Genomic DNA, 55,423 nt, shown 5'->3' on the forward strand with positions numbered 1-55,423 from the left:
GGGGGGGGGTGGAGACCGGGGGAGTGATCCGTCCCCCGGGTCTCCGCCCCCCCTGGGAGTCACTTGCCCGGATGGGCCAGCAGCAGCTCGGTGTTGTGATCGGCCGAGGAGCCGAGCTTGGCCGACGGGGTGGCATAGGGGTCGTTGTAGGAGAGCTCGCGGTAGAGGGCGGCCAGGCCCCGGTCGGAGGTGTCGCCGAAGTCCGTCGTGTAAGGCGCGGCGGACTCGATGAGGGTGGTGAACAGGGACAGTGTGCCGTCACCGTTGTCCGCGATCTCGATGACGCGGGCGTGCTGCGGATAGTCGATGTGGGACGCGGTGTTGATCTCCCAGAAGGCGCGCTCGGGGACCGCGTGGCCATGCGGGGTGATCCGGTTCTCATGGGTGTGGCCGTTCACCCACGCCACCACGTTCGGATAGCGCTGGAGCAGCGCGACCAGCGCGTTGCCGTCGTGCCGCCCTTCGAACGGGTGGTACGGGTCCGGCAGCAGGTTGCCCATGGTGGTGCTGGTGTGATGGCTGAACAGCACGACGAGGGAGTCGCTGGATCCGCCGCGCACCACATGCCCGTCCGTGTCGTACCAGCGGCTGCTGTGCGACTTGAGGACCGACTCCAGCCAGTTCAGCTGCGCGGTACCGATCGAACCGTCCGCGAATCCGGCCCTGTTGGTGGTGTCGAGGCTGACGCCGAGCACCCCGGCCGCGAGGGGGAACGTGTAGTACAGGTGCCCGCTGCTCGCCGCGTCCGAGGTGAAGCCGTGCCCGACCGGACCCGCGCCCGTGTAGGCCGGGTCGAGATGCGCCTTGGCGAACTCGGCCGGGGTGAAGGGGCGCCGGCGCTCGTCCGGGGTGACCTTGCGGATCGCGCCGCCGTTGCCGAGCAACTGGGCCAGCAGCAGAGCCGCTTGGGCCGGGTTGTGCTGGAGCGCGTAGGCGAGCTTGGCGGCGGTGGCGTCGTCGCAGCCCTCGATCTTGCGGTCGCCCGTGTACAGGTCGCTCAGGAGCCCGAGGTCCGGCAGGCTGCCCTCGATGCTGTCGTCGTGGTTGCCGACCGTCGTGTACCACGGGACGCTGAGGCCCGGCGCGTTGAACGGGCGGGCCGCACCCGAGAGGAATCCCGGAATCTGCGGAAGGCCCCTGGCCTTGTAGGAGTCCTGGAAGGACAGCTCCGGGTTCCAGTACTGCGCGCTGCCGGAGTTCTGTACGCCCTCGTAGCGCGAGGCGTCGCCGCTGCTCGGGGTGATCCGGCCGCCGCTCATGACGCTCAAGTACCAGTCGAGCTCGATGAGTTCATGGTTGTCGGTGTTGTCGCCGGTGGCCATCACCATGCCGAACGGCAGCCCCGTGTAGGGGCCTTGCCGCACCCAGTTGACCCGCTCGACCAGTGCGGACGCGCCGCGCACGGTGAGCGCCTCCTGCGGGCGGTGCGCGCTGTCGTTGTACTGGGCCAGGTACTCGAACCGCACCGGCGACTCGGTGTCGGCCAGGTGCAGGTCGGTGAACTGCACGAAGGAGGCCAGCCCGGTCCGGCGGTCGTCCCGCCCCGTGCTCCCCGCGGCCAGCTCGCCCCGGACCACCAACGGCCACCCCGGACCGGCCACCAGCCGCTTGTACGGCCCGGTGCCGACCGGCATCGCGGCCTGCTCCAGAGTGGTGCCGCCGACCCGGACGGCTCGCGCGACGGTCGCGGCCAGCGCCCGGTCCTGCGCCGCCATCGACCACAGGGCGGCGCCCGCGGCGGCGCCGGACATCCTGGAAACGAACTGACGGCGGCTCATCCCGCGCATGGGTATCCCCCTGGTGGCACTTGCAGTTGGCGGCACGGCAGCTCTCGGGTGCGACCGCGCGGCCACACACTACTGGCGGGTATTCGTATGTACAGGGGCCGGGAGGAAACTTGAGGGAAACAAAAGGGCGCCGAGGTACCGGCGGCGAGATGGGTGCGGGCGCGCCGCCCTTCCGCCGCGGGGCAGTGGTGCGGGGTGTCAACGGCGCTCTGTCGAGCGGCCGTTGACACCCCGGAACGAGTCGGATCGGTGGGAGCCGGCTCGCGCGTGCGTACGTGGCTCGCGATCCGGTCACTCGTGGTGGATCACTCGCGAGGGACCACGGGCCGCGTATTTGTTGCGGCGTATCACTTGAGGCAGCGGCGTCTCACTTGCAGTACGGGACCGCCGCCAGGTTCTGGACGTAACGGGCGGTGACCCAGCCGGGCTTGTTGGCGCCGAGCTTGTACCAGGTCTTGTTGCCGTCCACGTTCTGGGCGGTCTTCTTGCACTGCAGGGCGACGACCGAGCCCTGGGGCAGCAGGTTGAGCCGCTTGGAGGTGGTGTTCGCTTCCTGGTGGACCCACAGGCCGCCGTTGGCGACGACCTTGCCCTTGGGCTCGGCCACCACCGGTGCGGCGGGGGCCGCCTGCTGGCCGGAGGCGCCGACCGGAGTCGGGTCCGCCGCCGAGGCCCCGCCCGCGGTGAGCAGGATCCCCGATCCGGCGAGTACCGCCACCGCGCTCGCGGCGACCATCCTGCGCATGCCAGACACGTACACGCTGTTCCCCTTTCGTTCCTTTTGGGATGTGCGCCCTGTAAGAGCGCCTCTCGTGCCGATGCGTTCCACCCCGGAAGGGGGAACTTCCGCGTCCTGTAAGGCAGTTGATGTGCCGATCGGATGAGTGCGGCTCCGGTGCGGGTGCGGGTGCGGGTGCGGGTGCGGCTGTGGTGCGGGTACGGGCGATGGGCGGCATGGCGGGCGGGCGGCTGGGCAGGATGAGGCGGCCATGTCATGTCGGTCCCCAGGGAAGGAACCCCTCAAGTGCTCCGCAGAAAAGGCGTGTTGCTCGCCGCCGTCGTCCTGTTCCCGCTCGCCACGGCGACCCAGGCGGGCGCCGCCGCGCCATCGCCACAGCCGAGCGCCCCGGCCCCGCACACGTCCCCGGCGCCCGCGGCCACCGCCTGCGCCTACACGCCGGCCGTGCCCGCCGACAACTACAAGGGGATACCGGACTTCGACCCGGTCAAGGCCGCCAGGCCGTTCAGTGCCACCCTGCGCACCAGCCAGGGCGCCATCACCTTCAAGGCGCTGACCGACAACGCGCCGTGCACCACGAACTCCTTCCGGTTCCTCGCCGAGAAGCGCTACTTCAACGGCTCGCACTGCCACCGGCTCACCACGGCCCGCCTGTACGTCCTCCAGTGCGGCGACCCGACCGGCACGGGCAGCGGTGGCCCCGGATACTCGTTCCCGGACGAGAACCTCACGGGTGCCACCTATCCGGCCGGAACGGTGGCGATGGCCAACGCCGGGCCGAACACCAACGGCAGCCAGTTCTTCTTCGTCTGGAAGGACACCAAGCTCTCGCCCGCCTACACGCCCTTCGGCCGGGTCACCGCCGGGCTCGACGTCCTGAAGAAGATCGCGGCCGGCGGCGAGGACGACCAGAACGGTCCCGGCGACGGATACCCCACGCTGCCCGTGAACATCAACCGCGTGACGATCAAGAAGGGCTGAGCCGGGACCGTCCCGTCCGGATAGGCCAAGTGATGGCTGTTGGCGTCCCGCTGGCGGGGGAGCGCGGGGCGGGGCGGGGGCGCGGCTAGTCTCCGCCCATGACGGACACCTTTGACCACACCCCGCAGGTATGGACGGCAGGCCGCCTGCGGCAGGCCCTCGCCGGCCTCTCCGACGACACCCCCCTCCACATCGCCGTCGCGGACGGGCCCGGCGACTTCGAGGGCTACAGCGAATACGCCCTGGTCGACCTGGAGCCCGTCGAGAAGGAACTCGGCGAGGACACGGCACCCGGTACCGAGGTCGAGTACACCCTGTTCGCCGACTACAAGGCCGGCCAGTACCACGTCGACCTGGTCTGAGCCGCCGTCCGGCAGCCCCGGGCCGGCGGTTGTGGCGGGCGGCGCTCGCACCGCCCGCCACGACCGCCCCGCGAGACCCTCGTGGGGCCCCGGTGCCCGCAGGGACACTCAGGAGTAGAAGTTGCGCTGCCAGCGGTGCTTCGCCAGCACGGCGAGCTGCTCGGCGGTCAGGGCGCGCCCGTCGCCCAGAGCGGTGTTGCGCTCCACGTTGCGGACGCTGCGCATGCCGGGGATGACGGTGGAGACCGCAGGGGAACTCAGCACGAATCGCAGTGCCGTCTCGGCCATCTCGTCGCGGGCGATGCCGAGATCGGCGACGATCGCGTCGACCCGTCGCTCGACCTGCGCGGGGCGGTCGCCCTGGAAATAGCGGTGCCGCCAGTCGCCCTGGGGGAACGTGGTGCCGGCCGTGATGCCGCCGGTGAGACCGCCCTCGTCGAGGGCGACCCGCACGACGACCCCGACGCCGTGCTCCAGGCAGGCCGGAAACAGTTCGTCTGCGGGGGACTGGTCGAAGACGTTGTAGATGACCTGCACGCTGTCCACGGCGCCGCTGCGGACGAGGTCCAGTGCGGTGTCGGGCCGGTGGTCGTTGACGGAGACGCCGAACAGGCCGATCTTTCCCTCCCGCTTGAGGTCGTCGACGGTCTCCAGCCAGTCGCCCCGGCCGACCCAGTCGTCGCTCCAGACGTGGAACTGGAGCAGGTCGAAGCGCTCCAGGCCGCTCGCACGCAGGCTGGTCTCCAGGCTTTCGCGGATGTGGGAGCCCGGGAAGGCCCGCGCGGGGTCGATGCCGCTGGGGGCCGGCCACACACCGTTCTTCGGCGGCACCTTGGTGGCCACGCGCACCGCCTCCCCGGATCCGGCGCGCTCGCGCACCACCCGGCCCACGATCCGCTCGCTCTCGCCGTAGCCGCGTGCCGTGTCGATGAAGTTCACGCCGAGATCGATGGCCCGGTGCAGGGCGCGTACCGACTCGTCCTCGGTGGCACCCACCCAACTGGACTCGCCGATGCCCCAGGCGCCGTAACCGATCTCGGACACCGACAGTCCACTGCGTCCCAGTTCGCGGTAGCGCACGATCATCCTCCACGTCGTCGTCCTCGTTCCGGCCGGGCCGGGGCTCGGCCGGAAATCACGCTGACGATAAGCGAGTCGGGCGCGCGGGGCAGCCGAGTTTCGTCCGCGGCTCAGCTTCCGTCGAGGCGGGCGCTCAGCCACTCCAGGGAGGGCGGGATCTCGCGGAGCCAGGTGTTGAAGTTGTGGCCGCCGGAGTCCAGCGTGATCGAGGAGACCTGGGCGGGCTTCTTGACCTTCGCGATGAACTGCCGGGTCTCCTTGAGGTTGCTCTCGCCCTGCCGGGAGGTGGTGACCAGGAAGGAGGACCTGCCCTGGGGCAGGTGGTCGAGGCTCCACAGCAGGTCGGAACGGTGCTCCTCGTGCTTGTTGCCGTGGAAGAGGTCACCGGACTGGATGTCGACGTCCGGCCTGTAGTCGGCGGAGAGCCCGACCCCGGCCGCGTACGCCTCCGGGTGCTGCAACGCGACCTTGAGGGCGCAGTAGCCGCCCGTCGAGTCGCCGATGAACCCCCAGTTGCGCGGTTTCGTGCCGACCCGGTACGTGCCGGCGACGGCCTTGCGCAGATCGTCGGCGAAGAACGTCTCGGTCTGGGGGCCGCCCGGGATGTCGATGCACTGGGTGTTGCGGGGCGGAGCCACGGTCGGCCGCATCATCACCAGGATCATCGGCTGGGTCTTCTTCTGCTTCGACAGGGTCCACGCGGTCTTCGGGTAGTGCAGCCCCTTGATGAGGTTCTCGGCCGTGCCGGGAAAGCCGGTCAGCACCACGGTGACGGGGAACGTCCGCTTCTCGTACCCCTTCTGGAAGTACTCCGGCGGCAGGTACACGTACGCCGGGGTCACTATCCGGGACCGCGCTCCCTGCACCGAGACCTTCTGCACCTCGCCGCCGATGCTGGGCTTGCCGGCGCCGGGGACGTCGACCTTCTGCTTGCCGTCCACCTTCACCCCCGGGCTGGCGGCGGACTGCGCGCCGAGCACCCCCACGCCGTCCTGCCGGCCGAACAGATCCGCCCACGAGCCGTAGAAGAGGAACGTGTTGTTGGCGGCGAGCCCGACGGCGGAGAAGAGCAGCAGCTGGACCGCGCACATCAGGCCGATCCGTCCGAGGACCGGCTTCCACCCCCGCCCCGAGAGCCGGGGCCACTGCCATACGACGACGAGGGACAGCAGCACCGTGCAGAGCACGGCCAATGCCAGAACGGCGGTACTTGTGAGCCCCATGGGATCAAGAACACTCTCTGCGAACGGTCTGCCGGACGCGGCGCCCGGCGACCACCGTCCAGCCGCACCGCCTTCAGGGGTGCGCAGGGAACTAGATTGTGATCGGGGATGATCCGTTCCCTTGAGACCCGCGTGTTTCGGCGGAATCCCCGGGGAGGAGGACCCCGGGTGCTCCGTCAGCCGAGGGCGGGTGCGCCGCCCGGGCGTTCGAACTGGGTGCGGTACAACTCCTCGTAGCGGCCGCCGAGTCGGAGCAGTTCGTCGTGCGTGCCGCGCTCCACGATCCGGCCGTCCTCCACCACCAGGATGAGGTCGGCGGAGCGGACCGTGGAGAGCCGGTGGGCGATCACCACCGCGGTACGGCCCTCCAGCGCCTCACCGAGCGCCTCCTGTACGGATGCCTCGGAGGTGTTGTCGAGATGGGCGGTCGCCTCGTCCAGGATGACGACCCGCTGACGGGCCAGGAGCAGCCGGGCGATGGTCAGCCGCTGGCGCTCGCCGCCCGAGAGCCGGTAGCCGCGCTCGCCCACCACCGTGTCCAAGCCGTCCGGCAGGGACGCGACCAGGCCGTCCAGACGGGCCCGGCGCAGTGCCTCCCAGAGCTGCTCCTCGTCGGCGTCCGGGCGGGCCAGCGTCAAGTTGGCGCGGACCGACTCGTGGAAGAGGTGCCCGTCCTGGGTGACCATGCCGATCGTGTCCCGGATCGAGTCGGCGGTCAGGTCCCGTACGTCGATGCCGCCGAGCCGGACCGTGCCGGCGTCGACGTCGTAGAGGCGCGGCAGGAGCTGGGCCACCGTCGACTTCCCGGCGCCCGACGAGCCGACGAGTGCGACCATCTGGCCCGGCTCGGCGCGGAAGGAGACGCCGTGCAGCACCTCGGTGCCGCCCCGGGTGTCGAGGCTGGAGACCTCTTCGAGTGAGGCGAGGGAGACCTTGTCGGCGGCCGGGTAGCCGAACCGTACGTCGTGGAACTCCACGGACACCGGGCCCGCCGGGACCGCCCGGGCCCCGGGCTTCTCCGCGATGAGCGGCTTGAGATCGAGCACCTCGAAGACCCGCTCGAAGCTGACGAGCGCGCTCATCACCTCCACCCGCGCCCCGGCCAGTGACGTGAGCGGTGCGTAGAGCCGGGTCAGGAGCAGGGCGAGTGAGACGACCGCGCCCGCTTCGAGGGAGCCGCGCAGCGCGTAGTAGCCGCCGAGTCCGTAGACGAGGGCGAGCGCGAGGGCCGACACCAGGGTGAGCGCGGTGATGAACGCGGACTGCGCCATCGCCGTACGCACGCCGATGTCGCGCACCCGGCCCGCCCGGGCGGCGAACTCGGCCGACTCGTCGGCGGGCCGCCCGAACAGTTTGATCAGGGTCGCGCCGGGCGCCGAGAACCGTTCGGTCATCCGGGTGCCCATGGCGGCGTTGTGCTCGGCGGCCTCACGCTGGAGCCGCGCCATTCTGGTGCCCATGCGGCGCGCGGGCAGCACGAACACGGGCAGCAGCACGAGTGCGAGCAGGGTGATCTGCCAGGAGATGCCCAGCATCACCGCGAGGGTGAGCAGCAGGGTGACCAGGTTGCTCACCACCCCCGACAGCGTGTTGCTGAAGGCGCGTTGGGCGCCGATCACATCGTTGTTGAGCCGGCTCACCAGCGCTCCCGTGCGGGTCCGGGTGAAGAACGCGACCGGCATCCGCTGGACATGGTCGAAGACCGCCGTCCGCAGATCGAGGATCAGCCCCTCGCCGAGCGTCGACGAGAGCCACCGGCTCGCGATGCCCAGCGCCGCCTCGGCCAGTGCGATCGCGGCGATGTAGAGGGCGAGGCGGGTGACCGTCCCGCTCTCCTTGCCGGCCACGATCGCATCCACCACTCGCCCGGCGAGCAGTGGTGTCGCCACCGCGAGCAGCGCCGTGGCGACGCTCAGAACCAGGAAGAGGACGATCCGGCGCCGGTGCGGACGGGCGAAGGCGGCGATGCGGCGCAGGGTCGCCCGGTTGAAGGGCCGCTTGTCCTGCTGGGCGTTCATGACGTTGTGGAGCTGCGTCCACGCGGTGGCTTCCATACTCATGCGAGGAACGTACGACCTCTACCGCGCTTGAGGTCAACGATCGGGCGGAACCCGTCCGCCGTCGCGTCAAGGATCTCCCGGGCAGATCCGGCGACTTCGCGGCCGACCACGCTGCCCGATCGTCCCGGGGCATACCGGTGATCACTCCCGTAGGTTCGGGAAGTGGCGGCACCGGACCGCCTCCGACCTGGGGAGAGACGATGCGTTGGGGAGTGCTTGACCGCCTGCTGGGCGAGCCCGGGGCGTTCTTCGAGCAGTGCCGCCAAGGCCGGCCGCACGTCTTCACCCCGCCGTGCCTGCCCCAGGAGGTGCCCACCCTACGGGAGTTGACGGGTGCGCTCGGCGGCGCCCTGATGCGCACACCGTACGTCGAGCTGCTGCGGGACGGGGAGCTGGTACCGGCGGGGGAGTTCGGTGCGGCCGCCGGTTGCGCCGACGGTCCGGGGGAAGGCTTCGCCGACCCGGAACGGATCATGCACCTGCTCGCCGAGGGTGCGACGCTCCTGCTGCCCCGACTCGGCCGCTGGAACGCCTCGGTGGGCGCTCTGACGGCCCTCCTCTCCCAGGACCTGGGGCGCGAGACGGAGGCGTTCTGCTTCGCCACCACGGTCGGGAGCCGGGGCCCGGACGTGCACCGGGACGGCGCCGACGTCCTCGTCGTGCAGCTCGCGGGCCGCAAGGAGTGGACGGTGTACGAGGCCGAGGCCCCGGCCGACGGCACTCGCGGCCCGGGTCCGGTGCCGAACCCGGGCGCGCCCGTCCTGCACACCGTCATCGGCGCCGGCGACGTCCTGTATGTGCCGCGTGCCGCCCCGCACACCGCGTCCGGGGACGACGGCCTCTCCGTCCATCTGGCCCTCGCCATCGGCGACACGACGGGGGACCGGGTGGACGGGCCCCCGTCCCGGCCGATGGAGGACGCCCAACTGCTCTGTCTCGCACGTGAGTTGATGCAGCGCGCTAGGGCAAGAGTGGACGCGTCCGCTCCTGCGGGATCCCTTGCCCGAGCGGGCGGAGCGCTGCCGTGCTCGCTGGGAAGGATCCCGGTCAACCGGCCGGACGCGGGCTGAGCGGGGGCTCAGCCGTGCCTGGTGCGTCCTCGTTCAACTCCGGGTTTCAGCTCCGGGGTTCGACTCCAGGGTTCGACTCCGAGGGGGGCGACTCCGGGCGATGCTCAGTGATCGTCCCAGTGGCCGTCGTGGTCGGCGTGGCGGTGGCCGTCGTGGATGTAGTCGACGTGGTCGCCGTGCGGTACGGACACGTGCCCGCAGCCCGCCTGGTGGCGATGGGCGTGATCCGCGTGCACGGTGTGGCCTGCCGGCTCACACTCGTCGGTGTGGCCGTCGTGGGACCGGTGAAGATGGCCGTCGTGCACATAGTCGACATGATCTGCGTGGGGCACGGCCACATGGCCGCAGCTGACGCCGTGCTCATGGGTGTGCTGGGCGTGCTCGGTGTGAGCGGTAGTCGACATGACGTTGCTTTCCTGTTCGTTCAGCTCTGCGCCGGCCCCCCTCGCGAGGGCGAGTCTGCTCCCGGCGCCGCGCCGATGCACGCATCACGTGGGGTGAGCCGGGTGATTTCCCTCGGGAACGGGCCGGTTGGCGGGCGACGCGCCCGCCGGGAACGCTGCTTCGCCCCGGAACCCTGGTGCCGTTCCGGGGCGAAGTCACCTGCGGGACCGGCGCGTCAGTGGTTGACGCAGGTGTTGCCGGCCGCCGGGTTGAGCAGCCCGATGAGGTCGATGCTGTCGCCGCAGACATTGACCGGGACGTCGACGGGGACCTGGATGACGTCGCCGGACAGCACGCCGGGGGAGTTCTCGGCCGTGCCGACCACCGGCGGGTTGGGGTCGGCGGCTGCGGCACCGGCCGTGCCGATGACGGCCGTGGCGGCCAGGACAGTTGCGGCGAGAGCGGTACGGATGCGCACGGTTTTCCTCCATTTTGTGGGCGTTTGTTCCCCTGTAGCGTCTCCGTGTTCGGGGCGGGGCGAAAATCCCGTGACCCGATGGGGTGAACGGCGCGCCGCCCGCACGTCACGGGACGCGTCTCTTGACGGCGCGTTTATTCGGCCGATTCGCGTCTACACGGTGGAGGACAGCCCGAAGTGCGGGGCCGTTCTCCAACGGGAAGGCAGGCCATGTCCAGTGGTGTCGTCATCATCCTGATAGCGATCGTGGTGATCGTTGTCCTGGCGGTGGTCATCGGCATGTTCGTCGCGCGGCGGGGCCAAGGCCTGCGCAGCCGGTTCGGACCCGAATACGAACGGACCGTGGCCGAGCACCACGGCGATGTGAAGGCCGCGGAGAAGGACCTCGACGAGCGGGTCCGCAGGTACGGCAGCCTGAAGGTCGACCCCCCGAGCGCGGCGGAGCGCAGCCGCTACGCGGCCGAATGGGCCCGTGTTCAGGAGGAGTTCGTGGAATCGCCCACCCGCGCGGTGGCCGAGGCCGAGGCGCTGCTGGGCCGGCTCGCGAACGAACGAGGCTTCCCGAGCGGCTCGTCCGAGGAGCAATTGGCGGCGCTCTCGGTGCACCACCCCCAGCACCTGGACAGCTACCGCCGCATCCGCGGCGTGGCCCAGGGCGCCGACGGCCGCAGGCCCAGCACGGAGGAACTGCGCGAGACCCTCGTGCAGGCCCACGAGTTCTTCGCCGTACTGACCGGGGAGCGCCGCGGCGACAAGGCCGGGCGCCTCGGAGTGCGCAGCGCCCGGCACACGTCCAGCAACGCCACGCACCGCGACGACATCGCCCGAGGGAGCCAGTCATGACCAAGCCCGAGCGTCCCGCATCCGAACAGCCCCTGGCCGATCAGCTCGTCTCGGGGCGCGACGTCCCCGAACGACCGGGCGCCGAACAGCCCGGCGCCGGGCTTTCCGGCACCGGACAGCCCGGCGCCGCACGCGAGGTCCCGGCCCGGGCCGCGTCCGAGCAGGCCCCGATCGGTCGCGAGGCCACCGACCGCGGCGTCCCCGATCAGCCCCCGACCGGTCGCGACGTCCCCGAGCGCGCCGTGCCCGATCAGTCCGCGCCCGAGCGGGCCGTGCCCGATCCGGCCGTGAGCGGCCCCGGCGCCGCTCCCCACCAGCCTCTCGCCGGGCAGTCCGGCACCGGGAAGCACCTCGGCGCGGCCCCGGCTTCCGAGCGGGACCTGTCCGACCGGCCGCTGTCCGACCAGCCCTTGCCCGAGCGGCCCGCACCGGTGCCGTCCGCGGCCGAGGGACGCGTCCCCGAGCAGGCCGGGCGGCGCCCGGGTGCCGAGGCCGGCGGCGCCGTCGACGGCGACGCCGTGCTGCCGCCGCACGAGCGGGAGAAGTTGCAGCTCAGGATCCAGCACGCGGTCGGCGGGTTCGTGGACGAGCCCCGCTCGGCGGTCGAGGAAGCGGCCTCGACGGTCGACGCCCTGACCGAGCGGATCATCGAGACCCTCGGGGAGCGGCGCGGAACGCTGCGCGCGACCTGGCAGGACGCGTCCGGCGGCTCGGCCACCGAGGACCTGCGGATGGCCCTGCGTGAATACCGCAGGCTCGCGGAACGCCTGCTCAGCCTGTGAGGACCCACATCCCCCGTGTCCCGGCGGGAGCCTCCGCGGCCCCCGCCGGGCGCGCCACGGTCCACGGTCCCGCAACCTCAACCCACCGTTACAGACAAGGAGTTGCACATGTCCAGGCGCTATGGCGGTAACCCCGCAGCCACCGGCATACTCGTCATCGTCGATGTCATGGCCCTGATCCTGATCCTCTGGATCGCCTTCTTCCTGGTCAACGCCAACACGGCCAACGACATCGTGTCGTGGGTGCGCCACGCGGCGGACTGGCTCTCGGGCTGGTCGCGCGACATGTTCACCATCAGGTCCGACACCTGGCGCACGATCGTCAACTACGGCCTGCCCGCCGTGGTCTACCTACTCATCGGCCACGCGGTGGCCGGCCGGGTCAACCGCTCCTGAGTCCTGGCCGGACGAGCCGAGGGCGAGATAGCGGGTATAGGCGTCCCGGCTGTCCGAGACGAACTTCCAGCTCGCCATGGCCGCCCTCAACTCGTCGTCGGTCAGCCAGCCGTGCCAGGAGACCTCCGAGGCGTCCGGCACGATGTCCTCCTCCGCCGCAACGGCCTCGTACACCGCGAACCAGTACGGGCTCAGCTCGCCGTCGCACAGGAACTTGAAGAGCGGACGCACCGGGGCGTCCACCCCGAGTTCCTCGCGCAGCTCCCGACGCGCGGCGTCCTCGTAGGCCTCGCCCACGCCCACCGCCCCGGCCACCAGCCAGCTGTACTCGCCCGGAAACCGCTTGCTGCTCTCGGGGCGCCGGTGCACCAGACAGCGGCCGCGCGCGTCGCGGCACAGCACCATGGCCATCCGGTACAGCCACCCCTCGCGCACGGCCTCGCCCCGCTCGACCACACCGATGACGCGATCCTGCTCGTCGACCCGCTCCACGTGTTCACCCATGGGTCGATCCTCCATGACGGGGACCGGAGTATGTGGGGCACCCCTCCCCGACGGGGCGTCAGACCGGCCTCACTCGTTCGGCAAGGCCCGGGTGGCCCTCCGCCCGAAGGTGCCGAACAGTGGATCGAGAGTGGAATGACCTGGATGCTGTCGATCTGATGAGGAGCGCGATCATGCGCCGTAGTACCACCGTCGCCGCGATCGCCCTGTGCGGCGCCCTTGCCGCAGGTACCGCAGCACCTGCCTACGCCGCCCGTCATGTCCCCTCCGTGTCCGTCCCCGGAACGGCGGGCGAGCCGACCGGGAGCCGGGTCGCCGACGACGACGTCGTCGGCGTCAAGGCCGAGGTGGCGGCGATGATGAAGGAGATCGACCAGATGGTCGCCGCCGACAAGAAGGACGCCGCGGCGGATGTCGCCGAGGCCAAGGCGGAGGCCGCGGCGATCCTGAAGGAGATCTCCGCCCTGGTGAAGAAGGAGGTCGCCCAGGCGAAGCCGGCGACCCAGCCCTCCACCACCAAGCCCGCTCCGCTGTCGCTGCCGAACACCCCGCCCGCCACGACGGGCTGACGTTCGGTACGACCGCCTCCCGCCGCGCCCCGATCTTCGTCCTCTCGGTCTGTATCACCCCCAATCCGCGTGCCGGCAGCGGGAGTTCAGCCAGAATTGCGGGCTCGCGTCCGGCGGGGCGGGGTGGGATTCCTTCCGGGGCGCGATGGCGCATGGGTCGGCGCAAACGACTCGATGGGGTGGTTCTGCGTGCCCGGGAGCGCCCGTCCCGCGTTGGTCACCACATGACCGTATTTCCTGGGCTGCGGTGCGCGGCGGCCGCGCACCGCCCGACGCCTTCCCCAACGGGAGCCCCGGCGAGGAGTGTTGCGGCACTCCGGCGTCGCCGGATGTGTGAGCCGGCCGGCTCGCCCGGCCGGGCGGGGGAGTCGGGGGACCACGCGGAGCGCGAGGGCCACACCGCCGCGGTGCCGATCCGTCGCGCCGTGCGCCGTGTCCGCGGCCACCGGGCCGTACGTGCCCGGCCGGGCCGTTCGCCCTGCCCGGCCCCCGGCCGCGAGGCGCTCCAGCCGATCGGCCGCGGCGGGTGTCCCCGCGCGGCCGGACCTGCGCCTCAGGCCCGCCGCACGCCCGTGTTCCCCGACAGCTTGTGAATGGACAACTCCCGTGCGAATCACCGACATTCACGGCTGCGAGGTCCGTCCCGGACGGCTGGTGGAGTGGAGTCTGGATCCCGCCATGGTCGAGGCCGCGACCAGCCAGCCCGACGACTCCCGGCCCCCCGCCTATGTGCAGGAATCACACATCAGGACGGCCCGCACCGTGCGCGAGGACGGACTGTTCGTACCGACCTGGCTGGGCGCCGCCTTCGACATCCTGGGGCCGGTCGACCTGGACGTCCTGGAGGCGGCCCTGCGGACCTGGACCCTGCGGCACGAGACGCTGCGCAGCGGATTCCGCTGGGTCGACGACGAGATGCGCCGCTTCACCGCCGCGCCGGACGCGGTGGCACTCCGGCGCGAAGTCGTGGGTGACTTCCCCGATGCGGAGGAGCTGAGCCACCACCTCCAGGACCGGTTCGATGTGGAGGCGGACGCCCTCTGCTGGCCGAACTTCCTGTACACGGCGGTCGTCCGGCCCGAATCCACCAGCGTGTACATGGCCTTCGACCACAGCAACGTGGACGCGTACTCGATCCAGCGCATCCCGTCCGAGATCCATGAGCTGTATTCGGCAGGAGCCGAAGGCCGCAGCGCGGAGACGACGCCGGTCGGCAGCTACGTCGACTTCTGCGAGATCGAAAGGGCCAGCGCGGACCAGGTCGACGACACCCACGCGATCGTGGCGCGCTGGCGGGAGTTCATCGCCCGCTGCGACGGCCGGCTGCCCGCCTTCCCGGTGGACCTCGGCCTCGAAGACGATGGCCGGCTGCCCGAGCAGAAGCTCTGGTACGAGATGCTGGTGGACGACGTGGACGCGGCCGCGTTCTCGGCGTATTGCCGGCCGTTCGGCGGCGGCCAGGTCGGCATCCTGGCGGCGACCAGCCTCATCGTCCACGACATCGGGGGCGAGCCGGTCTACCGCACGGTGGTGCCGCTCCACACCAGGGCGAAGTCCCGGTGGGCGGACTCGGTGGGATGGTACGTGGGCGGCGCGCCCATCGAGATTCCGGTGGCGCAGGCACAGGGCTTCGACGATGCCCTGAAGATGGTGCATGGCGCGCTGCGGGCCAACAAGGCGCTCGCCCAGATTCCGATCGCCCGGGTGCTGCGGCTCCTCGGCTCGGACTTCCGCCCGACGTCGCCCGATCTCTACTCGATCGTGTCGTTCGTGGACGCCAGGGACATCCCCGGCGCCGGGCAGTGGGACGAGCTCCGGGCGTCCGCCCTGCTCAGGGTCTCCTACGGGGACCAGGTGTGCGCGTGGTTCACCCGTCTGCACGGGGGGCTGCAACTGGCCGTCCGCTACCCGGACACGGCGATCGCGCAGAAGAACATCCACCGCTACGCGGAACAACTGCGGGAACTCATCACCTCGATCGCCCGCGACGCCCCCGCCGCGCCGCCCAGGCCGCGTGCGGAACGCCCGGTCCCGGCCCCGAGGCTGAGCAGCGAGGTGTCCCAACTGTCGCTGTGAACCGGGGTGGCGGAACAGAGCACCCATCGGTGGCAGAACGCCACATGCGTGTGGCCCCCATGTGGTGAGCCCACATGGGGGTGGCCGGGGAGCGCCTCTCGCGCGACGACGGGCGCGGCTGGTAGACCAGCGGGGCCATCGGTCGCCGAGAGGCCCGGTGTTCCACACCGGGCCCGGGGTCACACAAAGGGGTCGGGATGCGTCGCGCACCGGTCAGCACAGTCCTCGTCGCGGTCCTGTGCGCCCTGCTGGCCGGTGTCTTCGGCGCGGATCCTGGTCACGCCCGGGGCCGGCTGGTGCGGGCCGACGACGGAGCGCGGGTCGTCACCGAACAGCGGGTCGGACCCCGCCGTATCGACCTCGCCATCGCCTCCCCGGCCCTGGGGGCCACCGTCCATGTGCGCCTGCTCACGCCGGACGGCTGGTCGCCGGGGCGGGGCGACTGGCCGTCGCTGTGGCTGCTGCACGGCTGCTGCGGCGGTTACACCGACTGGACGACATACACCGATGTGGACCAACTCCCGTCCTTGCGAAGGGTGTTGGTGGTGATGCCGGAAGCCGGTGCCGCGGGCTGGTACAGCGACTGGTGGAACTACGGCAAGGGCGGCGCGCCGCGCTGGGAGACCTTCCACACCACCGAGGTCCGCCAGATCGTCGAGCGCGGCTACGGCGCGGGCGGCCGACGTGTCGCGGCCGGGCTGTCGATGGGCGGCCTCGGCGCGCTGTCGTACGCGGCGCACCACCCGGGGCTGTTCCGTGCCGTCGCCTCCTACAGCGGCACCGTGCACCCGCTGCTCCAGGTGCCCGGCGGCCTCGGCCCCGACTGGTTCCTGGACCTCGACCGGCGCCAGGGCGTCGATCCCTATGCCATCTGGGGTGATCCCGTACGGCAGCGCGCTGTGTGGGCCAAGCACGACCCCACGCTCCAAGCGGGCGCGCTGCGCGGGCTCCCCGTCTTCCTGTCCTGCGGGAACGGCCGGGCCGGCCCGTACGATCCGGCGGGCGAGAGGGATCCGGGCGAGGCCTACTTCGAGCAGCAGGACCGGGCCCTCGCCGATCGGCTGGCCGCCCTCGGCAGCCCCGTCCGCGCCGACTTCTACGGGCCCGGAACCCATGCCTGGCCCTACTGGCAAAGGGAGTTGCACCGCTCCCTGCCGATGCTGCTGAGCGCGCTGGCGGGTTGAGCGGCGGGCCGCGGTGGCCCGCCCCGCGGTGAACACCCGCCGCCCACGGCCTAGTTGAAGAAGGCGCTCATGCCGTCGACATCGGACACATAGCTGTCGATCGCGCTCACCTGGCCGTCGCGAAGGGTCAGCACGGTCGCCAGGTGCTCGTCGAGCGTGCGGCCGTCCGCGTCCTCGGCGGTGTTGTGCAGGGTGAGGGCGACGCCGTTCCGGCCCGTCAGGACGTGCCCGAGTTCGGTGTGCAGACCCCGGCCGGCGATCTTCCGGGCCCGTTCGACCGCGGCGTCGGCGCCGTGCACCGTCCCGGAGATGGTGCCATGGCCGGGCATGGTCCAGATCAGGTCGGGCGCGAAGAGCGCGTGCAGTGCCTCCCAGTCGCGGGCGGCGAACGCGGTCAGGAATCGCTCGGCCACGCTCGCGTCGGCTCGATTGCCGGTCATGTCGTCCCACACTCCTGGCTCGGGTCGGCCGGACGGCTGTGCGCGCCCGGAGTCCACGGGCGTCCGTGGCTCGCCCGACCCTAAGGGGTTCGGCCGATGCGCTGCGCACGGGGCCCGGGGGCAGAGCTCCCCGGAAGAGGCAGCGCCGAGACGGGGCGGACCGGGCGGACCGGGCAACTCACGGGACTTCCTCACTCGCCCGACAGTCGCGTGTGGGAACCAACAGCGTACTCATTTCTCTTGTCGGCAGGCCCAGTACGCACGTCGAAAGGTATTTCCGGGCAATCGCCCATGACCGTTCGGGCACTGTTCCCCGTACCGCCAAAATAAATGTTTCGACCGGTCGTACTTGAACGCCGGGACTCACAGGGAAGAAGAAAAGCGGAACCATTGACAACCGTTGGCCAGGACCGCTTCACTTCCCCTCAGCGGCCGGTGACTGGAAATGAACACACCTCAGGTGCGTGAATTGACGCTCTCCGTCCGGTGGTTCACATTCGGATGTCAGCGAAAGGAAGGGATTAATCATGTCGAAGATTATCGCCGCCCTGCGTGCCAAGAAGAGCGAGCCGAGCCTGAAGCAGGCCGCCTGGTACTTCTGGTACTAAGCCGAAGGCCAATCCTGGGCCCGCACACAAGGCAGGCCGACTGAATTTCGGTCAGTCGTGTGTGCGGGCCCTCCGCATTTTCATTTCCGGAGCTCGCCGTATGCCATCCGCCATGACCCGCACCAGTCGCCGCACCACGGTTTTCGCCCCTCGTCTCCAGGCTCTGCTCGACGAACACCTCGGCAAGGACCTCGTCCGCCTGGAACCCGACACCATCGGCATCGCCGGCGCAGAACTCTCCGACCGCATCCTGGCCGCGCGAAAGGCGACGGAGACCGAACGGCCCACCTTCAAGCCCCTGCACGGCCGGTCGATCTCCAAGGCGGAGGCCTCGTCGGTGATGCGCACGGTCGGCAAGGACGTCCGTGCCGCCCTGGAGCAGCCCGACCCGCTGCCGGAGCGGACCGATCTGTCCGGGCCCTGGCCGATCACCGGGCACCGGTTCCTGAGCGACCTCGTGCTGCGCGACGACCCGTACCGGCTGCGGATCCTCATGTCCCGCACGCTGGAGATCGACCCCCGGCTCACCTGGAGCACCATCGTGGCCGGGGCCGCCCTGCCCCGCCGGCCGGCCCCCGGGCCCCAACTGACGCATCTGGCCAATCTGTTCGCCGAGGCACGCAGCTACGACGACCGGCGCTATGCGATGGGCATCTACCGGCGCGCGGCCGCTCCGGTCTGCTTCACGGTCTCCACGCTGGTCGCCAACGCCCTCTGGCTCGGCTCGCCCTTCGACGACGAAGCGTCCAACCGCGACATCCTCTTCGAGGCGATGCGGCTGCTGCCCCCGTCGTGGAACCTGCTGCGCAACCGGTCACCGGAGTACCCGGCCATCGACGAGCGGATCGGGCACGGGGACGATCTGCTGATGCTGCCGCTCCTCTCCCATCGCGACCCCGCCCTGTGGGACGCGCCGAACGAGTTCCGGCCGCAACGCTGGGCCGGTCTCGACCCGGACAACACCCCCGGCTACATGCCGTTCGGGCATGTCTCGGAGCGCTGTTGGGGCCGCCACATGGTGATGCCGCTGGCCGAACTCCTCCTGGACCACATACGTCGTACCGGTCTTGTGGTGGCTCCGGGTCAGCGAACGGCCGACGTACCACTGGTGGGGCTGCTCGGTGTGAAGACCGTCCACATCGGCCACCGGAGCAAGGTCCGCCATGTCTGACACCGCGGCACCCGCCGACCCCGCGCCCGAGGCCGAGGCCCCGGCGTCCGACGTGCCGACGCACGAGGCGCCCGGCATCCGGACCCTCGACCCGGAGTTCTTCGACGACCCCCACGCCGCCTACCGCGAGTGGCGCGAGGAGGGCGGGGCTCGTCGGACCCGCTACCCGGGCCCGGCCGCGGTCGAGGGATGGGTCGTCACCTCGTACGCCGAGGCGAAGGAACTCCTGGCCGATCAACGGCTCTCCAAGGGCGGGGCGGTGGAGAGGTTCGGCCGCCATGTGGGGCTCACCCAGGGGCCCGGCAGCGCTCTGTTCAGCCATATGCTGAACACCGATCCGCCACACCACACCCGGCTGCGCAAGCTCGTCCAGAAGGCGTTCACCGCGCGCCGCACCGCGGCGCTGCGCCCCGCGATCGAGGCCCATGTGGCGGGGCTCCTGGACGCGTGGGAGGGGCGGGACGAGGCCGAGCTGATCAGTGAGTTCGCGCTGCCGCTGCCCCTGGCCGTCGTGTTCGACCTCTTCGGCGCCTCGGACGCGGACCACGAGGCCCTCCAGGTCCGCGGCAACACCCTCGACGGCGGGCAGGGCGACGGCGAGGTATCGGTGTTCACCGCCGACTCCATGCTCGCCTACCTCAGGGCGCTGCTGGCCCTCAAGCGTGAACACCCCGACGACGGGCTGCTGTCCGCGCTGGTCGAGGCCCGCGCGGAGGGGGAGGAGGCGCTCAGTGAGGACGAGATCACCTCGATGGCCTTCCTGTTGGTGATCGCGGGCCATCAGACCACGGTCAACCTGATCGCCAACGGCGTTCACACGTTGCTGACGCACCCTGCCCAACTGGCGTCCCTGCGAGCCGACATGAGCAGGATGCCGGGCGCGGTCGAGGAGATCCTGCGGTACGAGTCCCCCTCCGCCCTCGCCTCATTGAGGTACGCCGCCGAACCGGTCGATGTCGGTGAAGTGTCCTTCGGGCAGGGCGAGTTCGTGCAGATCTCGCTGCTCGGAGCCAACCGTGACCCCGAGGTGTTCGCGGACCCCGACCGATTCGACATCGGCCGCGAGGACGCCGCGAGGCACCTGGCGTTCGGCCACGGCATCCACCACTGTCTGGGCGCGCCGCTGGCCCGCCTCCAGGCCGAGATCGCCTTCACCCAGCTGTTCACCCGCCATCCCCGCCTGCGGCTGAGCGAGGACCACGAGGCACGGTGGCAGGCCAACCCCCGTCACCGCGGGCTGCTTTCGCTGCCGCTGCGGCTGAGGTAGCCCGAGGCCGGCCGCTCCCGCTACTGCCTGGCGGCGCAGATCACGTCGTAGGGCCTGCCGATGGCCAGGGTCAGCCGCATGGGTTCGGTGGTCCCGGACGGGCACTGCGAGGTCTGCTTCGTCAGACCGAGCACCTTGTACGCGCCCGAGCCGGCCGAGGCGCAGGGCACTTCCTTCGCCGTGTCGGTGACGCAGTCGCCCGTGACCAACTGGCCGCCGCCCGCGCCGGGATCGCCGGGGTGGCTCGCCGAGAGGTTGCGTCCGCACACCGTCTTGGTGGGGATGCCGCCGCCCTTGCTCTTGCTGCTGCCGTAGCTGACGCTCACCTGGATGATGAGGTCCGTACCGGCCGGGCACTGGATGGAGTCCGGCAGGAACCCGGCCGCCTGGATGTCGAGGGCCTTGAAGGTGGCGCCCGGGTCGCCGCAGCCGAACGCCTTGTAGCCGTTCGGCGCGTCATCGGGGTCGGGGCCGCCGCAGTCGCCCACCTTCCACTCGCCGCTGTGCGAGGCGGACGAGGACGAGGGCGACGACGAGGACGTGCCGCTCGTGCCCCCGAAGAGCTTGGACGCGCCGAATCCGAGGCCCAGGATCACCAGGAGCACCACCAGGGCCGGGAGGCATCCTCCTCTTCTGCGGCGCTGGTTGGGTGTGAGCGTACTGTCCGGATCGACCATGGTGCTTCCCCCTGAGTACGGCTGCTGAGCCTGGCCACAGGCCGTGACCACAGGTGTGGACGCGCCATGCTCACCTCATGGTTCCGCAGGGGTCGGGGCGGTGTGACGCCGACGGCCCGGGGCCGTTCAGAGTCGGCTCGGGTCGGGTTCGTGACGGCGCCGGGCGGAGTCGCTGATGCGGATGAGCAGGCCCACCATCAGCCAGTTGGCCACCATGGAGGAGCCGCCCTTCGCCAGGAACGGCAGGGCCTTGCCGGTCAGCGGGATCAGACCCGTCACCCCGCCGGTCACCACGAAGACCTGGAGCACCAGCGCGCCCGCCAGGCCGGTGGCGAGCAGCTTGCCGAACGGATCACGGGCGAGCATCGCGATGTGCAGGCCCCGCTGGGCGAGGAGGCCGTACAGGAGCAGGACCGCCATCACCCCGGCCAGGCCCAGCTCTTCGCCGACGGTGGTGAGGATGAAGTCGCTGTTCCCGGCGAAACCGACGAGTTCCGGGTGCCCTTGGCCGAGCCCGCTCCCGGTTGTGCCGCCGCTGCCGAAGCTGAAGAGCGACTGGCCCAACTGGTTGGAGATGCCCGCCTTCTGGCCCGCCGGAGTGAAGGCGTCCATCGGGTGCAGCCAGGCTTCCACGCGCCCGTGCACATGCGGTTCGAGGGAGCCGACCACACCCGCGCCGACCACGGCCATCAGCAGCCCGCACACCACCCAGCTCGTCCGTTCCGTGGCCAGATAGAGCATGATCACGAAGAGGCCGAAGAAGATCAGCGAGGTGCCCAGGTCGCGCTCGAAGATCAGCACCAGCAGGCTGAGCGCCCAGATCGCCACGATCGGGCCCAACTGGCGGCCGGGCGGCAGCCGCATGCCGAGGAAGCGGCGCCCGGACAGGGCCAGCGCGTCGCGGTTGACGGTGAGGTAGCCCGCGAAGAACACCGCGATCATGATCTTCACGAACTCGCCCGGCTGCACGGACAGCGGCCCCAGCATGATCCAGCGCTTGGCTCCGAACTGGTCGGCGCTGAAGAACGCGGGCGCCGCGAGCAGGACCAGGGCCGCGGCCATCATCATGTAGAGGTACCGCTGGAGCCTGCGGTGATCGCGCAGCGCGATCAGCAGGCCGGCGCAGGCGGCCACCCCGATCGCCGTCCACACCAACTGCCCGCGGCCGGCCGGGACCATGTGCAGCCGCGGCTCGGCGAGGTACGTGATGTCCAGCCGGTTCAGCAGCACCAGGCCGAGGCCGGTGAGCAGCAGGGCGAGCGGAAGCAGCAGCGGATCGGCGCGTGCCGCCCAACGCCGCACCACCAGATGCGGGACGACCGCGAGCAGCGTGATGGCGCCCGCGAACGTGCCGAATCCCGCGGGCAGTCGGCCCTTCATCGTCAGGCCCGTCACCGCTTGGCCGCCCAACGTGATCACCACGACGAAGGCGAGCAGCCACGCTTCGGTCCGCCGTCGGTCGGGTGCCTGGGCCAGGGCCGCCACGGACATGGTGCGCCAGGCATCCTCGGGCACCTTGGACCGCGGTGGGATCCCCATGGTCGGACGCCGCACGGGCAGCACCTCCGTCCCGGAGAGCCGCAGGCCCGGGATCCTGGCGCCGCCGCGGCTCGCGGCGATCACGGGCTGAGAGACGGCAGTGGATCATCGGTGGTTCCCGTTCCGCTTCCGGAGCGGTGGTCGCCCACAGGGTACGTCCCGATCCGTTCGCTCCGGAAGGCCGACCGCACCCCATGACGCTGCCGGCGGTGGACCTGCCGGTGTCTAGGGGGCAGTGGGGCGTGCGCCCTGGAGGCGGGCGAGGTCGGCGGGGCGCACCTGGATGGCGAAGAGGGCGATGAGCGCGGCCACCACCGCGAAGATCGCTGCGACCACGAAGGCCGTGGAGACTCCGGAGGCCAGCACCTGGTCGCTCCACGGCCGCGGCAGCTGGCCCGTGCGCCGGAACAGCAGGCGCTGCGCCGGATCGGCCTGGCTCAGGAACTTGGGAACCTGATCGGTCGCCTCGTTGCGGCTGGCCGTGCCGAACACGGTGACCAGGATGGAAAGCCCGAGGGAACCGCCCACCTGCTGGGTCGCGTTGAGCATCCCCGAGGCGGCGCCCGCCTCGTGCGGGGGGACACCGGAGACGGCCATCAGCGTCAGCGAGACGAAGTTCAGACCCATGCCGAGGCCGAACACGAGGATCGGGCCCAGGATGCTGCCCGGATAGGTGGAGTGGATGTCCGTCCGGGTGAGCCAGGACAGGCCCCCCGCGGCCAGCAGCGCGCCCGCGACCATGAACGGTTTGGGGCCGTACTTCGGAAGGAGCCGGGAGGCCAGGCCCGCGCCCACCGCGATGATCGCGCTGACCGGGAGGAAGGCGAGTCCGGCTCGCAGCGGGGTGAAGCCGAGCACGTTCTGCACGAACAGCGTGAGAAAGAAGAACATGCCGAAGATCGCGGCGGCCAGGCTCAGCATGATGCCGTACGTGCCCGCGCGGTTGCGGTCCGCGAACATGTGCAGGGGTGTGATGGGCTGTTGCGAACGCCGCTCCACCAGGACGAACGTGCAGAGGAGCACCACGGCGACGGCGAACGAACCCAGCGTGATCGGGTCGCGCCAGCCTTCCTGGGCAGCCCGGATGAAGCCGTAGACCAGCGCGACCATGCCCCCGGTGGACGCCAGCGCCCCGGCGATGTCGAAGTGGCCGGAATGCCGTTCCGACTCCTTGATGTGCCGCGGGGTGGCAAGCAGGATCAGCACGGCGATCGGCACGTTCACGAAGAGGACCCAGCGCCAGTCGAGCCATTCGACGAGCATGCCGCCCGCGAGCAGACCGATCGCGCCGCCGCCCGCGGACACCGCGGCGAAGACGCCGAACGCCCGGTTGCGCTCCAGGCCTTCGGTGAACGTGGTGGTGATCAGCGCCAGAGCGGTCGGCGAGGCGATCGCGCCGCCGATCCCCTGGACCGCGCGCGCCGCGAGCAACTGCCCGGAACTCTGGGACAGTCCACCGAGCAGCGAGGCGACCGCGAACAGCAGCACGCCGCACATGAACACCCGGCGCCGACCCAGGATGTCCCCGGCCCGCCCGCCGAGCAGGAGCAGCCCGCCGAAGGTGAGGGTGTAGGCGCTGACCACCCAGGCGAGGCCCGTCGTGGAGAAGTGCAGGGCGCTCTGGATGTGCGGAAGAGCGATGTTCACGATGGTGATGTCGAGGACCACCATCAGCTGGCAGGCGGCGATGACGAGCAGTGCTATCCCCTTGCCGCCGCCTCCGCTACCGGGGGCCGCGGCGGCGGTCGTGGGTGCCGGCTGCGGACTCGTCATGATGGACCTGCCCTCGCACGAGGGGCGGTGGACGGTGACGTCCACTGTTCGACCCTATGCCCGGGTACAGGACGTCACCAGTCGATCAAGCCGCGACGGACCCCGGGGGTATCGACAGGCCCCGGGGTGTAGGGGGGCGTAACACAGCGGCAGATGAGGACGTGTGGGCGAAACCCACCTGACAGTCCGAGATCAGCGGGCTATGCTCCCCGCGATGACTACTCCTCCCGCGTTTGGATTGGGGGACCCGTCCGCGCAAGGTGAGTGCTGATGCTCCCTTCCACCGCGTACGGTGATTCCCACCTTTCCTTCTGGCCGCGCGTGCGCGAGTTCGCCGTGCCGCCCTCCATGATCGAGACCGCCGGCTCCCGCCGTTCCGTCGGGGACTGGGCCGGGGCATGCGCCGCCGCCGGTTTCGACGCCGATCTCGACCTACGGTCCCTGGCGCGTACCCACGGCCGGGCCATCGCCGGTCAAGTCCGGGCGGATCTACGGCAGTTGGTGCCGGATCTGCTGCGCTGGCACATGCCGAGGATCGCCCCCGACGGATTGCTGCGCCCCGGCCTGACCATCGCGCTGGCCCGCTACGGCGGAACCGGGCGCACGGATCCCGATCCGGTCCACCTCGTGGTCCGGACCCCGCCGGCCTGGGCCGACGGCGGTCAGCGCATGTCCCTCACGCTGTGGGGCGACCACCGCCCCGGTGTCCCGGGGTGGGGCGCGGCCGGCGGGGCGCCCGGCCACCCACACCCGCATCCGCATCCCCGGTACCGGTTGGATCTGCACCGTCACCTGTGGGACGCCCGCAGGACCGACGAGTTGCGCGAACGGGCCGGCGCGGACGGAACCGACGGCCCTGCCGGGCTCGACGGCCCTGCCGGATCCGAGCCGCGCCCCGCCGACGGCAGCCCGGTGACCGATCCCGAAGTGCGGACGGCGGTGCCGCCGGGAACGCGCTGTGCCACCGGCCGCTGGGCGGACGAGTCCCGCCTGCTCCTCGGCTCCCAGGGGCGGTCCGCAGGCCCCGTATCCGTACGGCTGGCTGCGGGGCGCCGGCTGAACCTGGAGCTGGTCGAGGACCCGTACGGGCTCCGCCCGCCGACCCTGCGGCTCGCCGCGGGGCCACCGGACAGCGGTGACCCGCCGTTGGTCCTGCCCGACGCGGCGACCTGGGTGCTGCCCGACCTCGACCTCATCCGCGCCGGTGCGATCGAGGTCGGCAGCCTCCACCCCCTCGTCGCGTCGGCACTCGTGCCGGACCGTGGGCCCTGCCCTGCCCGGGTCCCGCAACGGCGGGGCCGGGCGGATGGGTCCCGCGTGGTGGAGTGCCGGGGGGAGCGGCACCGGATCGGGTTGGTCGACGGGGTGCTGGCTCCGCTGGACCACGACCCGGCGGAGATCCGGCGCGAGGAGCTTCTGTTCGCCCTGAACGGGCCTCCGCTGCCCTGCCTGCGGGCCATCGACGAGGCACACCGACGTCCGGCCTGCCTGACGGGGGTGCGTGAGCGCCTGGACCACGGCGACCTCTCCGGCGCACTGGCAGTCGTCGAGCAACTCCTCGGCCCCGAAGCGGCGTTGCGCGGCGGGCCGCTGCGGGACGAGCTGGAGGCCGCCGCGCAACGCCGGATCGCGTACGGGCTCTACCGTGCGGGACTGATGGGGCCGGGCCCCGATCGCCTGCCCCCGCGCAGCCCCCGCCCCCGTGGCCTGCGTTCACGCCCCCGCTCCACCCAAGGCCGCTGACCGAGCGGGCACGCCCTGCCTCCGGGACCGTACCGGAGCCCGCGTCGCGTCGGACGACGCGCCCGTATGCACCACTCACCCCTACGAACCCATAGGTGATGACCACATATGTCCATGCACACGCACGCACCGCTCGCCGTTCCTGAAGACCAACTCGACGTCGCCAGGGACCTGTTGACCCTCCTGAGCGACACCACCACCGAACCGCGCCCCGATGCCCAGCTCGAAGCGCTCACCCTCGCCGTCGCCGCCGATCTGCCCGTACTGCTGTGGGGCGAACCGGGTATCGGGAAGACCGCCGCGCTGACCCAACTGGCCGCGGCCCTGGACCTTCCGCTGACCACGGTGATCGCCAGCGTGCACGAGCCCTCCGACTTCTCCGGTCTGCCCGTCGTCGGTGACGACCCCGCCGAGCAGGGCATCCCCATGGCCCCGCCGGACTGGGCCGTGCGCCTGGTCAGGGCCGGCCGGGGCCTGCTGTTCCTCGACGAACTGTCCACCGCACCGCCCGCCGTGCAGGCCGCACTGCTCCGCCTCGTCCTGGAGCGCCGCATCGGCGCGCTCCAACTCCCGCCCGGCGTAAGGATCGTGGCGGCCGCCAATCCGCCGTCCTCCGCGGCCGACGGCTGGGAGTTGAGTCCACCCCTGGCCAACCGCTTCGTGCACCTTCAGTGGACGCACGACCACGAGGTCGTGGTACGGGGCCTCGGTGGCACCTGGCCGCGTGCCGCCCTGCCCCGGCTCACTCCCGCAAAGCTGCCGGACGCCGTGGACTTCGCACGCCGCGCCGTGTGCGGCCTGCTCGCCGCCCGCCCCAAACTCGTCCACCAGCTCCCCGGCAGCGAGACGCGCCGCGGCGGCCCGTGGCCCTCGCCGCGGAGCTGGGAGATGACCCTGCGCCTGATCGCCTTCGCGACGGCGGCCGATGTCTCGCGCGACGTGCTTTCGATGCTGGTCAGGGGAACCGTGGGAGACGGGCCCGGCCTCGAACTCCTCGCCAGTGTGGACCGGATGGACCTTCCGGACCCCGAGGCGCTGCTCGCCGACCCCGCGGGTGCCGAGCTCCCCGAACGGGGTGACCTGCGCCAGGCGGTGCTCGACGGCGTGGTGGCCGCCGTACGCCAACGCCCCGACAAGCTCCGCTGGGACGCCGCCTGGGCCCTCCTGGCCAAGGCGATCGAGACCGGGGCGCCGGACCTGGTGGTCGTCCCGGCGACCACCCTCGCCTCGCTGCGCCGCGAGGACTGGGACGTCCCCGAGTCGATCGAGCGGCTCGCCGGAGCCGTGTCGCTGTCCAGCCGCGCCGACCGGGCGGCGGCCCGTACGGGCGTCGGGACGAAGGCCGGCCGATGAGAGCGATGGAGCGAGTTGATGAGACGTCAGAGAGCTTGATGAACAGCCCAGTTGGAGCCGAGAGGGCCTCCGGTGGCTCTCTGGACTTCGAGAAGCTGTTCGCCGCCCGGCTGCACGCCGCCCGGGTCCGGCCCTACTTGGCGTCGGCCCTCTTCGCGCTGCACCCCGTGGAAGCGCGGCAGGTCCCCACCATGGCGGTCGACCGGCACTGGCGGTGCTATGTGTCGCCGGCGTTCGTGGCCCGTATGCCGGTGGAGCAGCTCGCCGGGGTGTGGGTGCACGAGGTGTCGCACCTGCTGAGGGACCACCACGGGCGCAGTGACCGGATCGCGCGCGAGCACGGGCTCACGGGCCCGGGCGAACGCCTGCGGATGAACATCGCCGCGGACTGCGAGATCAACGACGACGTGTACGGTGACGGCCTCGTCCGGCCCGAAGGGGTGGTGGAGCCGCGTTCGATGGGGCTGCCCGCCGGTGAGCTCATGGAGGACTATCTGCTCAAGTTCGGTGTCGGGCCGTGCAGTTGGCCGACCACCTGGCTCGACTGCGGCAGTGGGTCCGACGGTCTGGAGCGGGCATGGGAGCTGGGGCCCGGTGGTTCGCACGGGCTCACCGAGCAGGAACGGGACGCGGTCCGGTTCCGGGTGGCCGAGGGCATCCGAGGGCGCCCCGGTGCGGTGCCCGAGGGATGGCGGCGGTGGGCGGAGAAGGCGTTCCATCCGCCGCAGGCGTGGCGGGAGCTGCTCGGGGCGGCGGTGCGCTCGGCAGCCGCCGGGGCGGGCGCGGGGGAGGACTACACCTACGGCCGGCCGTCGCGTCGTTCGGCCGGGGTGCCCCGTACCGTACTGCCGAGCCTTCGGCGGATGCCGCCCCGGGTGTGCGTGGTCATCGACACATCGGCGTCGGTCAGCGATGCCGAACTCGGCAGCGCGCTCCTGGAGGTCGCCGCGATCGCGCGCGCCGTGGGCGGCCGGCCCGATCTGGTCAGGGTGCTGCCGTGCGACGCCGCGGCCCCCTTCGTGCATGCGCTGTGCCGCGCCGAGGGGATTCCGTTGATCGGTGGCGGGGGTACGGATCTGCGCGCCGGCTTCGCCACGGCGCTAGGGTCGAAGCCCGCTCCCGATGTCATCGTGGTCATGACCGACGGCCAGACGCCCTGGCCGGCCACCCGGCCGCCGTGCCGGACGGTGGTGGGCCTCTTCACCCGTCATGGCCCCCGCACCTCCTGGGCCGAGCACGACCCCGACTACGTGCCGGACCGGCCCCCCGCGTGGGCCCGCGTGGTGGAGATCGGTTCCTCGGGTCCGGTCCGGCGTTGAGGAGTCGTCGTACCGGCGCTGTACCGGCCCTCGCACGGCTCTCGCACGGCTCTCGCACGGCTCTCGCATGGCGCGCCCGGCTCTCGCGTGGCCCTCGCACCGCTCTCTCGCGTGGCGCCCGCTCGGCTCCGGTGCCGCAGATCTCAGCGGCGCCCGCGGGCCAGCAGAGCGGAGTGAGGGAGCGCCAACTGGCCCTCAGGGGTGGAGAATTCGGCGCTGAGCCGCAGGAAATGGCGCTCGATCTCCGCGCGGACGTGCTCCGGTTGGCTCAGGACGGTCCGGCCGATGGTGCCGATGCCGTCGGCCGCCCCGCGCCACCACTCCTCGGCGCCCGCGATGTGGTTCCAGTGGAGCGGCTCGCAGACCGCGTCCTTGAGGCCGGCCGAGGTGAGGAGGTCCGTGAGGCCCGCCCCGGTCCTGGGGAAGTCGTCCTCGGGGGCCAGGGCCGGAAGGTGCGACGGACGGGAGGCGCCCGCGGCCTCGACGGCCCGCCCGAGCAGGGTCTGGCCGGCCGCGGCGGGGACGGCCCAGATCGTCACCGCGATCCAGCCGCCCGGCCGGACCACCCGCCGCAGTTCCGCGAGCGCGGCCTCGGGGCGGCCCACGTGATTGAGGACGAAGTTCGCCGTCACCGCATCGAACAGGCCCTCCGAGAAGGGGAGTCGGGGCAGTTCGGCCAGATGGATCTCGGCCGAGGGGACGCTCCGCGCCGCCAGTTCGACCATGCTGATCTCGGCGTCCACGCCGGTCACCCGGGCGCCCCGTGCGCAGGCCGCCGCCGCGACCGTGCCCGTTCCGGTGCCGACGTCCAGTACACGTACGCCCTCGCGCACGCGGGCCGCGTCGAGCAGTTGCGGGACGGGGTGGGCGCACACCTTGCCGAAGCTGTCCGCGTACGCCGCGCGCCCGGCCCGCCCAGATGCGCCGCTCGCTCGCGTCGAAGTCCGTCAGCACCACCCGCACCACCTCTCCCGGCCGTACCCCCGCGGGCACTTCGGGCACCCTACGCGAGTCGGCCCGGGCCCCGGGCGGGCGGTCGCTCAGGCCGTGAGCACCGAGTCGTCGAAGGTGCGGGCCCCGGGCAGCCGGTGGCGTGCGGCGATGACGGCGGCGTCGATGTCCCTGGTGCCGGTCGACACGCAGAGGGTGTACGTCACGTCGTCCAGGCGCTGCCGTGTCACCTCGTCGCCGTCGGCGGCGTTGAGGGAGACGAGGACCTGGTACTCGTCGAGCAGGTCACGGAGCACGACCGGATGCGCCATCAGCATGGGTGGGGCCCTTCGGTGGAGGGTCGAGACGTTCACGATGTGCTGCTCCCGTGCCCCGCTTCGTCCGCTCTACACGCGGTGGCACAGCGGACGTTGCGGAGCGGGTGTCCCAAGTGCCCGCGTACGCACGGGATTTCCCGGGGCGCGCGGCGCTGCCCGGTCAGGTGGTGCCGGGGCGCGTCGTGAGGGAGGTCAGGACCTCGTGGGCCAGACCCCGGGCGAGTTCCACCTTGTACGCGTTGTGCCGCAGCGGGACCGCGTCGGCCAGTTCCGCCTCGACCGCCCGCTCGACGGCCTCGGGAGTGGGCGACGTGCCGAGCAGCGCGGCCTCGGTCCGCCGCGCTCGCCACGGCCGGTGCGCGAGACCCCCGAAGGCGACGGCGACCTGGCGCACCACACCCCGCTCCAGTCGCACCACGGCGGCGACGGAGGCCAGCGCGAACGTGTAGCCCGCCCGGTCCCGGGCCTTGCGGTAGCGGGAGACGCACCCCGCCGGTGCGGCCGGAAGGAGCACCGCCGTGACGAGTTCGCCGGGCCGCATCACGGTCTCCAGGTCGGGCCGGTCCTGCGGCAGCCGGTAGAACTCCGTCAGCGGGACGCTCCGTACCCCGCCGGGACCCACCAGCTCGACCACCGCGTCGAGCGCGGCCAGCGCCACCGCCAGGTCGGACGGATGGGTCGCCACACAGTGCGAGGAGTGACCGAGGATCGCGTGCTCGCGGTTCACCCCCTCGATGGCCCCGCACCCGCTCCCCGGCACCCGCTTGTTGCAGGGCCTCGACAGGTCCTGGAAGTAGCCGCACCGGGTGCGCTGCAAGAGGTTGCCCGCGGTGGTCGCCATGTTGCGCAGCTGGCCCGAGGAGCCACTGAGCAGGGCCTGCGCCAGAACGGGATAGTGCTCCCCGACCGCCCGATGGGCGGCGAGGTCGCTGTTGCGCGCGGTCGCGCCCACCCGCAGCGAGCCGTCCGGCTGTTCCTCGATCGCGTCGAGCGAGAGACGGGTGAGGTCGACCAGGATGTCCGGGCGTTCGACGCCGAGCTTCATCAGGTCGACGAGGTTGGTGCCGCCGCCCAGATAGCGGGCCTCGGGACGGCCGCCGTGGGCGGCGGCCGCCTCCTTCAGGGTCCGGGGATTCACATAGGAGATGGGCTTCACACGACCACGTCCTGTCCGGCGCCGGCCCCGTTCGGATAGGCCCCGCAGCGGCACAGATGGCCGCTCAGCCGGTCCCGTACCTCGTCGGCGGTCAGCCGCACGGGCGCGTCCGCCGGCAGGTCGATCTCGGTGACGACCGAGGTCCCCGGTGCGTCGCCGGCTGCCGGTGCCTCCGTGGCGGGCCGGTGCTGCTCCGGCGCGCAGTACGCGCACCGGAGCACGTCCCGGTCCTCCGCGGCCCGGCGCAGCGGATGCCGGCCGTCGTCCGCGTCCGCCGCCACGAGACCTTCGACCGTGATGATCTCGCGGCCCTCCTGGGCCACGGCGAGCAGCAGACAGCTGTTGACCCGGCGGCCTTCGAGCAGCACCGTGCAGGTGCCGCAGAGGCCGTCGTCGCAGCCCTTCTGCGAGGCGGTCAAACCCAGGGCCTCCCGGAGCGCCTCAAGCAGCGTGGCGCTGTGTTCCAGCTCGACCCGGTGGTCGGCGTCGTTGACCCGCAGGGTCACCCGTGACTCCGTCACCGCGTGGCGAGCGCCCCGGGCGGCGGGCCCGGGGCCGTGTGCACTTCGGCCGTTTCTTGCTTCCATCGTTCACGAGCTCCTCGATCCGGACAGTCAGCGGCCTGACCGCAGATCCACCCTCGTACAGCTCATGCCCTCCGGCATCTTGGCCGTGGCAACCCGACGAACGGGGGCGGCCCGCTACCAGGGCAGCCGGCCGTGGGCGTCGAAGTAGCCGCCGCTGGGGCCGTCCGGGCCCACCGAGGCCATGCGGACGATGATGTCGGCGCCCTGTTCGACCGTCTGGAGGCCGGTGTTGCCGTTCAGATCGGTCTTGGTGAAGCCGGGTTCGACCGCGTTGATCCGCATCGCCGGGAACGCCTTCGCGTACTGGACGGTGACCATGTTGACCGCGGTCTTCGACGCCGGGTAGGCCACCCCCGGGTAGCCGTACGCGGGTGACGTCTCGTCGCCGACGAGGGCCAGCGACGCCAGGCCGCTGCTGACATTGACGATGACGGGCGCCGCCGAGCGTTCGAGCAGCGGGAGGAACGCGTGGATGACGCGGACCGTGCCGAAGACGTTCGTCTCGAACACGTGCCGCATCTGGTCGGCGGTCACCTCGGCGGCGCCGGGCACGCTGTTGCCCGCGCCCCGGACCTCGATGCCCGCGTTGTTGATGAGTACGTCCAGACCGCCGGCGGCCTCGATCGTCGCCGCCGCGGCACGTACGGACTCCTCGTCGGTGACGTCGACGCGGACGGTCCGCGCGCCGAGGCGCTCCGCGGCGAGACGGCCGCGCTCCTCGTCGCGGCTGCCGACGTAGACGGTGTGGCCCGCGGCCACGAGACGGCGGGCCGTCTCGAAGCCCAGGCCCTTGTTCGCTCCGGTGATCAGTGTGGTGGTCATGGCTCCATGCTGCGGTGCACCGGCGCCGGCAGACAGCCGTCCGATGTTCCTGGGACTGCCAGTACCAGGACGCGCCGGAGCGCGGCGGTGCACAGTGGGAACCATGGTGAGCACGGAGTTCGGACGGATGGTGCGGCACCGGCGCGACCGGGTCTCCCCGGAGGCGGCCGGCCTGCCCGCGGGCGGCCACCGGCGGGCGGCCGGCTTGCGCCGCGAAGAGCTGGCGCTGCTCGCCGGCATCTCGGTCGACTACGTGACCCGCCTCGAACAGGGCCGCGCGACACATCCCTCGGACCAGGTCGTCGAGGCGCTCGCGAGGGCGTTGCGCCTGTCGAGTGCGGAACGGGAGCGGTTCTTCTACGCCGCCGGGCTCGTGCCGCCGGGGCAGGGCACGGTGCCCGCCCACATCACGCCCAGTGTGCACCGCATGCTGGACCGGCTGAGCGGCACGCCCGTCGCGGTCTTCGACGCCTCGTGGACCCTGCTGCTGGCCAACCCGCTGCACACGGCGTTGCTGGGGGAGCGCCGGGGCCGCGCGCGCAACGCCGTGTGGCGGGCCTTCGCCGGGGCGGCCGACGACCGGGTCCGCCACACCTCGCAGTCCCGGCTCGCGCTGGAGACCGCGGTGGTCTGCGACCTGCGCGACGCGGCCCGGCGCTACCCCGCCGACCGGCGGCTGCGGGACCTGGTCGCCGAGCTGCGCGGGGCCAGTGCGCGGTTCGCCGAGCTGTGGGACGCGGGAGCCGTGGGGCATCATGAGGCGTCCCAGAAGCTCATCGACCATCCCGTGGTGGGCCCGGTGACCCTGGACTGCGACGTCCTGAACGTCGCCGGAAGCGATCTGCGGATCATGGTCTACACGGCCGAGCCCGGCACCCGGGACGCCGAGCGCCTGGAGCTTCTCGCGGTGGTGGGGACCCAGACGCTGGTGGAGTAGAGAGGGCCAAGGGGTGCCCCCCCTTGGCCTTGGCGGTCCGGTGGGAACCGTCCGGGCCCGCGCTAGCGCTCCGCGGGCGCCGGTGCGAGGCCGTCCTCCACGAGGCCGGCCAGGACCGCCTGGCCCAGGGCGTGCACGGCGGACTGCGGGCGGACCATCACGGTGAACTCCTTGATCAGCCCGGCCTCGTCGAACTGGAGCAGATCGATGCCGTGGATCTGCTTGCCGCCCACCGTCGCGCGGAAGGGCAGGATCACCGAGGGCGCCTGCTCGCCGTCGGCGCTGGTCTCGGCCGTGCCCTCGAAGCGGCCGACGTACCGCAGGTCCTCGAAGGTGCGCACCAGGACCCCGAAGAGTCCGAGCACCATCGCCCTGCCCTCGAACGGCACGAACTTCACCGGGCTGTAGAGCCGGACGTCTTCGGTGAACAGGCCTTCCAGCGCGGCGAGATCGCGCTTCTCCACGGCGGCGCGGAAGCGTTCGGCGGTCTCCATGTGTCCTCCATGCGCATGCTGATGCTTACTGATACTCAAGAAAATGACTAGTCAGTTTCATGAGTACTATGCAGGGACGGAACCGCACAAGGGAAGGGGGCTCCGGTGGCTCTGCGACATGCGGTGCTCGCCGCGCTGCTGGACGGCGAGTACAGCGGATACCAACTGGCCAAGGCCTTCGACATCGGTGTCGCGAACTTCTGGCACGCCCTGCCCCAGCAGCTGTACGCCGAGCTCGCCAAGCTGGAGAAGGACGGTTTGGTGGCCGGGCGCCAGGTGGTCCAGGAGACCCGGCCCACCAAGCGCCTCTTCCACGTCACGGAGGCCGGCCGCGCCGAACTGGAGGCGTTCGCGGCCGCGGCGGCGAAGCCCTCGTTCATCCGCGACGATCTGCTCGTCAAGGTGCAGGCGGCGGACCGTGTCGGCACCGGCCCGGTGATCGGGCAGCTGGAGGAGCGGGCAACGGCCGCCGACGCCAAGATCGAGCTACTGGGCGTGCTCCTGCGCCAGTTGAGGGGCGAGGCCGACGAGGAGGAGTTCCTGTTGCGCGGCGAGCGGATCGGCCCGTATCTGACCTGTCTGCGCGGTCTGGCCTTCGAGCGGGAGCACCGGGACTGGTGCCGTCGGATCGCGGCTGTCCTGCGGGAGCGACAGAAGATCAACGCCCAGGGATGAACCGGCCCCTGCCACACATCGGTGCAGGTGACGGTGTGGGCCGACCGGAGGGGGCGCACAAGCCGGGCTTGGTTACGCTGGGCGGCGACCACATATCGTGCAGCGGAACCGTGAAGCGGAACAAGGAGCAGACGTGAGCGAGCCGGCGTCCATCGCCCTACAGCAGGAGATCGCCCGGGAGCTGGAGGTCGCCGAGGCCTTCGAGGCCGAGCGGGAGATCGAGCGCCGGGTGGCCTTCCTCGCCGAGCGCCTGACCTCCACCGGTCTGCGCTCCCTGGTCCTCGGCATCAGCGGCGGCGTCGACTCCACCACGGCGGGCCGGCTGTGCCAGCTCGCCGTCGAGCGGGCCCGGACCGCCGGCCACGAGGCCCGCTTCTACGCGATGCGGCTGCCCTACGGTGTTCAGGCCGACGAGCACGACGCCCAGGTCGCCCTCTCCTTCATCCGGGCCGACCACGTGCTGACCGTCGACATCAAGCCGGCCAGTGACGCCGCGCTCCAGGCCGCCGTCGACGCCGGTGTGCGCTTCCGCGACGCGGCCCATCAGGACTTCGTGCACGGCAACATCAAGGCCCGTCAGCGCATGATCGCCCAGTACGCGGTGGCCGGCGCGCATCAGGGCCTCGTCGTCGGCACCGACCACGCCGCCGAGGCGGTGTCGGGCTTCTTCACCAAGTTCGGCGACGGCGCCGCCGACCTCGTGCCGCTGACCGGTCTGACCAAGCGCCGGGTGCGCGCCGTCGCGGACGCCCTCGGCGCGCCCTCCGAGCTGGTGTGGAAGACCCCGACCGCCGACCTGGAGACCCTCGACCCGGGCAAGGCGGACGAGGACGCGCTGGGCGTCACCTACGACGACATCGACGACTTCCTGGAGGGCAAGCCGGTGGACGCGCGGGCCTTCGAGACGATCGTCAACCGCTACCGCCTCACCGACCACAAGCGCCGGCTGCCGATCGCCCCCTGAACCGGCGCCCGAGATCCCCGGGGCGCAGGGGGCTGCTCACGATCTGCGGTCAACGCCCCTGTGCGGTGCGGACGACAGGCCGATGGGGGAGGTCGGGTCCGCGAACCGTGCGTACCGCGGTGGTGGTCAGTGCGGCGATGCCCGCGAGGCCGAAGCCGGCCGCCCACCACCACATCAGCCCACCGCGGGACGTGAGGATCGGGCCGACCAGGCCGCTCGGTGAGTACACGACCAGGTGCTCCGTGCCGTCGGGCGCGGGGCACGGTCCGGTCCTGGAGAGCCGCTCGACATCGCCGCCCGGCAGCTCCACCCAGCACTGTTTGTACCGCGTGCCGTGCGACCCGGTCTCCGTGGACGCGTAGGCGATGGTGGCCCTGCCCTGATCGCCCGCCAGGGCCAGGAAGGCATCCGGGGCGTGCGCTCCGCCGACGACGAGAAGCGCGCCGCCGATCCAGTAACTCGCCCTGTTGCGGCGGGAGATGGGCCTGCCGCCGAAGATGATCCGCCGCACTGCCCAGGCGTAGAGCGTGACCAGCACGACGAGGCCGACGACGATGCCCAGGCCGAGGTCCAGCAGCGCCGGGCCGTACGTGCTCAGCACGGCCAGTGCCACGACGAGCGCCCAGGCCAGGGCCGCCCGCCGAGGGCCGAGCCCGGGTATCGCCGGCTTCGACGGCTTCCCTCCGCCACGCATCGCCCCACCCCTTCCCCAGTGGCGGGAAGTGTCGCACAGGCGGGGAAGGCCCACACGAGCAGTCCACGGCACACATCCGCGCTCAAGAAGTCCGAAACGGGCAGGAACACCTGTGTGCGCTCCTGCACCGCGACAGCGGTTGCTGCGACGGTAGTAGGCGCAGCGACAGATGGTAGTAGCGCAGCGACAGCCGTCCGCTGCGGTCACCCGATGTGCTGCGACAACACAAGGAGGTCCTATTCATGTGGAACGGCGATGCGCTCGATCTCGATGCCTATCTGACGCACCTCGGCCACGAGGGAGACCGCACCCCTTCCCTGGCCACACTGCGCGCGCTGCACCGTGGCCATGTGCTCACCATGCGCTGGGAGAACGTGGAGGCGGTGCTCCGCAAGTACCGCCCGCTCGACCTGGAGTCGGTGCAGACCAAGATGGTCGGCACCGCGCGGGGCGGCACATGTTTCGAACACGTCACCCTCTACGCGGCGGCCTTGGAGCGACTCGGCTTCTCCTTCTTCGTGGTCCAGGGGCGGGTCCGGATGGGCTCGCCCCGGATCAGGCCCGAGACGCACGCCATGGTGATCGTCGAACTGGAGGGCAGGCGTTGGCTGAGTGACATCGGGTTCGGCGCCAGCCCTCTGGAACCCATCGAACTGACCGACGCGACGGACTTCACCGACGGGGTGTGGGCCTACCGGCTGCGGCGTCAGGAGGTGTCGCCGGGCGAGACCGGATGGGCACTCCACCAGCCCGGGGAGCGACGCGAGGGCGTGGAGACGAGCGACGACGGATGGATGGTCCGGCACACCTTCACCCTGCACCGGCAGTACCCCGTCGACCTCCAGGTCACCAACCACTACGGTGCCTCCAGCCCGCACTCGGCCTTCAGCGACCGGCTCTACCTCCAGCGCCTGCACCCCGACCGGCTGTACTCCCTGGACAACCGCCTCCTGACCACGGTCCGGCCCGGGGTTCCGGGGCCGCCGGAGCGCCGGGAGCTGGCGGCCGCCGAGGTGCCCCGGGTGCTCGCCGACATCTTCGGAGTGGAGCTGTCGGCGCCGGACGTGGCGCTGCTGCTGCCCAAACTGGACCGGCCCTAGGCGAGCCGGTCGGCTCCACGCGGGGGCGTGGAACGGCGGGGCACCTACAGCGTGCCGCCTCCGTCCACCGTCAGGACCGCCCCGGTGACGAAGGACGACTCCTCGCCGAGCAGGAAGCGCACGGCGTCGGCGATCTCGTGCGGCTCACCGATCCTCCCGAGCGGCCGGTCGGCCGCCTCCGCGTAGAACTCGGCCACCGGTTGGCCGAGTTGATGTGCCTCGCGTTCGAGCATGCCGGTCCGCACGTCTCCCGGTGCCACACAGTTGGCGCGGATGCCCGCCGACGCGTGGTCGAGCGCCATGGCCCGGGTCAGCATCACCACACCCGCCTTCGCCGCGCAGTAGGCGGCGGCGCGACGGCCCGCGCGCAGCCCCCAGCCCGAGGCGATGGTGACGATCGAGCCGCCGCCCGCACGCGCCAGATGCGGGACCGCGGCCCGGCAGGTCAGGAACACGGAGTCGAGGTTGTCCGCGAAGCCGGCCCGCCAGTCCTCGGGGGACAGCTCGGTGATGTCGCCGCGCCGGATGCTCCCGGCGACCGTACAGACCCCGTGCAGCCCGCCGAAGCGCGCCACCACGGACGTGACCAGGGCCGCGACATCGTCGGGCCGGGACAGGTCGCAGCCGTACGGTTCGGCCCGGCCACCGGCCGAGCGCACCTCCAGGGCGACCTCGCGGGCCGCCTCCACATCGCGGTCCGCCACCGCGAGCGCGGTGCGGTGGTCGGCGAGCCGCCGGCACACCGCGGAACCGATGCCCCCCGCGCCGCCGGTGACCAGCACGACGCGATCGCGTTCCGAGGCGTCCATACCTTCCCTCGCGCCCTCCTCGGCCGCTTCCCCGGGCCCGTTCATCGCGCACCCCGCTCGGCGGACGCCCCGGCGGCCGATCCGCTCGCGGTGCGCGGCGCGGTGCCGATCACCTGCGCGAGCAGGGCCTTCTGGACGTGCAGCCGGTTCTCGGCCTGCTCGAAGATCAGCGAGCGGGGGCCGTCCTTGACCTCCGCGTCCATCTCCTCGCCCCGGTTGCTCGGCATGCAGTCCAGGAAGGGCGCGCCGGGCGCGGCCAGGGCCATGAGCGGCTCGGTGACCCGCCACCGGTCGGCGAGCCGGGTGCGCGCCTGCCACTCGTGCCGACCCGGCAGCCGCAGCGACTTCCAGCTCTGTACGTACACCGCGTCCGCGCCCCGCACCGCCTCCGCCATGTCCTCGCAGAAGTCGAGCCGGGCCCCGGAGGCGGCCGCGAGGGCCCGTGCCTGCTTGACATACCGCTCGTCGAGGTCGAAGCCGGGCGGATGGGCGAACGTGACGTGGTGGCCGAGCAGGGCCGCGGCCAGCAGCGAGGAGTGCAGCACGCCCGGTGTCTTCTGCCGCGAGGAGTACGCCCAGGTGTAGACGACCCGCCGCCGTGGCAGTTCGTCCCCGAACCGCTCGCGCAGCGTCAGCAGGTCCGCGAGCACCTGGCAGGGGTGCTCCTCGTCGTCCAGGGCGTTGATGACCGGGATCGAGGAGTGCTCGGCCATGGTGCGCAGCCGCCGGTGTCCGGCGCCGTAGTCGGCCATGTCGTACCAGCGGACGACCAGCGCGCTGAGGTAGCGGCTGAGCACACCGGCCGTGTCCTCGACCGTCTCGTTGTTGGCAAGGCGCAGTTCCTCGGGCCCGTAGGTGTAGCTGCGACCACCGAGTTGGGCCGCGGCCACCTGGAAGGAGACACGGGTACGGGTGGAGGGCACATGGAACAGGAGGCCCAGATCCGTGCCGGTGAGATGGGCGTGGGTGTCGTCGCCGCTCTTCATGCGCTCGGCGAGGGTGAGGAGGGCGTGCAACTCGTCGGCGTCGAAGTCGGTCATTCCGAGTATGTGGCGGCCGAACACGGCGTCACCTCTTTCGTCGGTCGTGCGGGGGATGGTGGTGGGGCGGTGCCGAGTCGCGCGGGGTGTGCGACGCCAGGGGCGCGCCTGGGTCCGGGGAGGCTGCCGCGTGCAGGGCGGAGCGTTCGCGCTCGCCCCCATGGGCGCGTTCGCGTCGGGAGAGCCACATCTCGATGAGTACCGCGGCGGCGAGCATGGCGCCCGCGTAGCCGACGCTGACGCCCATGAACGGCAGCATCAGCACGGTCACGGCCGTGACCAGGTAGTTCGTCCAGCGCATGGGGCCGCTGCGGACGAGCCGCACGGCGGAAAGGAAGGCGAGCAGGAAGACCAGCAGGTAGGCGGCGGAGGAGGCCTTGATGAGGACGGACTCGTTGGAGTCGGTCGCCGCCAGCAGGCCGAGGGTGAGGCTGTAGCCCGGTACGAGAGCGAGCAGCGCCCGGGACGGGGTGTTGGTGCGGGGCGAGATCCGGCTCAGGCCACGCGGGACGATGCCTTCGCGGGCCAGCGCGAAGACGACCCGGGAGGTGCCCAGGCACCAGGCGTTGGTGGTGAGTACGAGCAGCACGGCCGCGACGAGATAGCCGAGGGCGGCATGGTCGGCCCCGGTGGCAAGTCTCAACAGGCGGGTGAATCCGGTGAGTTGACCCTCGGCGTTCTGGTCCACCGGCAGGGTGAGGGCGACCGTGAGCGCCATCGCGAAGTACAGCACCCCCACCATGCAGACGGCCCACAGGATGCCCCGGGGGAAGGTACGCGCCGGATCACGCACCTCCTCCGCGACGGGGGCCGCGTTCTCCCAGCCGATGAATCCGAAGAAGCAGATCAGCAGGCAGTCCCCGAGCGCCGACCACCCGTGCGGGGCGAGCGGCCCGAGGTTGGCGGTGCTGCCTTCGGGCACCGCCAGGACGATGACGGCACACAGCACCCCGACCACGAGCACCAGGACCCCGAGCTGCACGCGCCCGCTGACCTCCAGGCCGAGCAGATTGAGCGCGACGCAGCCGAGGATGACGAGGGCCCCGGCCGCGAGCGAGGCCCGGTTGGAGGCGCCCGGGGCCAGCGCCGCGAGCAGATAGCGGCCGGCGATCAGACCCAGCACCGGGTTGGCCGCGAGCAGCGTCATCAGCAGGTACAGCGCGGCGACCCGGCCGGCCCGCCGGCCGAAGGCCGCCTCCACGAACTGGGCGACGCCCTTGCTCGTCGGATGCAGCGTCGAGAGCTTGGCGAAGACCAGCGCGAACGGATAGCTGTAGACGATCAGGATGCCCCAGGCCAGCAGCGACAGCGGCCCCGCCGTGGTCCACGCCAGGACCGGGATGACCAGCAGGCCGACCCCGAGGACGGAGGTCAGGTAGTGGACGACGAGTTGGGGGACTCCGAGGTGCCGTCGCAGGACATGGGCCGCCACTGGGAACTCTCCTGTTCCGTTCCGCGGGAGGCAGTGTCCCCGGCCGGGTCCGCCCACAGGGCGTCCATGGTCTCGTGGGACAGGGGCTTGGCGAGGTCACGGCGCGCGGCATACCCCATGTTCACGATGAGGCGCCTGCCGCCGGTCACCGGATACACCCGGTGCAGCGTGGTGTCGGAGCGCAGGAAATAGAGGTCGCCGGGCCGGAGTTCGACGGAGTGGATGGGCCGTGACACGAAGTGCCGGTGCAGTTGCGGGTTTTCCTTGTTCCACTCCGTGCGCGGTACGCACTGGACGAACCCGCCGCGTTCGAGGGGCGGGCAGTCGATGACCCAGACGAGCGCGAAGCTGTAGTCGTCCCAGTGCCAGCCGTGTGTGTCGCCGGATCGGGTGAGTTCGGTGATGACGAATTGCTCGGGCGCGTAAGGGCATGCGAGCACGTCCTCTCCCGCGATGACACCCAGTGCCTCGCGAAGCCCCGTCGAGGAATACATCCGGGGAAGGATCCGGCCGTGCTCGGCGATCTCGGCACGGCGCACGTTGTGCATGTGCCGAGGTGTGCCGCCGGTCTCGGTGAACTCCCCGTCCCGGCGCACGGCATGACGGCTGATCAGCGACTCGGTCTCCTCCGCGACCAGCTTCTTGACGTCGTACGGGGCGAGGAATCCGGTCTTCACGAATCCCTGCGTGAGGAATTCGCGACGGGCCCGGTGGAGCCGGAGCGGGGGTACCTCGTGGACAAGATGGCGTTCCAGGACGTCGACGACGCTGTCGACGCCTCCGCTTTCGTCGATCATGGCAATTCCGTTCCCCGATCTTCCCGGTGTCACCGCCATCGGCTGTGGACCCGAACACGCAGCCGCAGCCGGGCCTTTGGTCCTTTACCAGTGAACAGTGCCGTACTTCGGGTACGCGGGTGGCGGCGGGAATTCACGCCATGGTGGAATGGCTCGGATCCGTTCGGGCGCGCGTGCGCTGAGAACCCCGCTCGGTCGCGCCTTTGACAGACCCACCCGTTCTGGGGCGAAATCTCGGGTGGATAAGGGGAATTGGGGAGCGGCGAAGGCGGCCGAGCCCCTATCGTCCGTCCGGCCCGCGCGGGCGGGTGCTCCACCGGCTGCGGGGGAGAGCGTCCAAGCCTTCGACGAAGGAGCGTAGTTGGCGTGGTACGCGTCGTGTGCGTCAGCCGAGAACCAGCGGGAGCCGGGCGGCCAACGCTCCCAGCTCGGCGGTCTGCGAGGCGGTCGGCGCGCGGCGGCCGGTGCCGATCAGCAGGGCGTCCGTATCACTGAACGATGCGGGGAACTCGGCGCCGGCGATCGCCCCGAGCAGCTCCCGGGACCGCACCAGCCCCTCGGCGGGCGGCCCCGCGACGTCCGGGAGGCGGTCGCTGAGGTCGAGGTGGTGCAGCGTCCACTCCAGGACGTAGGCGGTGAGGTAGTCGCCCGTGGTGAGGACCTGGTCCCGGGTGGTGACCCGCACGTCCGGGTCGGCGAGCCCGGCCGCGCGGCCGGCCGCCGAGCCGACGTCGTCCAGGTGGAACTTGAGCAGATCCGGCTCCTCGTACGCGGCGGCCAGCCGGACGGTCAGCGCGTCCAGCGGGTCGTCGCCGGCCGGCCGTTCGCTCCCGGTGTTCCAGTAGGTCACCGCGTCGACGGTCGGCTCGGCGTCGGTGGGAGTGACCAGAGTGATCAGTACGTCCTGGGCGTCGATGACGAGGTGACACACGAGGTCCCGCACCAGCCAGCCCGCACAGCCGGACGGCTGCCCGAACCGCTGGTCCGGCAACTCGGCGGCCACGGCGCGCAGCGCGGCCCAGGAACGCGAGAAGAGGTCCACGCTCCGCACGGTAGTGCGGCGCCGGGAGGGGAGACAAGCGCGGTCGTGGACGGCCGGGAGGCGGTACAGCCCGCCCGGTCACTCGCGGCCGGTGGTCAGCCGTTCCAACTCGTCGGAGATCTCCCGCCGCAGCACATCGTGCCGGGGCGCGAGGGCGTGCCGCTCGTCCTGCCAGTTCTCCCGCGGGTAGAGCCAGACGGGTACCCGCACGAGGTCGCCGGGCTCCCACGCGAAGCGTGGCCACACATGGGCGTGAAGGAAGCCGTCGGTGTTGCCGAGGATCTCCAGGTTCACCCGGCGGAACTCCGGGTCGAGCCGACGGCAGGCGCACTCCACGGCTTCGCCGAGCACGTCCATGTCGGCCAGAAAACGCAGCCGCTTGTCCCGGGGAAGCTCGGACAGCCGCTGCACCCGCGGATCGTCCACCAGGAGCACCGAGTACCCCGGCAGGAACTGAACGTCGCCGATCGCCGCGAACCCCGCTCGCAATCGCCTCAGCACGGTGGGGTTCTCACCGCGCAGGGCGCTCTCGATGCGGCTCGCGCGCCAGTCACTTGTCATGACGGAAGCCTAGAACGCGGCTTCCACGACGAGTTTCGGCCCTCGGCGGAGTCGGAAGGACTGAAGGGCCGGTCCGGCCGGTGCCGGCAGAGGGTTGAGCCCGGCGCCGGCCGGCTTCGGCGGTCGTACCGGTCGTACCGGCCGCAGCAGATGTGAACGGAAGGATCGCCATGTCATTCACCCACGTCCTCGCGGTGGCGCCCGTGACCGGGATGGAGGCCGCGGTGGCCTGGTACGAGCGGCTGCTGGGGCGGCCCGCCGACAAGCGGCCGATGCCCGGGCTCGCCGACTGGCACATCAGCCCGTCCGGCTGGGTGTCGGTGTTCCAGTCACCGGAGCACGCGGGGTCGACCCTGCTCAATCTCGTCGTCGACGACCTCGACAAGGTGCTCGCCGACCTGGCCGAGCGGGGCATCACCGCCGGGGAGGTCCAGCCGGGCGCCCAGCGCGTGCGGTTCGCAGCCGTCCACGATCCCGACGGCAACCGCGTGACTCTGATCGAGAATCCGGTGTCCTAGGACGTCTTGCGCGCGCCCGCGCCCGGCGGACGCACCATGAACACGTCGACGGCGTCCTCGCCCTCCGTGGTGAACCCGTGACGCTCGTAGAGCCGCCGGGCGGGGCTGCCCCGCAGGGCGTTGAGCCGTACGGTCTGCCCGTCGGAGTCGGTCCGCTCCAGCACCGATCGCAGCACGGCCGAGCCGAGGCCCCGGCCCTGGACACCCGGAGCCAGATAGAAGTGCTCCAGCCACTGGCCCCCGTCGGCCGGACGCAGGGCCACACAGCCCGCGAGGGCGCCGTCGACCAACACCACCGAGGTGTGCGGCGGGCAGAAGGCGTCCCGGAACCGCTGACGTACCCGATGCTCGTCGAACCGCCCCAGGCGCTCCAGATCCGGCCGCATCACCACGGCCCGCAGCTCCGCCAGCGGCTCGACGTCGGCCGCTTCCGCCGGACGCAGGGACCAGGCCGGCGCAGGCGCGGACCCGCCGCCGGGCAGCGCCCGGCCGTGCCGCCCGGCGTCCACTCCCGTACTCGCGTTCATGCCGGAAGTATCTCAACGGGCTGGTGAGACCCTGTGCCGGGCCCCTTCGCCGGTCCCTCCACCGCCGTGTGCCGGAGCACGCGACGGATACGGGGAACCGTCAGGAGGCCGCCGCGTCTCCGCCCTCCGGTGCGGGAGATGATCTCCCCATGACTGATTCCCCCATCGACAGCGACCCCGCCGACGCCATCGTCCTGATGTCGGATCCGAAGATCGCGGCCATCGCGGTGCGGGAGTGCGGCGAACCCCTGGTGGACGTCCGCTTGGACGGCGCCCTGCTGTGCGACGGCTCCCGCGAGGATGCCGGGAGCGCGTTCGCGCACCTGCGCGAAGGAGTGCTCGAAAGGCTTCGGCACGCGCAGGATTCGCTGCCCGGCGGACTGCGGCTGCTCTTCGTCGAGGGCTACCGCCCGCCGGCCCTCCAGCGCGCCTACTTCGAGGAGTACGCACAGGAACTGCGGGCGCTGCACCCGGATTGGTCCGCCGAGCGGATCCACACGGCCGCCAGCCGCTATGTCTCGCCGCCCGGCATCGCGCCGCACAGCGCGGGCGCGGCCGTCGACCTCACGCTCGCCGACGCCGAAGGCCGCGAGCTGGATCTGGGCACGCCCATGAACGCGTCCCCGGAGGAGAGCGCGGGCGCCTGCTACACCGGGGCCGGAAACATCAGCTCCGAGGCGCGCGAGCACCGCACGGTCCTGGGAGCCGCGTTGACGGCGGCGGGGCTGGTCAACTACCCCACGGAGTGGTGGCACTGGTCGTACGGCGACCGCTACTGGGCACTGGCCACCGGCCGTCCGTTCGCCCTGTACGGAGCCAAGGACCTGTAGACCGAGGAGGGCACGCACGACCGCGGGGCGCCCGGCCCCCGGCACCCCCGGCGCCGAGAGACCGGGCACAGCCGCCCCCGGCCCCGACCGGAGGTAGGTCGGGTCGGAGCCGGGGGCGGGGTCGAGGGGCGCGGCGGAAAGCTACTTCTGCCAGCCGATCGTTTCCGGGAGGGGGCTGTAGAAGATGGTGGCGCCCACGTTGGCCAGGCCCTTCTTCACGCCGTACGTCGACGGGCCGCTGAACAGCGGCAGGAAGGCGTACTCCTGGAGCGCCTTCTGCTCGACCTTGTTGACCGCCGCGTTCTGCGCACCCAGGTCGGCTATCTCGGTGGTGGCGGTGATCTCCTTGTTCAGCTCCGGCGTACCCGAGCCGGTGATGTTGGAGTCGTGGTCCGAGCAGTAGAAGTCGCACAGGTAGCGGGCGGCGAACGGGTCCATGGAGCGGTTGCCCGAGAGGAACAGATCGAAGTCGCGCTCGCTGAGGATCTTGGAGAAGTCCGCGTCGTCGGCCTTCTTGATCACCAGGCGGACGCCGATCTGCTTCAGCATCTCGGTCAGCGCGCCGGCCGTCGCCTTGCCCAGCGCGTCGTCGCCGAGCAGCGTGTAGCCGACCTCCAGCCTCTTGCCGTCCTTCACGCGCACGCCGTCGCTCCCCGGCTTCCAGCCCGCCGCGTCCAGAACCTTCTGGGCGTCGTCCGGCGCGTACTTCAGGACGGCCGAGACGTTGTCCTGGTACCCCTTCTGGAAGCTGTGCAGCACGGCGGAACCCGGCAGCGGCTCCTTGTAGTCCAGGCCCTGGAACTGGATCTTCGCGATCTGGGGGCGGTCGACGCTCTCCTGGATGGCCTGGCGGACCGCCTTCTCGGACAGGATCGGGGACTTGGTGTTGAAGTTCAGCGAGTACTCGAAGGGGCTGCCGCCGCTGCGGATCTCCGTGCCGCTCAGGCCCTTGATCTGCTTGAGGCTCTCTGCGTCCACGGCGGAGGTGTAGTCGAGCTGGCCGTTCTTGAACGCGTTGACCGCGGCCGCCGACTCCAGGTTGACGTACACGCGCTTGTCGAGCTTGCCCTTCTTGCCCCACCACTTCGGGTTGCGCACGAAGGTGATGTTGCCCGAGTGCTCGTCCCACGAGCCGACCGTGTACGGGCCCGCGCCCCACTCGGGGTGGGCCTTCTTCACGTACGCCTGGTTGAAGTTCTCGACCGTGGCGGCCTTGGGGTGCAGGAAGGTGGGGAACAGGCTGGACCAGGAGGCGTCGACGCCCTTGAAGGTGATGACGGCCTGCTTGGCGTCCTTGCCCTGTTCGACCGAGGTGATCCCGTCGTAGCCGGACGTGGAGGACGCCGAAAACGCCTTGTTGGAGCCGTTGTTGGCCTTCCAGGTGGCCGCGATCGCGGTCCAGTCGATCGGGGTGCCGTCGTTGAAGACGGCCTTCGGGTTGATGGTCAGGACGACCTTCTGGTGGCCGCCCTCGACGGTCACCTTTACATCGCTGTAGTAGTCCGGGTTGTACTGCACCTCACCCGTCGGCGAGTAGGTGATGGCATCGGCGTTGTACCAGGACCACACCCGCGTCGCGGTGAGCGTCGCGTTCACGTTGAACGGGTTGCCCTGGTCGTCGAAGGTGCCGGCGGTCGTGTAGGTGCCGCCGTCCTTGATGTTGTCGTACGGCTGCGGGTTGTAGTCGGTGACCGACGACGCCGCCTTGGGGGCGTCCTTCGCGGACGCGTCCGACGCGCTCTTCCCGGAGGAGGACTGGCACGCGGTGGCAGCGACGGATACGGCGGCGATGAGGGCGATGGGCAGGGCCAGTCCTGGGCGCATGGCGGGGTGGTTCCTCCGGGTCGGGACGACGGTTCGGTTCGGGGGCGCGACGGGCGCGCTTCAGCGGGGGAGGGCGGGTCTGACTCAGGCCGCGTGACAGGCGTACACATGGCCGGGCTGTCCCGCCACGACGCGCGGTGCGGGACGTTCCGTGCGACAGCGCTGCCGTACGTCGTCGCCGGCCAGCCGGTACAGCGGGCAGCGGTCGACGAAGGCACAGCCCGCGGGCAGCCTGGCCGCGCTCGGCAACTCCCCGCGCAGCACGACGCGTTCACGCGTGCGCTCCCGCTGCGGGTCGGGCACCGGGATCGCGGAGAGCAGGGCCCGGGTGTAGGGGTGCCGGGGGTCGGAGAAGAGCGTCTCGGTGTCGCCGGTCTCGACGATGTGGCCCAGATACATCACCGCGATGCGGTCCGAGATGTACCGGACGACGGCCAGGTCGTGGGCCACCACCAGATAGGCGAGCCCGAGTTCGCGCTTGAGCCGGGCCAGCAGGTTGATCACCCCGGCCTGCACCGAGACGTCCAGGGCCGAGAGGGGCTCGTCGAGCGCGAGGAGCTTGGGCTCGGTCGCCAACGCCCGCGCGATGCCGATGCGTTGGCGCTGTCCGCCGGAGAGGGCGGCCGGGAAGCGGTCGCCCACCGAGGCGTCGAGGCCGACCAGCGTCAGCAGCTCGTGGATGCGCGTACGGATCGCGTCCCGGCCTCGTCCGATGGCTTGCAGGGGTTCGGCGAGCAGTTGGTGGACGGGCAGACGCGGATCGAGGGCGCCGAGCGGATCCTGCATCACGATCTGGACGTTCTGCCGCAACTCCCTTACGTCTGCGGCGGATTGGACCGTGCCCACCTCGGTGCCGGCGATCTCGATCCGGCCGCTCTCGGGCCGTCTGAGCCGGAGGACCTCCAGCAGCGTCGTGGTCTTGCCGCTGCCCGACTCGCCCACCAGGCCCAGGGTCTCGCCGGCCCGCAGCTCGAAGCTCACGCCGTTCACGGCGTGCAGCGTGCCGACCCGGCGCTTGAGGAGCGCGCCCTTGGTGAGGGGGAACGTCCTGACGAGGTCCTCGACGCGCAGCACCACGTCGCCGGCCCCGGCCCGTACCGGGCCCGGGTGTTCGTCGGCGCGGTCGGCCGGCCCGGCCGGGTCGAGCGTGCCGTCGGCCACCTCCTCCGCGCGCAGACAGGCCACATGCCCGTGCCCGGTGACCTCGCGCAGGGCGGGTTCCTCGGCGCGGCAGGCGTCCAGGGCGACGGCGCACCGGCTCGCGAAGGGGCATCCGGGCGGGAGGTCCGCGGGGGTGGGCGGCTCCCCGCCGATCGCGGCGAGCGGCCGGCGCACCCCGCTGTCCACGGTCGGCACGGCGGCTAGCAGCCGTGCGGTGTAGGGCATCGTCGGGCGGCGGAACAACTCGTCGACTCCGGCGCGCTCCACGAAGCGGCCCGCGTACATGACGGCGATGTCATCGGCGTATCCGGCGACGACACCCAGGTCATGGGTGATGAGGACCAGGCCCGCGCCCGTCTCCCGCTGCGCGAGGCGCAGCACGTCGAGGATCTGGGCCTGCACGGTGACGTCGAGGGCGGTGGTGGGCTCGTCGGCCACGAGCACGGACGGCCTGTTGGCGATCGCCATGGCGATGACGACCCGCTGGCGCATGCCGCCGGAGAACTCGTGCGGGAAGGACCTGGCCCGCTCGCGCGGATCGGGTATGCCGACGAGGTCGAGCAGTTCGACCGCCTGCTCCCAGGCCGCCTGCTTGGTGAGGTTCTGGTGGACCCGCAGGGCGTCGCGGAGCAGCCGGCCCACGGAGTGGATCGGGGTGAGCGAGGACAGCGGATCCTGGAAGACCATGCCGATCGATTTGCCGCGTACGCCGGACAGTTCCCTGTCGCCGAGGCCGACCAGGTCCCGCCCGCCGAGCAGCACCTCGCCGCTCATGGTGGCGGAGGGCGGCAGCAGGCCCATGATGCCCAGGGCGGTGGCCGACTTGCCCGAGCCGGACTCGCCGACGATGCCGAGGGTCCGGCCGGGCAGGAGGTCGAAGCCGACTCCGCGCACCGCTTCCACGGGGCCCGCCTCGGAGGGGAAGGAGATCCGCAGGTCCCGTACGGACAGGACGGGGTCGGTGCCGGTGGGGGGCGCGGGGTCGGTGCGGGTGGTCGTGAGGGTCATCGTCGGCCTCCTGCCGCGCCGGTCACGGACGTGGGGTCGAGGGCGTCGCGCAGCCCGTCGCCGATGAACGTCATCGACACGGTGAGCAGCACGACCAGACCCGCGGGGAAGGCGAACAGCCAGGGCGCGCTGGTCACCGTGCCCGCGCCGGCGGCGAGCATGGTGCCGAGCGAGACGTCCGGGGTCTGGACGCCGAACCCGAGGAACGACAGGGCGGTTTCGCTGAGCACGGTGGCGACCACGCCCAGCGTCAGGTTCACGATCAGGAGCGAGCCGAGGTTGGGAATGATGTGACGCACGATGATGCGCAGGGGGCGCACCCCCATGAACTCGGCGGCCGTCACGTAGTCGCGTTCGCGCAGCGACGTCGACACCGACCAGATCACCCGGGCCGTGGACATCCAGCCGAACACGGTGAGCACGACGATGAGGACCCGCCAGTCACCGGCCAGCCGGTGCGAGACCAGGGCGAGGATGAGGAAGGAGGGAACGATGAGCAGGAAGTGGATGACCGCGAGGGTCGCCTTCTCGACCCGGCCGCCGAAGTAGGCCGCGCCGGAGCCGATGACCGCCGCCAGGACCAGGGTCAGGACGGAGACGCTCACCGCGATCGCCAGCGAGCGCTGGAGCCCGTGCACGGCCGAGGCGTAGATGTCGTTGCCGCCCTGGTTGGTGCCGAACCAGTGCTCGGCGCCGGGCGGTTGGGTGAGCGCGGCGAAGTCGGCGTCGGAGTAGCTGTAGGAGGTGAACAGCCCGCCGAACGAGCTGAACAGCAGGAGCAGCAGGAGGATCACCACGCCCGCGATCGCGAGGCGGTTGCGCAGGAAGCGCCGCAGGTAGAGCCGGCCGAGGCCGATGTGCCGCTTGTCGCGCGGCACGGGGAGCAGCGCCGCAGGGGGCACGTGGCCGAGGGGAGAGGGGGCGGGGGCGTCGGTGGTCTGATCCGATGTCATGTCAGCTCACCCGGACCCGGGGGTCGAGGAACACCGTGGCGATGTCCGCGAGGATCGCGCCGATCGCGGTCAGGGCCGCGGCGAAGGCGGCCGTCGCGACCGTGCCGTGCACGTCGTTCTTGCTGATGGTCTGCACGAAATAGCGGCCCATGCCGTTCCAGCCGAAGATGGTCTCGGTGATGATGGCGCCGGTGAAGATGGCGGGCACGCTGAACGCCACGGACGTCGCCGTCGGGATGAGCGCCGTGCGCAGGGCGTGCCGGCGGATCGCCTGGGCCCGGGTGAGCCCGGTCGCCTGCGCGGTGCGCACGAAGTCGGCGTTGAGGGTGTCGAGCAGCAGCGAGCGCTGCGTCAGGTGATAGCCGACGTATCCCATCAGGGTCAGCGTGAGCGTCGGCAGGATCAGGTGCAGCAGCCGGTCGCCGATCGTCGGCAACAGGCCTTGTACGTTGGGGGAGTTCTCCCCGGCCACGTACAGGAAGTGCAGTCCGGCGTGCTGGTTGAGCCAGATGGCGACGAAGACGACGGCGAGCGCGATGACGGAGGCCGGGATGTTGAACACCACGATGGACACGGCCTGCGAGACGCGGTCGGCCCAGCCGTACTGCCGTGAGGCGGTGTACACGCCGAGCGCGACCCCGACCACGACGGACAGGACCGTCGCGATGACGACCAGCTCCGCGCTGACCAGCGACCGGTAGCCGATCTCCCCGTTGACGGAGACGCCGGTGGGGGACTTGCCCCAGTCGAACCGGAGGACCACGGAGGTGACCCAGTCCCACCAGCGGTGTACCACCGGCACTCGTGGGTCGAGGTTGTACGGCGCGAGCGCCAGGTCGATCTGCGCCTCGCTGCGTACGGGCCTTTGGCCCTGGTAGTTCGACCTGGGGTCGAGGAACCAACTGGCAAGGAAATAGGTCGCGTTGGTCGCGACCGCGATCATCAGGAGCCAGCCGGCCGCCTTGCGGGTCACATGGCGCAGCACGCCCGCCACCTCCTCACCCGATGCGAGAAGTGCGCCGTGCGGGCGCTGGATCCGAGGGAGGTGAGCATGTGCCGTGAAGCCTTCTGGGGAACGGAACGTGAGGTACCGGGGTGCGGTGTGATCACTCTGGTCCGTACCTGGCAGTCGGCGCCAGACTGTGAGCGGTGCTGCCACGGGGTCGAAACACCGCCGCAGTAAAACGTCCGGAATCAACCGGTTTGTTCGTGCTCGCTCCACACTCGCGTTACGTTCCCCGCCGGCCGCTGGCCGAGCAGGTACCAACTAGGTACCATGGCGCTATGCCGTCCTTGAACATCACCTTCACCGACGAGGAACTCGAAGCGGTCAGGGCAGCCGCGGCCGCCGACGGAAAGTCCTTGAAGCAGTACGTCCACGATCTGCCGCTGCGTGAGCAGCAGCGCTTGCAGTTCGTCCGGTACGCGCTGTCCTGGGGCGAAGCACAGCGGGCCGAGTTCGACGAGGCCTTCCCGGACGAGGCGCCGCCCCACTCCCGCAGCGAGGGGGCGGACGCCGCCTGATGGTCCTCTACATCGACGTCCCGTGGCTCCTGGACGTCCAGGAGCAGGCTGTCCCCGAAGACGTGAGCGTCGCCGACTACTCCGCCCTGGTCGCGGCCGTGGCCCGGCACAAGACCCGCATCCCCCGCCCCGCGACCGCCGACCCGGAACCGTCCTGGCGCGCGGCAGCCCTGCTGCACACCCTGGTCCGCCTACAGCCGCTGCCGCACCGCAACAGCCTGTACGCCTGCCAGGTGACGGCCGCCTACATGTACGCCTCGGGCGAGGGAATCGACCCGCCGTACGGGGCGATGGTCGACCTCGTACGCGACATACAGGCGGGGAAGGTGAACGTCTACCAGGCCGCCGATCGCATCCGGGCCTGGCGCATCTGAGGGAGCGCGGCGGCCCCGCCCGGCGTCAGGGGGCGAGGAGTTCGCCCAGGAGCCGAGTCGCGAAGCGGGTCAGGGCGCGGCTGTTCATGAGCCGGCACTCGGCCCGGCCGATGGTGTGGGTACGGACCTGGCCGGTGGCGGCGAACTCCTGGCCCACGCGCGGGAAGTGGGTGCCGTTGTCGTCACCCACGTCGCGGGCCTCCACCCACACCCGCTGCCCGTCGGTCAGATGGGGGAAGCGGCGCAGCTTGCGGCGGTGGTGCGGGACGCGGGACTCGGCGTGGTGGAGGAAGGAGTTGCGGTTGTGGCCGACGCCGAGCAGGAGGATGTCGGCGTCCAGGTCGTGCAGGGCCTCGAAGGGTGACCCGGTACCGAGTGCGTAGGCCAGCGGCTGCCGGCCGGTGACGCTCCGGGCGGCGGGGCCGACGGCGGCCACGGACGCCTGGGGGTGGCTGCTGCGGAGCCGGTCGGGGTGGGCCAGGACGGCCGTGGGGACGGCGCCCATGGAGGTGGGCAGGGCGTCGTGGAAGAGGGGTATCCCGTCGCGTGCCGCGGCCACCTTGTCCGAGGTGGGCTCGGCGGCTCGCGGATGGGGGTCGCTGACCTCGGGGGTGAAGGTGGGCACGACCAGGGTGCCGGCGGGGGAGAGGCAGTCGAGCAATGCACCGACGACCGTGTCGGCCCCGCCCAGGACCGGGCCGAACGCGGACAGTGAGGCGTGGACGATCAGTGCCGAGCCCTCCCGCACTCCCATGCGGCGCAACTCGGCGCACAGCCGGGCTCGGTCGAGTGGGTCGGGGGTCGAGGTCGGGGTCGGGGTCGGGGTCGACATGGTTCTCCAGCGCGCGGGCGAGTCCGGGCGGACCGTGATGTGCGCCGGGCGCACGGCCCGGCGGATGATCGTGCCGAGGATTTTGGCACGGGCGCGTGGGCGCGGTTCGGGAGGGTGCGGGAGTGCGGCAGCGCGGGCGCCCCGGCCTGGCCGGCCCAGCGCGCGATCGCCCGCACACATCCGGCGCATTACGCCCATATCCCCTATCGTCGAGAGCCCGGTCCCGGGGGGCGAGGCCCTGACGGAGGAGTGCGGATCGTGGCGAAGGCGTACCTGGTGGGCAGTGGAATCGCGGGGCTCGCGGCGGCGGCGTTCCTGATCCGGGACGGAGGCTTCGCCGGACCCGACATCGTCCTCCTGGAGGAGCAGGACCGGGAGGGCGGAAGCCTCGACGCGGCCGGTTCGCCCGAGACCGGGTACACCATGCGCGGGGGCCGCATGTTCGAGGTGCACTTCGACTGCACCTACGACCTGCTGAGCTCGATCCCCTCGCTCGACGACCCCGCCAAGTCCGTCACCGAGGACACCTTCGCCTTCCACGACGACTTCGCGTGGGACGACCACGCCCGTCTCGTCGACGCGACGGGCAAGGTGGTCGCGGCCCACTCGATGGGGTTCTCCGAGCGTGATCGCCTGGAGCTGGTCAGGTGTGTGGCCACCCCCGAGCGTCAGCTGGACGGCAAGCGCATCACGGACTGTTTCAGCCCCGAGTTCTTCACCACCGACTTCTGGTGGATGTGGTGCACCACGTTCGCCTTCGAACCGTGGCACAGCGCCATCGAGTTCCGCCGCTATCTGAACCGCTTCGTGCACCTCTTCAAGACGTTCGACAGCATGTCCGGCATCTACCGGACCCGGTTCAACCAGTTCGACTCGATCGTCCGGCCCCTGCTGAAGTGGCTCACCGACCAGGGTGTGACCCTCCAGCTCGGCACCCGCGTCACCGATGTGCGGCTCGCCGGGGGCGACGCGCTCACGGCGACCGGGCTGACCTGGACCAGGGGCGGCAGGAGCGAGGAGATCGCGCTCGCCCCGGGCGACCTCGTCATGGTCACCAACGGGTCGATGACGGCCGGCTCCACCCTCGGCTCCACCGACACCGTCCCCGCCCTCGACACCTCCGGCGACGGCGGGTCCTGGAAGCTGTGGGAGACCCTCGCCGCGAAACGGCCCGGCCTCGGCGACCCGGCCGTGTTCGACACCTCCGTCCCGGACTCCACCTGGGAGTCGTTCACGGTCACCACCAAGGACCCCACCTTCTTCAAGCTGATGGAGGAGTTCAGCGGCAGTGAGGCGGGCAAGGGCGGCCTGATCACCTTCAAGGACTCCAACTGGCTCCTGACCATCGTCCTCAACCACCAGCCGCACTTCCGCGAGCAGCCCGAGGACACCTTCGTCTGGTGGGGCTATGCCCTCTTCCCCGACAAGGAGGGCGACTTCGTCAAGAAGCCGATGGCCCGGTGCACCGGCGCGGAGATCCTGGACGAGGTGCTCCGGCACCTCCGCTTCGAGCAGGGCCCGCAGATTCTGGCGAACTCGATCGTCATCCCGGCCCTGATGCCCTACATCACCAGTCAGTTCCTCGTCCGCAGCCACGGCGACCGCCCCGATGTCGTACCCGAGGGGTCCACCAACCTGGCGTTCATCGGCCAGTACGCCGAGGTCCCCGAGGACGTGGTGTTCACCGTCGAGTACTCGGTGCGCACCGCCTGGACCGCCGTGGCGGGCCTGCTGCACCTGGACAAGCAGCCGCCGCCCGTCTACAAGGGCCGCCACAACCCCAAGGTGCTCGTCGAGGCGCTGGAGACACTGCACCGGCGGTGACCGACCGCCCACGTAGGCTCGGGGCATGGGCAGTGAGATGGGATTGCGGGAGCGGAAGCGGCGGCAGACGTACGAGGCGGTGTCGGAGGCCGCGATCGGGTTGTTCCTGGAGCGCGGCTTCGACAAGGTCTCCGTCGCGGAGGTCGCGGCCGCCGCGGGGATCTCCAAGCCGACCCTCTTCCGCTACTTCCCGGCCAAGGAGGACCTCGTCCTGCACCGGTTCGCCGATCACGAGGACGAGGCGGCGCGCGTCGTAGCCGCGGGCCGGTCCGCGGGCCGTGCGCCGCTGCCCGCCCTGCACACCCACTTCCGCGCGGGCCTGGACCGTCAGGACCCGGTGACCGGGCTCTGCGACAACGCCCATGTCCGGGCGTATCACGCCATGTTGTACGGGACCCCGAGCCTGGTCGCCCGGCTCTACGGATACCAGGGCCGATCCGAGCAGACCCTGGCCGCGGAGCTGGGCGACGGGCTCGGGGCACGTGTCGCGGCCGGCCAGATCGTCGCCGTCCAGCGCATCCTCGCCGAGGAGAACTGGCGCCGGATCGAGCAGGGCGCGAGCGCCCGGGCCCTGCACGCCGAGGCGCTGGACGCGGCGGACCGGGCGTTCCAGCAGCTGGCGCGGGGGCTCGGGAGCGAGTACGGCCAGGTGTGATGCGGGGTCGCCGGCTGCGGCGCCGGGCCGCGGCGTGCCGCCGGCGACACTGCAATTCGTTACCGAGTTAAAAATGTAACCCGGTTGCGTTAGGGTGGTCCGCATGACGTCACTCGACCGGCGGCTCGACCGCGTACTCGGCCAGGAGCGGACCTTCCACGACACCTGCCGGACGGCCCTCGCCGCGATGGCCGAGGGTGCGGGCGAGCGGGTCGTCCTCGGTGAGAACGCCTTCGCCTCCGGCGCCGACGCCGAGGTGCTCGGCTACCAACTCCGCAGCTGGGCCAAGGAGTTGAGGGACATGCCGCCGGGTCCACTGTTCTTCGGACGGCTCGACTTCGATGCGAGGGCCGACGCCGACCACGCCGGCCAGAGCTACCACATCGGCCGCCGCCGCATCAGCGAGCACCCCTCGGCGCCGCCGCTCGTCGTGGACTGGCGGGCCCCCGTATCGCGCCGCTTCTACCAGGCGAGCGCCCGCGACCCGCAGGGCGTCGAGGTCCGTCGAAGGTTCGGCTGGGCGCAGGGGAGCCGGGGGGCCGCCGAGGATCTGACGGGCCTGGAGGACGAGCGGCTCACGGCCGGGGAGGAGGCGGGCGGGACCAGT

At 71.3% G+C, this 55,423-nt stretch carries 55 protein-coding genes and 1 pseudogene (1 of these 56 cut by a window edge); 25 read left to right on the plus strand and 31 right to left on the minus strand.

From position 1 onward, the window contains the following. Positions 1-59: 59 nt before the first annotated feature. Complete coding sequence (locus tag CG740_RS02350) at positions 60-1,787, minus strand: TIGR03767 family metallophosphoesterase (protein WP_100573162.1); 1,728 nt, start codon at positions 1,785-1,787, stop codon at positions 60-62. Positions 1,788-2,154: 367 nt separating this feature from the next. Continuing rightward, positions 2,155-2,532, minus strand: coding sequence for a hypothetical protein (locus CG740_RS02355; protein ID WP_100573163.1), 378 nt, complete (start codon positions 2,530-2,532; stop codon positions 2,155-2,157). 279 nt (positions 2,533-2,811) lie between these two features. Between CG740_RS02355 and CG740_RS40665 the strand changes: the two genes are divergently transcribed. Further along, complete coding sequence (locus CG740_RS40665) at positions 2,812-3,507, plus strand: peptidylprolyl isomerase (RefSeq protein ID WP_324901035.1); 696 nt, start codon at positions 2,812-2,814, stop codon at positions 3,505-3,507. A gap of 98 nt (positions 3,508-3,605) precedes the next feature. Further along, the gene (locus tag CG740_RS02365) at positions 3,606-3,869 is read left to right on the plus strand and encodes a DUF6225 family protein (protein WP_100573165.1); all 264 of its coding nucleotides are present in this window, start codon (positions 3,606-3,608) and stop codon (positions 3,867-3,869) included. A 108-nt stretch (positions 3,870-3,977) separates the two neighbouring features. Here the strand turns inward: CG740_RS02365 and CG740_RS02370 are convergent, their stop codons facing one another. The 3 genes from CG740_RS02370 to CG740_RS02380 form a co-directional block, all read right to left on the minus strand. Beyond that, on the minus strand, positions 3,978-4,949 hold the full coding sequence (locus tag CG740_RS02370) for an aldo/keto reductase (protein ID WP_100573629.1): 972 nt from the start codon (positions 4,947-4,949) through the stop codon (positions 3,978-3,980). 110 nt (positions 4,950-5,059) lie between these two features. Beyond that, entirely contained in the window at positions 5,060-6,172 is a 1,113-nt protein-coding gene (locus tag CG740_RS02375) for an alpha/beta hydrolase (protein WP_100573166.1), read from the minus strand. A gap of 176 nt (positions 6,173-6,348) precedes the next feature. Continuing rightward, a complete protein-coding gene (locus CG740_RS02380) occupies positions 6,349-8,232 on the minus strand; it encodes an ABC transporter ATP-binding protein (RefSeq protein ID WP_100573167.1) in 1,884 nt (627 codons plus the stop codon). Between the two features lie 200 nt (positions 8,233-8,432). Here CG740_RS02380 and CG740_RS02385 point away from each other — a divergent pair, with 200 nt between their 5' ends. Beyond that, positions 8,433-9,302 carry a JmjC domain-containing protein gene (locus CG740_RS02385; protein ID WP_159030191.1) on the plus strand — a complete coding sequence of 290 codons (870 nt, stop codon included), beginning with the start codon at positions 8,433-8,435 and terminating at the stop codon, positions 9,300-9,302. Between the two features lie 104 nt (positions 9,303-9,406). Here the strand turns inward: CG740_RS02385 and CG740_RS02390 are convergent, their stop codons facing one another. Next, a complete protein-coding gene (locus CG740_RS02390) occupies positions 9,407-9,706 on the minus strand; it encodes a hypothetical protein (protein ID WP_100573169.1) in 300 nt (99 codons plus the stop codon). Positions 9,707-9,921: 215 nt separating this feature from the next. Then, the gene (locus CG740_RS02395) at positions 9,922-10,164 is read right to left on the minus strand and encodes a chaplin (protein WP_100573170.1); all 243 of its coding nucleotides are present in this window, start codon (positions 10,162-10,164) and stop codon (positions 9,922-9,924) included. A 210-nt stretch (positions 10,165-10,374) separates the two neighbouring features. Between CG740_RS02395 and CG740_RS02400 the strand changes: the two genes are divergently transcribed. From CG740_RS02400 to CG740_RS02410, 3 genes are all read left to right on the plus strand, one after another. After that, on the plus strand, positions 10,375-11,007 hold the full coding sequence (locus CG740_RS02400) for a hypothetical protein (RefSeq protein WP_100573171.1): 633 nt from the start codon (positions 10,375-10,377) through the stop codon (positions 11,005-11,007). Next, positions 11,004-11,789 (plus strand): hypothetical protein, encoded by a 786-nt coding sequence (locus CG740_RS40670; RefSeq protein WP_100573172.1) that lies wholly within the window; start codon positions 11,004-11,006, stop codon positions 11,787-11,789. Before CG740_RS02400 ends, CG740_RS40670 begins: the two co-directional genes overlap by 4 nt. A gap of 108 nt (positions 11,790-11,897) precedes the next feature. Next, on the plus strand, positions 11,898-12,185 hold the full coding sequence (locus CG740_RS02410; RefSeq protein ID WP_100573173.1) for a hypothetical protein: 288 nt from the start codon (positions 11,898-11,900) through the stop codon (positions 12,183-12,185). Here CG740_RS02410 and CG740_RS02415 read toward each other — a convergent pair. After that, positions 12,141-12,689, minus strand: coding sequence for an NUDIX hydrolase (locus tag CG740_RS02415; protein ID WP_100573174.1), 549 nt, complete (start codon positions 12,687-12,689; stop codon positions 12,141-12,143). The two genes, CG740_RS02410 and CG740_RS02415, sit on opposite strands and share 45 nt — an antisense overlap. A 173-nt stretch (positions 12,690-12,862) precedes the next feature. Between CG740_RS02415 and CG740_RS02420 the strand changes: the two genes are divergently transcribed. From CG740_RS02420 to CG740_RS02430, 3 genes are all read left to right on the plus strand, one after another. Beyond that, the gene (locus CG740_RS02420; RefSeq protein WP_100573175.1) at positions 12,863-13,258 is read left to right on the plus strand and encodes a hypothetical protein; all 396 of its coding nucleotides are present in this window, start codon (positions 12,863-12,865) and stop codon (positions 13,256-13,258) included. Between the two features lie 606 nt (positions 13,259-13,864). Continuing rightward, complete coding sequence (locus CG740_RS02425; protein WP_100573176.1) at positions 13,865-15,334, plus strand: condensation domain-containing protein; 1,470 nt, start codon at positions 13,865-13,867, stop codon at positions 15,332-15,334. A gap of 197 nt (positions 15,335-15,531) precedes the next feature. Continuing rightward, positions 15,532-16,518 carry an alpha/beta hydrolase gene (locus tag CG740_RS02430; RefSeq protein ID WP_100573177.1) on the plus strand — a complete coding sequence of 329 codons (987 nt, stop codon included), beginning with the start codon at positions 15,532-15,534 and terminating at the stop codon, positions 16,516-16,518. 50 nt (positions 16,519-16,568) lie between these two features. Here CG740_RS02430 and CG740_RS02435 read toward each other — a convergent pair whose 3' ends face one another. Then, the gene (locus tag CG740_RS02435) at positions 16,569-16,958 is read right to left on the minus strand and encodes a nuclear transport factor 2 family protein (protein ID WP_100573178.1); all 390 of its coding nucleotides are present in this window, start codon (positions 16,956-16,958) and stop codon (positions 16,569-16,571) included. A 720-nt stretch (positions 16,959-17,678) separates the two neighbouring features. On the opposite strand from CG740_RS02435, the gene CG740_RS02440 reads away from it, so the two are divergent. Continuing rightward, positions 17,679-18,737: a cytochrome P450 gene (locus CG740_RS02440; RefSeq protein WP_100573179.1), complete on the plus strand. Its 1,059-nt coding sequence runs from the start codon at positions 17,679-17,681 to the stop codon at positions 18,735-18,737. Then, a complete protein-coding gene (locus CG740_RS02445; RefSeq protein WP_100573180.1) occupies positions 18,730-20,004 on the plus strand; it encodes a cytochrome P450 family protein in 1,275 nt (424 codons plus the stop codon). Before CG740_RS02440 ends, CG740_RS02445 begins: the two co-directional genes overlap by 8 nt. Positions 20,005-20,024: 20 nt before the next feature. On the opposite strand, the gene CG740_RS02450 is transcribed toward CG740_RS02445, so the two are convergent. From CG740_RS02450 to CG740_RS02460, 3 genes are all read right to left on the minus strand, one after another. Then, on the minus strand, positions 20,025-20,681 hold the full coding sequence (locus CG740_RS02450; protein WP_100573181.1) for a hypothetical protein: 657 nt from the start codon (positions 20,679-20,681) through the stop codon (positions 20,025-20,027). A gap of 126 nt (positions 20,682-20,807) precedes the next feature. Next, positions 20,808-22,172, minus strand: coding sequence for an FtsW/RodA/SpoVE family cell cycle protein (locus CG740_RS02455; protein WP_100573630.1), 1,365 nt, complete (start codon positions 22,170-22,172; stop codon positions 20,808-20,810). Positions 22,173-22,445: 273 nt separating this feature from the next. Then, positions 22,446-23,993: an MFS transporter gene (locus CG740_RS02460; RefSeq protein ID WP_100573631.1), complete on the minus strand. Its 1,548-nt coding sequence runs from the start codon at positions 23,991-23,993 to the stop codon at positions 22,446-22,448. Positions 23,994-24,263: 270 nt separating this feature from the next. Here CG740_RS02460 and CG740_RS02465 point away from each other — a divergent pair, with 270 nt between their 5' ends. From CG740_RS02465 to CG740_RS02475, 3 genes are all read left to right on the plus strand, one after another. Beyond that, complete coding sequence (locus CG740_RS02465) at positions 24,264-25,736, plus strand: hypothetical protein (RefSeq protein WP_100573182.1); 1,473 nt, start codon at positions 24,264-24,266, stop codon at positions 25,734-25,736. 108 nt (positions 25,737-25,844) lie between these two features. After that, the gene (locus tag CG740_RS02470; RefSeq protein ID WP_100573183.1) at positions 25,845-27,089 is read left to right on the plus strand and encodes an AAA family ATPase; all 1,245 of its coding nucleotides are present in this window, start codon (positions 25,845-25,847) and stop codon (positions 27,087-27,089) included. Positions 27,090-27,127: 38 nt separating this feature from the next. Beyond that, positions 27,128-28,408: a vWA domain-containing protein gene (locus tag CG740_RS02475; RefSeq protein ID WP_234376003.1), complete on the plus strand. Its 1,281-nt coding sequence runs from the start codon at positions 27,128-27,130 to the stop codon at positions 28,406-28,408. 143 nt (positions 28,409-28,551) lie between these two features. Here CG740_RS02475 and CG740_RS02480 read toward each other — a convergent pair. From CG740_RS02480 to CG740_RS02500, 5 genes and pseudogenes are all read right to left on the minus strand, one after another. Beyond that, positions 28,552-29,359 (minus strand): annotated as a pseudogene (locus tag CG740_RS02480) (class I SAM-dependent methyltransferase). Between the two features lie 89 nt (positions 29,360-29,448). Next, positions 29,449-29,676 (minus strand): DUF5133 domain-containing protein, encoded by a 228-nt coding sequence (locus tag CG740_RS02485; RefSeq protein WP_100573185.1) that lies wholly within the window; start codon positions 29,674-29,676, stop codon positions 29,449-29,451. Between the two features lie 160 nt (positions 29,677-29,836). Beyond that, positions 29,837-30,832 carry an FAD binding domain-containing protein gene (locus CG740_RS02490; RefSeq protein ID WP_100573186.1) on the minus strand — a complete coding sequence of 332 codons (996 nt, stop codon included), beginning with the start codon at positions 30,830-30,832 and terminating at the stop codon, positions 29,837-29,839. Next, a complete protein-coding gene (locus CG740_RS02495; protein ID WP_234376004.1) occupies positions 30,829-31,338 on the minus strand; it encodes a (2Fe-2S)-binding protein in 510 nt (169 codons plus the stop codon). Before CG740_RS02495 ends, CG740_RS02490 begins: the two co-directional genes overlap by 4 nt. Before the next feature lie 195 nt (positions 31,339-31,533). Continuing rightward, positions 31,534-32,241 (minus strand): SDR family NAD(P)-dependent oxidoreductase, encoded by a 708-nt coding sequence (locus CG740_RS02500; RefSeq protein WP_100573188.1) that lies wholly within the window; start codon positions 32,239-32,241, stop codon positions 31,534-31,536. A 103-nt stretch (positions 32,242-32,344) separates the two neighbouring features. Between CG740_RS02500 and CG740_RS02505 the strand changes: the two genes are divergently transcribed. After that, entirely contained in the window at positions 32,345-33,178 is an 834-nt protein-coding gene (locus CG740_RS02505) for a helix-turn-helix transcriptional regulator (protein WP_100573189.1), read from the plus strand. Between the two features lie 62 nt (positions 33,179-33,240). On the opposite strand, the gene CG740_RS02510 is transcribed toward CG740_RS02505, so the two are convergent. Next, positions 33,241-33,672, minus strand: coding sequence for a nuclear transport factor 2 family protein (locus tag CG740_RS02510; protein WP_100573190.1), 432 nt, complete (start codon positions 33,670-33,672; stop codon positions 33,241-33,243). A gap of 105 nt (positions 33,673-33,777) precedes the next feature. Between CG740_RS02510 and CG740_RS02515 the strand changes: the two genes are divergently transcribed. Next, entirely contained in the window at positions 33,778-34,347 is a 570-nt protein-coding gene (locus tag CG740_RS02515; RefSeq protein ID WP_100573191.1) for a PadR family transcriptional regulator, read from the plus strand. A gap of 133 nt (positions 34,348-34,480) precedes the next feature. After that, complete coding sequence (gene nadE, locus CG740_RS02520) at positions 34,481-35,311, plus strand: ammonia-dependent NAD(+) synthetase (protein WP_100573192.1); 831 nt, start codon at positions 34,481-34,483, stop codon at positions 35,309-35,311. Between the two features lie 49 nt (positions 35,312-35,360). Here the strand turns inward: nadE and CG740_RS02525 are convergent, their stop codons facing one another. Then, positions 35,361-36,005: a hypothetical protein gene (locus CG740_RS02525; protein ID WP_100573193.1), complete on the minus strand. Its 645-nt coding sequence runs from the start codon at positions 36,003-36,005 to the stop codon at positions 35,361-35,363. Between the two features lie 242 nt (positions 36,006-36,247). Here CG740_RS02525 and CG740_RS02530 point away from each other — a divergent pair, with 242 nt between their 5' ends. Next, a complete protein-coding gene (locus CG740_RS02530; protein ID WP_100573194.1) occupies positions 36,248-37,105 on the plus strand; it encodes an arylamine N-acetyltransferase family protein in 858 nt (285 codons plus the stop codon). Positions 37,106-37,149: 44 nt separating this feature from the next. Here the strand turns inward: CG740_RS02530 and CG740_RS02535 are convergent, their stop codons facing one another. The 6 genes from CG740_RS02535 to CG740_RS02555 all read right to left on the minus strand — a co-directional run bounded on the left by CG740_RS02535 (position 37,150) and on the right by CG740_RS02555 (position 42,786). After that, the gene (locus tag CG740_RS02535; RefSeq protein ID WP_159030192.1) at positions 37,150-37,914 is read right to left on the minus strand and encodes an SDR family NAD(P)-dependent oxidoreductase; all 765 of its coding nucleotides are present in this window, start codon (positions 37,912-37,914) and stop codon (positions 37,150-37,152) included. A 41-nt stretch (positions 37,915-37,955) separates the two neighbouring features. Next, positions 37,956-38,978 carry an ornithine carbamoyltransferase gene (locus CG740_RS02540; protein ID WP_267895389.1) on the minus strand — a complete coding sequence of 341 codons (1,023 nt, stop codon included), beginning with the start codon at positions 38,976-38,978 and terminating at the stop codon, positions 37,956-37,958. Between the two features lie 4 nt (positions 38,979-38,982). Beyond that, positions 38,983-40,386: an APC family permease gene (locus tag CG740_RS02545; RefSeq protein ID WP_159030194.1), complete on the minus strand. Its 1,404-nt coding sequence runs from the start codon at positions 40,384-40,386 to the stop codon at positions 38,983-38,985. After that, positions 40,326-41,183: a HalD/BesD family halogenase gene (locus CG740_RS39515; protein WP_159030195.1), complete on the minus strand. Its 858-nt coding sequence runs from the start codon at positions 41,181-41,183 to the stop codon at positions 40,326-40,328. The genes CG740_RS02545 and CG740_RS39515 overlap by 61 nt, the downstream gene beginning before the upstream one ends. A 385-nt stretch (positions 41,184-41,568) precedes the next feature. Further along, positions 41,569-42,225: a maleylpyruvate isomerase N-terminal domain-containing protein gene (locus tag CG740_RS02550; protein ID WP_100573198.1), complete on the minus strand. Its 657-nt coding sequence runs from the start codon at positions 42,223-42,225 to the stop codon at positions 41,569-41,571. 78 nt (positions 42,226-42,303) lie between these two features. Next, a complete protein-coding gene (locus CG740_RS02555) occupies positions 42,304-42,786 on the minus strand; it encodes a diadenosine tetraphosphate hydrolase (protein WP_100573199.1) in 483 nt (160 codons plus the stop codon). Positions 42,787-42,956: 170 nt separating this feature from the next. On the opposite strand from CG740_RS02555, the gene CG740_RS02560 reads away from it, so the two are divergent. Next, positions 42,957-43,304, plus strand: a complete 348-nt coding sequence (locus tag CG740_RS02560) for a VOC family protein (protein WP_100573200.1) — start codon at positions 42,957-42,959, stop codon at positions 43,302-43,304. Here the strand turns inward: CG740_RS02560 and CG740_RS02565 are convergent. Further along, positions 43,301-43,747 (minus strand): GNAT family N-acetyltransferase, encoded by a 447-nt coding sequence (locus tag CG740_RS02565; RefSeq protein WP_234376060.1) that lies wholly within the window; start codon positions 43,745-43,747, stop codon positions 43,301-43,303. The genes CG740_RS02560 and CG740_RS02565 overlap by 4 nt on opposite strands. A gap of 233 nt (positions 43,748-43,980) precedes the next feature. On the opposite strand from CG740_RS02565, the gene CG740_RS02570 reads away from it, so the two are divergent. Next, positions 43,981-44,661: a M15 family metallopeptidase gene (locus tag CG740_RS02570; RefSeq protein WP_234376005.1), complete on the plus strand. Its 681-nt coding sequence runs from the start codon at positions 43,981-43,983 to the stop codon at positions 44,659-44,661. Positions 44,662-44,802: 141 nt separating this feature from the next. On the opposite strand, the gene CG740_RS02575 is transcribed toward CG740_RS02570, so the two are convergent. From CG740_RS02575 to CG740_RS02590, 4 genes are all read right to left on the minus strand, one after another. Beyond that, positions 44,803-46,485, minus strand: a complete 1,683-nt coding sequence (locus CG740_RS02575) for an ABC transporter family substrate-binding protein (protein ID WP_199846298.1) — start codon at positions 46,483-46,485, stop codon at positions 44,803-44,805. Between the two features lie 84 nt (positions 46,486-46,569). Beyond that, positions 46,570-48,654 (minus strand): dipeptide ABC transporter ATP-binding protein, encoded by a 2,085-nt coding sequence (locus tag CG740_RS02580; RefSeq protein ID WP_100573202.1) that lies wholly within the window; start codon positions 48,652-48,654, stop codon positions 46,570-46,572. Next, positions 48,651-49,607 (minus strand): ABC transporter permease, encoded by a 957-nt coding sequence (locus CG740_RS02585; RefSeq protein ID WP_100573203.1) that lies wholly within the window; start codon positions 49,605-49,607, stop codon positions 48,651-48,653. Before CG740_RS02585 ends, CG740_RS02580 begins: the two co-directional genes overlap by 4 nt. 1 nt (position 49,608) lies before the next feature. After that, a complete protein-coding gene (locus CG740_RS02590) occupies positions 49,609-50,592 on the minus strand; it encodes an ABC transporter permease (protein WP_100573204.1) in 984 nt (327 codons plus the stop codon). 299 nt (positions 50,593-50,891) lie between these two features. Between CG740_RS02590 and CG740_RS02595 the strand changes: the two genes are divergently transcribed. Next, a complete protein-coding gene (locus tag CG740_RS02595) occupies positions 50,892-51,131 on the plus strand; it encodes a hypothetical protein (protein ID WP_100573205.1) in 240 nt (79 codons plus the stop codon). Further along, the gene (locus CG740_RS02600) at positions 51,131-51,505 is read left to right on the plus strand and encodes a hypothetical protein (protein ID WP_053730628.1); all 375 of its coding nucleotides are present in this window, start codon (positions 51,131-51,133) and stop codon (positions 51,503-51,505) included. Before CG740_RS02595 ends, CG740_RS02600 begins: the two co-directional genes overlap by 1 nt. Positions 51,506-51,530: 25 nt before the next feature. On the opposite strand, the gene CG740_RS02605 is transcribed toward CG740_RS02600, so the two are convergent. After that, positions 51,531-52,337, minus strand: a complete 807-nt coding sequence (locus CG740_RS02605) for an aminoglycoside N(3)-acetyltransferase (protein WP_234376006.1) — start codon at positions 52,335-52,337, stop codon at positions 51,531-51,533. 258 nt (positions 52,338-52,595) lie between these two features. On the opposite strand from CG740_RS02605, the gene CG740_RS02610 reads away from it, so the two are divergent. From CG740_RS02610 to CG740_RS02620, 3 genes are all read left to right on the plus strand, one after another. Beyond that, positions 52,596-54,161 (plus strand): oleate hydratase, encoded by a 1,566-nt coding sequence (locus tag CG740_RS02610; protein WP_100573634.1) that lies wholly within the window; start codon positions 52,596-52,598, stop codon positions 54,159-54,161. 25 nt (positions 54,162-54,186) lie between these two features. Continuing rightward, positions 54,187-54,816 carry a TetR/AcrR family transcriptional regulator gene (locus tag CG740_RS02615; protein WP_100573207.1) on the plus strand — a complete coding sequence of 210 codons (630 nt, stop codon included), beginning with the start codon at positions 54,187-54,189 and terminating at the stop codon, positions 54,814-54,816. A gap of 103 nt (positions 54,817-54,919) precedes the next feature. Then, positions 54,920-55,423 carry the beginning of a HelD family protein gene (locus CG740_RS02620; RefSeq protein WP_100573208.1) on the plus strand. The gene runs 1,563 nt beyond the window's last position, so the window shows 504 of its 2,067 coding nt (coding positions 1-504); the start codon lies at positions 54,920-54,922; the stop codon falls past the right edge of the window.

The sequence above is a fragment of the Streptomyces sp. CB01201 genome (assembly GCF_002803085.1).
GTDB lineage: Bacteria > Actinomycetota > Actinomycetes > Streptomycetales > Streptomycetaceae > Streptomyces > Streptomyces hundungensis.

What these genes read in the sequence shown, in the direction of transcription:
- CG740_RS02485 (WP_100573185.1), bottom strand. Translation starts at nt 29,676, where the DNA reads ATGCTGATGGCGCATCCGGTCGTGCTCCGTGACCTGCTCGACGAGTAC.
- CG740_RS02535 (WP_159030192.1), bottom strand. Translation starts at nt 37,914, where the DNA reads ATGGACGCCTCGGAACGCGATCGCGTCGTGCTGGTCACCGGCGGCGCG.
- CG740_RS02615 (WP_100573207.1), top strand. Translation starts at nt 54,187, where the DNA reads ATGGGCAGTGAGATGGGATTGCGGGAGCGGAAGCGGCGGCAGACGTAC.
- CG740_RS02450 (WP_100573181.1), bottom strand. Translation starts at nt 20,681, where the DNA reads ATGGTCGATCCGGACAGTACGCTCACACCCAACCAGCGCCGCAGAAGA.
- CG740_RS02500 (WP_100573188.1), bottom strand. Translation starts at nt 32,241, where the DNA reads ATGACCACCACACTGATCACCGGAGCGAACAAGGGCCTGGGCTTCGAG.
- CG740_RS02465 (WP_100573182.1), top strand. Translation starts at nt 24,264, where the DNA reads ATGCTCCCTTCCACCGCGTACGGTGATTCCCACCTTTCCTTCTGGCCG.
- CG740_RS02445 (WP_100573180.1), top strand. Translation starts at nt 18,730, where the DNA reads ATGTCTGACACCGCGGCACCCGCCGACCCCGCGCCCGAGGCCGAGGCC.
- CG740_RS02595 (WP_100573205.1), top strand. Translation starts at nt 50,892, where the DNA reads ATGCCGTCCTTGAACATCACCTTCACCGACGAGGAACTCGAAGCGGTC.
- CG740_RS02430 (WP_100573177.1), top strand. Translation starts at nt 15,532, where the DNA reads ATGCGTCGCGCACCGGTCAGCACAGTCCTCGTCGCGGTCCTGTGCGCC.
- CG740_RS02475 (WP_234376003.1), top strand. Translation starts at nt 27,128, where the DNA reads ATGAACAGCCCAGTTGGAGCCGAGAGGGCCTCCGGTGGCTCTCTGGAC.
- CG740_RS02575 (WP_199846298.1), bottom strand. Translation starts at nt 46,485, where the DNA reads ATGCGCCCAGGACTGGCCCTGCCCATCGCCCTCATCGCCGCCGTATCC.
- CG740_RS02525 (WP_100573193.1), bottom strand. Translation starts at nt 36,005, where the DNA reads ATGCGTGGCGGAGGGAAGCCGTCGAAGCCGGCGATACCCGGGCTCGGC.
- CG740_RS02460 (WP_100573631.1), bottom strand. Translation starts at nt 23,993, where the DNA reads ATGACGAGTCCGCAGCCGGCACCCACGACCGCCGCCGCGGCCCCCGGT.
- CG740_RS40670 (WP_100573172.1), top strand. Translation starts at nt 11,004, where the DNA reads ATGACCAAGCCCGAGCGTCCCGCATCCGAACAGCCCCTGGCCGATCAG.
- CG740_RS02410 (WP_100573173.1), top strand. Translation starts at nt 11,898, where the DNA reads ATGTCCAGGCGCTATGGCGGTAACCCCGCAGCCACCGGCATACTCGTC.
- CG740_RS02385 (WP_159030191.1), top strand. Translation starts at nt 8,433, where the DNA reads ATGCGTTGGGGAGTGCTTGACCGCCTGCTGGGCGAGCCCGGGGCGTTC.
- CG740_RS02375 (WP_100573166.1), bottom strand. Translation starts at nt 6,172, where the DNA reads ATGGGGCTCACAAGTACCGCCGTTCTGGCATTGGCCGTGCTCTGCACG.
- CG740_RS02605 (WP_234376006.1), bottom strand. Translation starts at nt 52,337, where the DNA reads ATGTCGACCCCGACCCCGACCCCGACCTCGACCCCCGACCCACTCGAC.
- CG740_RS02585 (WP_100573203.1), bottom strand. Translation starts at nt 49,607, where the DNA reads ATGACATCGGATCAGACCACCGACGCCCCCGCCCCCTCTCCCCTCGGC.
- CG740_RS39515 (WP_159030195.1), bottom strand. Translation starts at nt 41,183, where the DNA reads ATGATCGACGAAAGCGGAGGCGTCGACAGCGTCGTCGACGTCCTGGAA.
- CG740_RS02365 (WP_100573165.1), top strand. Translation starts at nt 3,606, where the DNA reads ATGACGGACACCTTTGACCACACCCCGCAGGTATGGACGGCAGGCCGC.
- CG740_RS02560 (WP_100573200.1), top strand. Translation starts at nt 42,957, where the DNA reads ATGTCATTCACCCACGTCCTCGCGGTGGCGCCCGTGACCGGGATGGAG.
- CG740_RS02455 (WP_100573630.1), bottom strand. Translation starts at nt 22,172, where the DNA reads ATGTCCGTGGCGGCCCTGGCCCAGGCACCCGACCGACGGCGGACCGAA.
- CG740_RS02505 (WP_100573189.1), top strand. Translation starts at nt 32,345, where the DNA reads ATGGTGAGCACGGAGTTCGGACGGATGGTGCGGCACCGGCGCGACCGG.
- CG740_RS02380 (WP_100573167.1), bottom strand. Translation starts at nt 8,232, where the DNA reads ATGAGTATGGAAGCCACCGCGTGGACGCAGCTCCACAACGTCATGAAC.
- CG740_RS02390 (WP_100573169.1), bottom strand. Translation starts at nt 9,706, where the DNA reads ATGTCGACTACCGCTCACACCGAGCACGCCCAGCACACCCATGAGCAC.
- CG740_RS02570 (WP_234376005.1), top strand. Translation starts at nt 43,981, where the DNA reads ATGACTGATTCCCCCATCGACAGCGACCCCGCCGACGCCATCGTCCTG.
- CG740_RS02400 (WP_100573171.1), top strand. Translation starts at nt 10,375, where the DNA reads ATGTCCAGTGGTGTCGTCATCATCCTGATAGCGATCGTGGTGATCGTT.
- CG740_RS02470 (WP_100573183.1), top strand. Translation starts at nt 25,845, where the DNA reads ATGTCCATGCACACGCACGCACCGCTCGCCGTTCCTGAAGACCAACTC.
- CG740_RS02420 (WP_100573175.1), top strand. Translation starts at nt 12,863, where the DNA reads ATGCGCCGTAGTACCACCGTCGCCGCGATCGCCCTGTGCGGCGCCCTT.
- CG740_RS02580 (WP_100573202.1), bottom strand. Translation starts at nt 48,654, where the DNA reads ATGACCCTCACGACCACCCGCACCGACCCCGCGCCCCCCACCGGCACC.
- CG740_RS02530 (WP_100573194.1), top strand. Translation starts at nt 36,248, where the DNA reads ATGTGGAACGGCGATGCGCTCGATCTCGATGCCTATCTGACGCACCTC.
- CG740_RS02555 (WP_100573199.1), bottom strand. Translation starts at nt 42,786, where the DNA reads ATGACAAGTGACTGGCGCGCGAGCCGCATCGAGAGCGCCCTGCGCGGT.
- CG740_RS02440 (WP_100573179.1), top strand. Translation starts at nt 17,679, where the DNA reads ATGACCCGCACCAGTCGCCGCACCACGGTTTTCGCCCCTCGTCTCCAG.
- CG740_RS02415 (WP_100573174.1), bottom strand. Translation starts at nt 12,689, where the DNA reads ATGGGTGAACACGTGGAGCGGGTCGACGAGCAGGATCGCGTCATCGGT.
- CG740_RS02355 (WP_100573163.1), bottom strand. Translation starts at nt 2,532, where the DNA reads ATGCGCAGGATGGTCGCCGCGAGCGCGGTGGCGGTACTCGCCGGATCG.
- CG740_RS02435 (WP_100573178.1), bottom strand. Translation starts at nt 16,958, where the DNA reads ATGACCGGCAATCGAGCCGACGCGAGCGTGGCCGAGCGATTCCTGACC.
- CG740_RS02350 (WP_100573162.1), bottom strand. Translation starts at nt 1,787, where the DNA reads ATGCGCGGGATGAGCCGCCGTCAGTTCGTTTCCAGGATGTCCGGCGCC.
- CG740_RS02600 (WP_053730628.1), top strand. Translation starts at nt 51,131, where the DNA reads ATGGTCCTCTACATCGACGTCCCGTGGCTCCTGGACGTCCAGGAGCAG.
- CG740_RS02510 (WP_100573190.1), bottom strand. Translation starts at nt 33,672, where the DNA reads ATGGAGACCGCCGAACGCTTCCGCGCCGCCGTGGAGAAGCGCGATCTC.